Origin of the sequence: Microcoleus sp. B3-D2 (assembly GCF_036705345.1) — a bacterium.
In the GTDB taxonomy this organism is placed as follows: domain Bacteria; phylum Cyanobacteriota; class Cyanobacteriia; order Cyanobacteriales; family Microcoleaceae; genus Microcoleus.
Genome location: NZ_JAUBUG010000054.1, coordinates 1 through 50,398, shown reverse-complemented (window position 1 = coordinate 50,398; position 50,398 = coordinate 1). Strand labels below are relative to the sequence as shown.

The 50,398-nt window shown below is 46.7% G+C and carries 25 protein-coding genes; 13 read left to right on the top strand and 12 right to left on the bottom strand.

Annotated features, from left to right (window positions below):
• Positions 1–104: 104 nt before the first annotated feature.
• Positions 105–6,257 carry a PAS domain S-box protein gene (locus tag QUB14_RS19985; RefSeq protein WP_445251882.1) on the bottom strand — a complete coding sequence of 2,051 codons (6,153 nt, stop codon included), beginning with the start codon at positions 6,255–6,257 and terminating at the stop codon, positions 105–107.
• Positions 6,258–7,282: 1,025 nt separating this feature from the next.
• Here QUB14_RS19985 and QUB14_RS19980 point away from each other — a divergent pair.
• Together QUB14_RS19980 and QUB14_RS19975 are read left to right on the top strand one after the other, a co-directional pair.
• Entirely contained in the window at positions 7,283–9,214 is a 1,932-nt protein-coding gene (locus QUB14_RS19980; RefSeq protein WP_333214483.1) for an ATP-binding protein, read from the top strand.
• Between the two features lie 257 nt (positions 9,215–9,471).
• Positions 9,472–10,002: a hypothetical protein gene (locus tag QUB14_RS19975; RefSeq protein WP_333214485.1), complete on the top strand. Its 531-nt coding sequence runs from the start codon at positions 9,472–9,474 to the stop codon at positions 10,000–10,002.
• 116 nt (positions 10,003–10,118) lie between these two features.
• Here the strand turns inward: QUB14_RS19975 and ilvD are convergent, their stop codons facing one another.
• Complete coding sequence (gene ilvD, locus QUB14_RS19970) at positions 10,119–11,804, bottom strand: dihydroxy-acid dehydratase (RefSeq protein ID WP_333214687.1); 1,686 nt, start codon at positions 11,802–11,804, stop codon at positions 10,119–10,121.
• Between the two features lie 418 nt (positions 11,805–12,222).
• On the opposite strand from ilvD, the gene QUB14_RS19965 reads away from it, so the two are divergent.
• The gene (locus QUB14_RS19965) at positions 12,223–13,065 is read left to right on the top strand and encodes a pentapeptide repeat-containing protein (protein ID WP_333214487.1); all 843 of its coding nucleotides are present in this window, start codon (positions 12,223–12,225) and stop codon (positions 13,063–13,065) included.
• Positions 13,066–13,145: 80 nt separating this feature from the next.
• Positions 13,146–14,009 carry a sulfite exporter TauE/SafE family protein gene (locus QUB14_RS19960; protein WP_333214488.1) on the top strand — a complete coding sequence of 288 codons (864 nt, stop codon included), beginning with the start codon at positions 13,146–13,148 and terminating at the stop codon, positions 14,007–14,009.
• A 94-nt stretch (positions 14,010–14,103) separates the two neighbouring features.
• Here QUB14_RS19960 and QUB14_RS19955 read toward each other — a convergent pair whose 3' ends face one another.
• Positions 14,104–14,904 carry a hypothetical protein gene (locus QUB14_RS19955; RefSeq protein WP_190661324.1) on the bottom strand — a complete coding sequence of 267 codons (801 nt, stop codon included), beginning with the start codon at positions 14,902–14,904 and terminating at the stop codon, positions 14,104–14,106.
• Between the two features lie 229 nt (positions 14,905–15,133).
• Here QUB14_RS19955 and QUB14_RS19950 point away from each other — a divergent pair, with 229 nt between their 5' ends.
• Entirely contained in the window at positions 15,134–15,460 is a 327-nt protein-coding gene (locus QUB14_RS19950) for a hypothetical protein (RefSeq protein WP_333214689.1), read from the top strand.
• 59 nt (positions 15,461–15,519) lie between these two features.
• Positions 15,520–16,059 carry a GIY-YIG nuclease family protein gene (locus QUB14_RS19945; RefSeq protein WP_190661320.1) on the top strand — a complete coding sequence of 180 codons (540 nt, stop codon included), beginning with the start codon at positions 15,520–15,522 and terminating at the stop codon, positions 16,057–16,059.
• Between the two features lie 323 nt (positions 16,060–16,382).
• On the opposite strand, the gene QUB14_RS19940 is transcribed toward QUB14_RS19945, so the two are convergent.
• The 3 genes from QUB14_RS19940 to QUB14_RS19930 all read right to left on the bottom strand — a co-directional run bounded on the left by QUB14_RS19940 (position 16,383) and on the right by QUB14_RS19930 (position 27,850).
• On the bottom strand, positions 16,383–17,705 hold the full coding sequence (locus QUB14_RS19940; RefSeq protein ID WP_333214491.1) for a response regulator: 1,323 nt from the start codon (positions 17,703–17,705) through the stop codon (positions 16,383–16,385).
• A gap of 105 nt (positions 17,706–17,810) precedes the next feature.
• Positions 17,811–21,941, bottom strand: coding sequence for an ATP-binding protein (locus QUB14_RS19935; protein ID WP_333214493.1), 4,131 nt, complete (start codon positions 21,939–21,941; stop codon positions 17,811–17,813).
• Positions 21,942–22,342: 401 nt separating this feature from the next.
• Entirely contained in the window at positions 22,343–27,850 is a 5,508-nt protein-coding gene (locus QUB14_RS19930; protein WP_333214495.1) for a PAS domain S-box protein, read from the bottom strand.
• 228 nt (positions 27,851–28,078) lie between these two features.
• On the opposite strand from QUB14_RS19930, the gene QUB14_RS19925 reads away from it, so the two are divergent.
• A complete protein-coding gene (locus QUB14_RS19925; RefSeq protein WP_333214497.1) occupies positions 28,079–31,891 on the top strand; it encodes a glycoside hydrolase family 2 TIM barrel-domain containing protein in 3,813 nt (1,270 codons plus the stop codon).
• Positions 31,892–32,078: 187 nt separating this feature from the next.
• On the opposite strand, the gene QUB14_RS19920 is transcribed toward QUB14_RS19925, so the two are convergent.
• The 5 genes from QUB14_RS19920 to dnaK all read right to left on the bottom strand — a co-directional run bounded on the left by QUB14_RS19920 (position 32,079) and on the right by dnaK (position 39,233).
• The gene (locus QUB14_RS19920; RefSeq protein ID WP_333214499.1) at positions 32,079–32,324 is read right to left on the bottom strand and encodes an HNH endonuclease; all 246 of its coding nucleotides are present in this window, start codon (positions 32,322–32,324) and stop codon (positions 32,079–32,081) included.
• Positions 32,321–32,755, bottom strand: a complete 435-nt coding sequence (locus QUB14_RS19915) for a KGK domain-containing protein (RefSeq protein WP_333214501.1) — start codon at positions 32,753–32,755, stop codon at positions 32,321–32,323. The genes QUB14_RS19920 and QUB14_RS19915 overlap by 4 nt, the downstream gene beginning before the upstream one ends.
• A 207-nt stretch (positions 32,756–32,962) precedes the next feature.
• Positions 32,963–35,398, bottom strand: a complete 2,436-nt coding sequence (locus QUB14_RS19910) for a dynamin-like GTPase family protein (RefSeq protein WP_333214503.1) — start codon at positions 35,396–35,398, stop codon at positions 32,963–32,965.
• A 384-nt stretch (positions 35,399–35,782) separates the two neighbouring features.
• Complete coding sequence (locus tag QUB14_RS19905) at positions 35,783–36,952, bottom strand: J domain-containing protein (RefSeq protein WP_333214505.1); 1,170 nt, start codon at positions 36,950–36,952, stop codon at positions 35,783–35,785.
• Between the two features lie 124 nt (positions 36,953–37,076).
• The gene (gene dnaK / locus QUB14_RS19900; RefSeq protein ID WP_333214507.1) at positions 37,077–39,233 is read right to left on the bottom strand and encodes a molecular chaperone DnaK; all 2,157 of its coding nucleotides are present in this window, start codon (positions 39,231–39,233) and stop codon (positions 37,077–37,079) included.
• Positions 39,234–39,288: 55 nt separating this feature from the next.
• Between dnaK and QUB14_RS19895 the strand changes: the two genes are divergently transcribed.
• The 5 genes from QUB14_RS19895 to QUB14_RS19875 all read left to right on the top strand — a co-directional run bounded on the left by QUB14_RS19895 (position 39,289) and on the right by QUB14_RS19875 (position 48,552).
• Positions 39,289–39,465: a hypothetical protein gene (locus tag QUB14_RS19895; protein WP_333214509.1), complete on the top strand. Its 177-nt coding sequence runs from the start codon at positions 39,289–39,291 to the stop codon at positions 39,463–39,465.
• 85 nt (positions 39,466–39,550) lie between these two features.
• Positions 39,551–40,804, top strand: coding sequence for an FAD-dependent oxidoreductase (locus tag QUB14_RS19890; RefSeq protein WP_333214511.1), 1,254 nt, complete (start codon positions 39,551–39,553; stop codon positions 40,802–40,804).
• Positions 40,805–40,912: 108 nt separating this feature from the next.
• On the top strand, positions 40,913–44,305 hold the full coding sequence (locus tag QUB14_RS19885) for a helicase-related protein (RefSeq protein ID WP_333214513.1): 3,393 nt from the start codon (positions 40,913–40,915) through the stop codon (positions 44,303–44,305).
• A gap of 67 nt (positions 44,306–44,372) precedes the next feature.
• On the top strand, positions 44,373–44,942 hold the full coding sequence (locus QUB14_RS19880; protein WP_333214515.1) for a Uma2 family endonuclease: 570 nt from the start codon (positions 44,373–44,375) through the stop codon (positions 44,940–44,942).
• A gap of 130 nt (positions 44,943–45,072) precedes the next feature.
• On the top strand, positions 45,073–48,552 hold the full coding sequence (locus QUB14_RS19875; protein WP_333214519.1) for an Eco57I restriction-modification methylase domain-containing protein: 3,480 nt from the start codon (positions 45,073–45,075) through the stop codon (positions 48,550–48,552).
• On the opposite strand, the gene QUB14_RS19870 is transcribed toward QUB14_RS19875, so the two are convergent.
• The gene (locus QUB14_RS19870; RefSeq protein ID WP_333214521.1) at positions 48,494–49,072 is read right to left on the bottom strand and encodes a hypothetical protein; all 579 of its coding nucleotides are present in this window, start codon (positions 49,070–49,072) and stop codon (positions 48,494–48,496) included. The two genes, QUB14_RS19875 and QUB14_RS19870, sit on opposite strands and share 59 nt — an antisense overlap.
• A gap of 49 nt (positions 49,073–49,121) precedes the next feature.
• On the opposite strand from QUB14_RS19870, the gene QUB14_RS19865 reads away from it, so the two are divergent.
• A complete protein-coding gene (locus tag QUB14_RS19865) occupies positions 49,122–50,210 on the top strand; it encodes an SPFH domain-containing protein (protein ID WP_333214523.1) in 1,089 nt (362 codons plus the stop codon).
• The last annotated feature ends 188 nt before the right edge of the window (positions 50,211–50,398 follow it).

Here is a 50,398-nt window from a genome sequence, read left to right as displayed (position 1 = left end):
ATTGAAGGCGGTTGAAACCGCTGCCGACTTATCCCCGTGTCTAAAGCCAGGGGCTTGCGTCTCGTTCTTCGGTCAATGACCAAAACAGATGGTACATTCATAAATTATCTTATCTGGGAATTTAAAAGGTGTTGAATGGTGGCTGCTAACTGCTTCAGCTTAACGGGTTTGGTGAGATAATCATTAGCTCCGGCGGCAAGGCAACGATCGCGATCGGCAGTCATGGCTAAGGCAGTTAGGGCAACGATCGGCACATCAACTAAGCTAGGATCGAGGCGAATCTGCTGCATAGCTTGTAGACCATCCATACCCGGCATTTGAATGTCCATCAGAATTAGATTGGGGTTTTCCGACTTGGCCAGGGCGAGCGCCTCCTCTCCATTCTTAGCCAAGAGAATGCGATAGCCTTTAGCTCTGAGGTAGCTCGACACCGTACTAATATTGGCTTCGTTGTCTTCTGCCAGCAAGATTAAGGCAGAGCCTCCCTGTTCGGGCTCGCTGGGTTCGATGCGGGGCTCTGTTTGGGATTCCAGGTCAACAGAGGATGGCGCACAATCAGTTCCGTGAAGGTCGATCGTGAAGCAACTTCCTACACCCACCTCGCTGGTGAGCAACACTTGCCCGCCGTGGAGTTCGACAATGCGTTTCACCAGGGCAAGCCCCAAGCCTGTCCCCTGATATTGGCGGTTCAGGGCGCTATCGATTTGGATAAAGGGCTGAAACAGTTTGTTGATATCTTCTGGGGCAATACCGATGCCCGTATCGATGACAGCAATTCGCAGGGTCTCTTTGACCCAAAAATCGGGTGGGGAATCGGCAGAATCTGGGTCGGCGGGGCGCTGTTGACGGCTGACTTCTAGGGTGATGCGTCCTCCGTCTGGGGTGAATTTGACGGCGTTGTTGAGCAGGTTAATTAATACTTGGCGGATGCGCCGTTCATCTATCAATAAGTCTGGCAGATTGAGTGGCAGTTCAACGCTAAGCTGAATACGTTTTTGCATGGCTTGTTGTTTGATAAATGCCAGACTGGATTGACAGAGATGATTGACAGAAACAGGGGTGCAATCCAGAGCCATTTGACCCGATTCAATTTTGGCGACATCCAAAATGTCGTTGATTAATTCTAGCAAATGAGAGCCACTGCGCTCGATGGTTTGTAAAGCTTTGATTTGTTGTTCGTTGACGATGCCAAAGACTTGATCTTGTAGCCCCTCGCTCATGCCCAGAATGGCATTGAGAGGAGTGCGGAGTTCGTGGCTCATGTTGGCGAGGAATTCGTCTTTGAGGCGGGTAGCACGGGCGAGTTCTTCGTTAGAGATGGCGAGTTGGGCGTTCGTTTCGGTCAGTCGGGCTTCTGCCCATTGACGTTCGGCTAATTCTGTCTGTAATTGCTCAAAAAGATTAGACTGCTGAATTGCGATCGCTAATTGGTTAGCCGTTTGTTTAAATAAATTAATTTCCCAATCATCCCACTGGCGCGGACGATCGCAGTGATGGGCGATCAGTAATCCCCACAGGGTTTGATTCAGAATAATTGGAACTACAAGTTCAGCTCTGACCTGGATGGATGCGAGGAATTCAAGCAAGCAGGGTAAGACTGACTGGTTTTGATCTTCGCGATCGCTGAGGGCAAAAACTCTTCCTTGGATATAGCGATCGTAGTTCTCTTCTGGGAAAACTTCTTCAGGAAAGACGATATCCAGGATCTTAGGCCATTTTGGCAAAACAAATTCAGCAATGGCAACCCCCGTCCCTCCCGGAAGCACACGATAGACTAGCACTCGATCTGATTGCAAAACCTGATGGATTTCTTTAACAGTGACATTGAGAATCTCGTTCAGGTTCAGAGATGACCGCATCCTTTGAGTAATCGCTCCCAGCAAGCGTTCCTGTTTTGCCTGTTGTTCCAATCTCAGTTCGGCTTGTTTGCGATCGGTGATATCCGATAAAACTCCCTGGATATTAATCACTACTCCTTCAGCATTTTTAATAGCTGTGAAGCTGGTTCTCACCCAAATATAATTACCATTGTTGTCGTGATGTCGGAACTCAGAATGACTTGATTTTTCATAAAAGTTGATATTCTGCTCATAATCACTATGCACGAATAGGAGATCGTCTGGATGCACCAGATCTATAAACGGCTTACCAATCCATTCACTATCTTCCCCGCCAAAAACATTCTTGAATTGCGGTGAGAGATAAGTGATAATGCCATCTTTGTCAGATGACCAAATCACATCTTTACCTCCTTCTACTAGCCGCCGGAATTTACCTTCACTCTCTGCTAATTGAGCCTCAATCTGTTTGCGATCGGTAATGTCTTGGATCAAGGCCAGTATATAAATCAGTCCGTTGTTGCTCGATAGGATTGAGGCAGAAATGGCGATAGTGCGTTTCTGCCCATTTTGATGCTGGATTTCCCTTTCTTGCCCGATCAGGTGTTCCCCTTGTTGCATCTGTGTAAAGTTGGCGATCGCCTGTTCTTGACCCTCAGAATCCGGGTAAACACTTTGATACCAACCTAAGTGGTTGATTTCTTCTAAGCTGTAGCCCGTAATCGCTTGCATTTGCTGATTCCAGACTGTGAAGCGGACAAAGGGAAACTCCTCGACTTCATGGAAAACGCACAGCCCTTCTGCCATGTTTTCTAAAATTTGTTGACGGAAGGTATTTTCCTGCTGGAGTGTGGCTTCGGCTAACTTGCGGGCGGTAATCTCGAAGCGAATGGCTAGATACTGAAAAGGCCGCCCACCTTCGTCCAGAAAGGGGACGATGGTGCTGGAAACCCAGTACAGGCTACCGTTCTTCGTTCGATTGCAAACTTCACCGCGCCAAATCTGACCGCTGGTAATGGTGCGCCACAAGTCTTGGAAAAAAGCAGGGGGATGATAGCCAGATTTGACAATGCGATGGGTTTGGCCGATGAGTTCATCGCGGGAGTAGCCAGAGACAACACAGAAGCGATCGTTGACGTAGGAGATCACCCCTTTATCATCGGTGATGGCGACACTCGCGGAACGATCGAGGGCGAGTTTGAAAGCGGATATTTCTTGAATTAACTGCTGCCGTTCGAGTTCAGCTTGTTTGCGCTCGGTAATATCAAAGTTGATCCCGATCATGCTCTGGGGATTGCCTTGGGCATCTGGCACCACCACTCCAGAGGCTTTAAAAAAGTGGATGCTGCCATCGGGATGCAGCACTCGAAACTCGGTATCGTATTCTGCCTGTCCTAAAATGGCTTGCTGGAGCAATGTTTCGGTGGAGGGGAGGTCATCGGGATGTAGCCTGCTCATCCAAAAGTCGTAGACCATATAGGAATCAGATTGTCTCGTGAGGCCAAACAGTTCGTACATCCGATCGTCCCAAAGGATGCTGTTGTGTACAATGTCCCATTCCCAACAGCCGATCGCCCCTGATTTGAGAGACAAAGCGAGGCGATCCGATACTTTCTTTAGTTCTGCTTCTGCACGTTTGCGATCGCTAATATCTTTGGCGATGCCTAAAAAGCCGATAATTTGCTGATTGACATCCTTGAGGGAGCTGATGGATAGCGACACAGGAAATCGAGAGCCATCTTTGCGGATATAGCTCCACTCTTCTTCGCTGACCAAGCCTTGGCGTGCTTGGGCAGCAAAAACCTCAAAGGTCGGAGGAATATTTTGCCCTAGTTCGGCAGAGAGTGATGCTGCCCGGTTAATTACCTCATTTGCATCGTGGATGAGTAGGGGGGTGGCTTTGCCGATGATTTCTTGAGCACTGTAACCGAGCATCCTTTCGGCTCCAGCATTAAAGGTCTGGATGATGCCAGTTGGGTCTGTGGAGATGATGGAGTAATCAGCACCATCGAGGATGGCGCGTTGCAGGCTGTTGACTTGCCAAAGCTCTTGGGTGCGTTCTGCGACTTTTGCTTCTAGCTGTTGGTTGAGTTCCTGGAGTTGTTGTTCGGCTTGTTTGCGATCGCTAATGTCTGTAGTAGTTCCTACATACCCGACTACTTGCCCGTCGGCATCCAGTTCGGCAACGGACTGCCCATATACCCAAACCACAGCACCGTCGGGATGTTGAAAGCGATATTCGAGTTGGAAAGGGCCCTTTTCTTGGATAGATTGCTCCCATTCGGCGATGACCCAATCGCGATCGTCGGGGTGTAGCCCTTGTTGCCATCCATCCCCGAAAGCGGTTTTTGGGGTGAGTCCGCTGATGAGACACCACCAATCGTTAACATAGATGCACTTGCCCACAGCATCGGCGCGGAAAATCCCCACTGGTACGGCTTCCACTAGGCTGACGTAGCGTTCTTCGCTCTCTTGCAGGAAGGCTTCTGTTCGTTTGCGATCGCTAATGTCGGTAATGGTGCCTATATAGCCGCTCCGATGTCCATTGGCATCGAGTTCGGCGACGCCTTGCCCATAAACCCACGTTACCGTACCGTCGGGACGTTGAAAGCGATATTCGAGTTCAAAAGAGTCGTTACCTTGGATGAATTGCTCCCATTGGGCAATGACCCAATCGCGATCGTCGGGGTGCACTCCTTGTTGCCATCCCTGTGCGATAGTGGCTTCTGGTGTGAGTCCGCTGATCTGAAAGTAGCGATCGTTGACATAGGTGCATAGCCCCTCCGCATCGGTGCGAAAAATCCCCACCGGAGCGGCAGCGGCAAGGGCGGCGTAGCGTGCTTCGCTCTCGATCAGGGTGGCTTCGATCCGCTGTCGCTTTACCAGTTCATTCTGCAATTTTTGCTGGATCGCGGCTTGCCCAAGGGCGATCGCCACCTGTAGAGAAACTTGTCGCAGGAGTTCGATCTCGTCAGTCGTCCAAGAGTGTGCAGTGGATCGATAACTGGCGATCATTAATCCGCGCAGTTGTTGCTCAATCACGATCGGCACCATCAGCTTGGCGCGAATATCAAACCCCACTAACAGTTCCTGATGGCACTGGGTCATTTCTGCGCCGTAGATGTCGTTGATGACGCGAATTCTGCCCTGGCGATACGGTTCAAGCCATTCTTGGCTCATGCAAGGATCGCGGGCTTCCCTATGGAGCACCGATCGCCCAGTGTCGGTAATCGCTTCCGCAATCACGGTGCCCCTAAAGTCAGGTCGAAACTGGTAAATGATGACGCGATCGCACCCCAGAAGCGAGTGAATTTCCTGTAGCGTAGTCTGCAGAATATCTGACAAATTCAGGGACGAGCGGATCTGGTCGGCAATGGTATTGAGAAGTTGCTCTCGATCGGCCTTTGCTTTGAGGGCGGCTGTCCGAGCTGCCACCTGCTGCTCGAGCTCAAGGTTGCGATTTGCCAGCAGCGCCACCTTTTCCGCCTCTAGGCGCACCACCTTCTCTTCCCACTTCTGGACCAGCTTGTATAGCTCCAGCGGGTTGAGGGCTTGCAGCAAACTGGTCTGGGTGACGATGCCTAATAGTTCTCCTAGCTCCCCTGTCACCGCCAACCGACGGATCGATCGCTGCTCCAGGATCTGCTGCACAGTCCAGAGCGACTCCTCTGGCTTGACCTTAAAAATCGGTGTACTCATTACCGCCTGAGCTAGACAGGTTTCCAGGTTCAAGCCCAATGTCTGAAATTGCACAATATCCCGCTCGGTGAGAATCCCCACTGGAATTTGTAGCTGTTCAGTAGAGCTTCCGCCTGGGTGTACAATCATCACGGAACTGATGCGATGCTCTGCCATAAGTTGGGCGATCGCCAGTAGGGAAGAATCTGGCGCAGCACAAATCACTTCGCGGGTCATCACTTCTGCTACCATACGCAACCGCAGCAGGTCGATCGGTCGAGAGGTTTGGCGCAGACTTTCGTGAGTCACTAGGCCCACTAGGCGATCGTGCTCGTCCAGGATGGGTAAATGGCGAATGTGGTGCTGTTGGAGCAGATTAATCGCAAAAAATAAATCGGTGAAGGCGGACTCGCGGAGGGTGACGACGGGGTGTGCCATCACCTCCCGGAGCACCAAATTCTCCAAGGAACGCTGTTGGGCACTCAGCCGCACCACGTCTCGCTCGGTCAGTACGCCGACCAATTGCTCGTTTTCCACTACCAACACGCAGCTCGATCGCGCCTCTAGGTGGAGGTCGTCGAGTTGACCATCGGCCGTTCTAGGGGTGTTACAGAGCGATCGCACGCCGCTCATTTGGGCGATCGCATCCATCACCGTCGTATCGGGCGAAACCACCAAGGGCTCCCGGACGATCGCAGTCCTAAGTTCTATTGGAGTGAGAGCCGTAGTACGCATGAACATGAGTTTATAGGGTTTTATTGCTGATTATTTTTTTAAACACTTCGCCTTAAACACATGAGCTGATAGCGTAGCTTGGCGTCAGCCATAGTAACGAGAAGAGTTACTTAGCTGCACGACATTCTCTAAATATTATATTTACTTACTGTTGGCTCCTGCATCAAATGAGTTAGGGAAATTCGGCGACTCTAAGGTAACGATATCTTATGAATTTCATGAGATAATAAAAACAGAAAGTAACGCTCTCTTATCAATTTCATGAGATAATAAAAACACAAAGTAACGCTCTTTCATTACTTTCCTGAAATAATAAAAAAAGAAAGTGCCGTAAACCGTTTACGACTATGTTGAAGCTCGGAGAACTCGGCGTAAAGATAAAATTTGTTGACGATTGACGATTACGGTGAATTATACAGAGCATACAGAACACTATTCCCCGAAGTGAGAAATTGTGAGGCGTTTAATTACTTTCATGTGGGATTTTTCTGATATGAAGCGTAAAACACTACCAGCAAGATCTCGTGTAGTGGGATTAAGCAATCAACAAAAAATCTGGGATTTTCTAAGCGAATTACTTGAAAATTAGAAGGCTTGAGAGAGCTAGATTAAACCTTATTCTACAAGAACTACCCGCATAATAATTTTTTATAATTATTGTCGATCAAGTAGGAAAATCAAATAAAGGGAAGACAACCGATTATCTGAAACGATGTCACCAATCAAATAGAGTTTAAGTAAGTCGGGGTAAAAAAAACGAACTCTGTTAAAAAAACAAGTGAATACAGAGAATGTTTCTACTGAGGCAACTCAATATATGGGCGCTATATTAACAGAAACCCGGTTTTTTAACACCAGTGCCTGCTGGAAGCTCCGAAAGTAGAAACGAGAAACCGGGTTTCTTACGCCAGGTAAGAGCGTCCTAATTTACAAAAATTATCAAATTAACTATCGATGCGGTACTCTCAACTCAGCCGCGAGTTAAGTTAGACTGAATTGTCAGTGCGTGAATTATTCACAGGTTAGCATCTATGCAGCTCAAACATCTGAATCAGCCTTCACAAGAACTCTCTACCTCTTGCGAGCATAACATCAAAGAGACCCAGCCACCAAAGCCCAATTATTTCGCTCACATAGCCCGTTCCTTGGGCAACCTCAGTATTCATGACAAAATCTGGCGTGGGTACGCACTGGCTCTTTGTGTTGCGATTGGGGGAACGACTATCGGGATGTTGGTGGGCACTCATTACTATCGCAGGACTAACAATCAAGTACACCTCGATCGAGAAACTCAGCTTTTACATAAGTTGCAGGTGGCTTTAGTGCGGACGCAAAACAGCCAAGAGTGGCTGATTTACGGCATCGACCAGCCCCAAATATTTGACAGCAAATACCAACAGCTACAAAAGAATATTTACAGCTTAAAAGAGTTACTATCTGAAGTTAAGGAACCTAAATACCTGAAACAAATAAAAGGGATAGGTAAATTTAGAAATACTTGCGATTCGCTACTGTCTAATTATATTTCTAAACTAGAAATAGTTAATAAAAAAATTAGTCAGTTGCCCAATAACCCCGCTCAACAAAGCGTAAAACGTAAGTTGCTGTCGAATTTCGCTCGAAATAAAACAGGGTTGCAACTAGATACGGCTGTCAATGATATAGCAGCAATTATCGATCGCGCCCAAGAGCAAGAAGATGCAGGGCGGGAGGATCTGCTGCGAGCCCAGGCGCTGCGGGTGCAAATAATTTTGGGTAGCATGGCACTGTCGATCGTCGTTGCAGCAGTGCTGGCGCGCTTCACCAGTCGGGCGATCGCCAAACCCCTCGCCGCTGTAACTAAAATTGCTCAGCGAGTGACTGAAGAATCTAATTTTCAGTTGCAAGTACCAGTTACCAGCACCGATGAAGTGGGAGTATTAGCAGCTTCGCTGAATCAACTGATTCAGAAAGTAAATCAGTTGCTACAAGAATTGAAATCTGAACAACAAACCCAGATACTTCAAAATGAAAAAATGGCAACTTTGGGGCGGATGTTAGCCGGTGTTGCTCACGAAGTTAACAACCCAATCAATTTTATCTATGCCAATATCGACCCAGCCCGAAATTATGTTGAAGATATTTTAGATTTGCTCAAGACTTACGAAACACAAATTGCCAACCCGCCTGCCGCAGTGCTGGCGAAAGGCGAAGAAATAGACATCGATTTTCTCAAAGAAGATTTGATCAAAATATTTGACTCGATGCAAGTAGGCGCTGAAAGAGCCAAAGCTATTATCTTAAGTTTGAAAGATTTTTCTCGCCTCGATGAGGCAGCCCCTCATCCCGTCGATTTGCACGCCTGCATAGACAGCAGTTTGCTGATTCTCAACAGCCGCATCAAACAGGGCATTGAAGTGGTATGCAATTACGGGAATATTCCGAGTGTAGAAGGCTATATGGGTTTGCTTTACCAGGTATTTGTGAATCTTCTGAACAATGCACTAGATGCTGTGGAAGAGAAAGCAAAAATTGAGAAAACTAGCTCGGAGGAGGCGAAAAAACAATCGGCTTCGGACTCAAGCAAACAAGGAGCACCGAGTTTTTCGCCGAGAATTGTGATTGCTACAGAATACTTGGACGACGACTCCGTGCTAGTGCGAATTTCTGATAACGGTATGGGAATAGCGCCCGAGAGTCAAGAAAAAATGTTTGAAACATTCTTTACTACTAAACCGAGAGGTGTAGGTACTGGTTTGGGATTGGCAATTGGTCGCGAAATTATCGTCAAGAAACACGGGGGGACGATTAACTTTTGGTCGGAGGTGGGAACGGGGACGGAATTTTCGATCGCCCTGCCGATTAAGTATGAGGATTCAATGCCAAATGCGCTCTTACAACCTCCAATTGCTAGGGAATCAAATTCCATAGCCAACGAGAAAGTGTCAACCAAGACCGAAAAAAGAGGAACTGTAAAAACTTAAAAATCATCCGTTTTTATTATTGTTAAAAAAAAGGCAACTGCAAGCAAGCTCCCCACTCTAATTTCATAATTCATTCCACATCTAAAATGTAAAATCTAAAATGTAAAATCTAAAATTGTATGAGATTGGTTACTGACTGGCTGTCGCTACCCCACTGGGTGAGTGATAATACCAAAATAAAAACTATTTTCCATAATCTTGAAAAACAGGATTTGCTATAATTTAAAGTTGAGCAATCACTGTACGGAGCGAAAATTATGGGACTATTTGACCAAATTTTGAGCGCGATCGACAATCCCAACCAACAAGCAAACCCCAATCAGTTGGGCAACATTCTCGGTGCGGTAGAGCAGTTGAGCAGCAACCAGGGCGTCAATACGGGCACGACTCAGCTAGCAATGTCGGTTTTGGGCGGATACGTGCGATCGGCATTGCAAAACGTGCGATCGCAGTCAGGAGACGCACAAGCTCAACAACTTGTCAACCAATTTAGCGGCACAAATCCCAATCCCCAAGCGGTACAGAGTTTGTTCGGAGTCGGCCAACTGACGCAGATAGTGAACGATATCGCCCACAGAACCGGTTTGAATAACGCCACAGTGCAGGCGATGATACCTGTTTTGGTGCCGCTGGTGCTGAATTTGCTAAAAACCGGCAGCAACGCCCAAAATCCAGCCCAAGGCAGCAATCCTGTTTTGAATACATTTTTAGATGCAGATGGAGACGGCGACGTAGATATTACTGACGCCATGTCGATGGCAGGCCGCTTTTTGAATCAGCGCGGTTAATTTGGGATTTTTTAACCGCAGATATCAGCGGATGGACACAGATGAACGCAGATAAAATCCTATCTGCGTTCATCTGCGTTTATCTGGCTTCATCGGCGGTTAAAAAAATTCCTACTTTAACCCAAACCCAAATCAGTCACAGCACCGAGACTGCTAGAAGAAACCAACTTAGCGTATTTAGCCAAAACGCCCTTAGTATAGCGAGGTTTAGGAGGCTGCCAAAGAGCCCGCCGCTGCTCCAATTCTGCATCAGAAACATTGAGCTGCAACAAGCGATTTTGAGCATCAATCGTAATTGAATCGCCCTCTTGTACCAAAGCAATTGTCCCGCCAACTTGTGCTTCGGGTGCAACGTGACCGACAACCATGCCGTAAGTTCCGCCAGAGAAGCGACCGTCAGTAATTAACCCGACAGAATCCCCCAAACCGGCGCCAATAATTGCCGAAGTTGGGGCTAACATTTCGCGCATTCCCGGCCCGCCTTTGGGCCCTTCGTAGCGGACGACAATCACATCTCCGGCTTGAATTTTGCCCGCTAAAATTGCCTCCAAACAATTTTCTTCAGATTCAAATACCCGCGCCGGGCCAGTAATTTGCGCTTTTTTAACGCCAGTAATTTTAGCAACTGCTCCTTCTGTTGCCAGATTTCCCCTGAGAATTGCTAAATGTCCTTGGGCGTAAATCGGGTTGTTCCAAGGGCGGATGACATCTTGGTCGGTGCGGGGTTCGGCTGGAATATCTGCTAACACTTCCGCAAGAGTTTGACCGGTAATTGTCAGCGCGTCTGGGTGCAGCAAACCCTGTTCTAGCAGGATTTTCATTACTTGGGGAATGCCGCCGGCTTTGTGCAAATCGGTTGCTACGTATTTGCCGCTGGGTTTGAGGTCGCACAGCACGGGCACTTTTGCTCGAATAGTTTCAAAATCGTCGAGGGACAACTCAACGCCGATCGCATTGGAAATGGCTAATAAATGCAGCACAGCATTGGTTGAACCGCCGACTGCCATGATTACCGCGATCGCATTTTCAAAGGCCTTGCGAGTCAAAATTTGGCTCGGTAACAACTGTTTGCGGATCGCTTCCACGACAACTTTTGCAGATTCGGCAGCGCTGTCAGCTTTTTCGGCATCCTCAGCAGCCATTGTCGAAGAATAAGGCAAACTCATGCCCATTGCTTCAAAAGCACTCGACATGGTATTTGCTGTGAACATTCCGCCACAAGAACCCGCACCCGGACAAGCATTCTGTTCCACTGCATTGAGTTCTGTTTGGTCAATTTTGCCCGCGCTGAATTGACCGACTGCTTCAAAAGCGCTGACAACGGTTAAATCCTGTCCGTTGTGGTGTCCCGGTTTGATCGTGCCGCCGTAAACAAAAATAGCAGGAATGTTCATGCGGGCGATCGCAATCATCGCCCCCGGCATATTTTTATCGCAACCGCCGACAGCCAGCACCCCGTCCATACTTTGGCCGTTGCAAACAGTTTCGATGGAATCAGCAATTACATCTCTCGACACCAGAGAATATTTCATCCCTTGAGTTCCCATCGATATCCCGTCGCTGATAGTAATCGTACCGAACATCTGCGGCATCGCCCCAGCTTCCCTTGCACCCGCAGTGGCCCGCAAAGCGAGCTCGTTCAATCCCATATTGCAGGGCGTAATCGTGCTGTACCCGTTGGCAATCCCCACAATAGGCTTAGTGAAATCGCCGTCACCAAAACCGACTGCCCGCAGCATTGCTCGGTTGGGCGCGCGCTGCACGCCCCCAGTCACAGCTTGGCTTCTCAAATTTTCAGGCATTTTAAAATTTCCTTTGTCTGTTGACAGTTGACCGTTGACAGTTGACAGTTGACAGTTGTCAGTTGTCAACTGCCAGCTCGCCCAAAAACGAATACAAGTTTCCGATAATCGTCGTGGTGAGCCCATAATTTTAGACCAAAGTTCCGGCTCCCAGATGAATCTGTGGAGCAAATCTAAAATCTAAAATCTAAAATCGACTGACTCAGTGTCGAGCGCCGAGAGTTTTACCCTATTGTTGATTTTCTCAGAAGCTTTGATATTTGTCAGACCTTTTAGGAGGCAGCGGCACAGCAGTGCCCGGAAAGCCGTGCAAAGATTCTACAGATACTACAGCGTGCAGAGTGAATACCGTGGTTATCTGGGATGATGTGGTAACACCCATCACTCTAACGTTTAAAAAAATTGCGAGGCGAATGACATGGAGGCCGATCGAATTCTGAGGCAATATGCGGCCGGAGAAAGAAATTTTCGAGAGATTAACCTCGTCGGGGCCGACTTAAAAGGGGTAAACCTCAGCGAGGCTAACTTTACCAGATCGAATTTCCAAGACGCAAACCTCAAAGGCGCTAACCTGACGGGAGCGAACTTGCGCGAGGTGAAATTGGCAGGGGTGGACTTGACGGAAGCCAACCTCAGCGAAGCAAATCTCATCGGTACCGATTTGAGCCGCGCCAATCTCAGCGGGGCTAACCTGATGGGAGCCAACCTGCGCGGCTCAATGGCCAGAGAAGTCAACATGACCAAGGCTAATTTGACCGAAGCTAATTTGACCGAAGCCAACTTTACCGAAGCGAATTTGTTTGCGGCCAACTTAACCGACGCTAGCATGATTCGCATTAATTTGATGAAGGCAAATTTGAGTTGGTCAACTCTCAAAGCGGTAAACCTGACAAATGCCATTCTTAGCCAGTCGCTTTTAGAAAGAGCTAACCTGAATCAGGCAATTCTCAGCGGGGCGATGCTCAGCGGGGCTAACCTGACTGGTGCAGACTTGCGCCAAGTAACGATGGTGGGAGCTAATCTGAGCGAAGCTAATCTGAGCAATGCTAATTTGAGAGTTGCTAATGTGAGTTGGTCAACGCTAGCAAAAGCTAATTTGAGCGGTGCTAATTTGTACCGTGCCAAGCTGTGCTGGTCTAATTTTAGCGGGGCTGTTTTGTTGGAAGCGGTTTTGATTGACGCTAATCTCAATCGAACTAACTTCCGCGATGCAGATTTGAGGCGGGCAATTATGCCGGACGGCACGACTAATGATTCTTAAAATTTGATTGTTAACTGTTAACTGTTGACTGTTGACTGTTGACTGTTGACTGTTAACTGTTAACTGTTGATTAATAACTAATGACTATCACTGAATTATTGATTCTCGGTGCTGCAGGAATTTTTGCCGGAATTCTAGCTGGATTTTTGGGTATCGGTGGCGGTACGGTGCTCGTACCTTTGTTGGTTGCTCTCAAGTACGCCCCGGTACAAGCGGTTGCTACTAGCGGTTTGTCGATCGTCATTACAGCTATTTCTGGCAGCATCCAGAATTGGCGCATGGGCTACCTCAGCTTGAGCCAAGTCGCAGGCATCGGATTTCCAGCCGTAATTACCGCACAAATCGGTGCTTATTTGGCGGGGATATTTCCGCCTTACTTGCTGTTACTTACTTTTGGGTTGTTGCTGTGGCTCAATATTTATTTGATTGAAGTTCGCAAGAGGCTGACAGCTAAGAAGAAAGCGGAATCAGAACAAGAGGAACTAAGAGGAGAAGCGGGACAAGGAGACAAGGCTCAATTACCAATTACCAATCACGAATCATCCAATAATTCAAATATTTTATTCAATCCAACTTTTGCTAAAATTGCTACCGGCAGTGCTGCGGGTTTATTAGCGGGTTTGTTTGGCGTAGGCGGCGGCGTAATTATGGTTCCCCTGCAAATTTTGCTGTTAGGAGAAAGCATTAAAACCGCAATTCAAACCAGCTTGGGCGTCATCGTCATCACGGCTATTTCGGCGACGGCGGGACACGCGGCGCGCGGGAATGTTTTGTGGGTTGTGGGGTTAATTCTGGGGGGCGGCGGTTTGTTGGGCGCGCAGGTGAGCACGCGGTTTTTGCCGAGATTGCCCGATCGTATTGTTAGTTTAGCTTTTCGATCGCTCTTGGCAATCTTATCGATTTATGTTTTCTGGCAAGCTTGGCAAAAATTTAGTAACGGGTAATTGGTAATTGGTAAGGTGCGCGGCAGAAGAGCCCCCTACAAAAAAATCCCGGAAGGTACCCGCGCAGCACCCTACGAAAAACGAATAAGTAAGACTAATTTGCTGATAGTTTCTTCACGGCACGAGTCAGACGCTGCAAATAAGGCTTGACAATTTCTTGATTTTGCCTCTGCAACTCGGAAACTTGCTGCTGCAAATGCTGAATCTCGGTTTGCAACATCCCTGTGTCTATTGTGGGTCGATCGAGCAAATCCTGCAATTGCTTCAGAGAACCTTGGATTTGATCCAAGTCTACTTCGTTCGATCGCTCCTGTAACTGAGCCGTAATAGTTTTAACTTCAGTTAACTTTTCGCCCATCAATAAAAATCGGACGTTGACATTTTCCCAATCATGCTCTCTCAGGGCGCTATTTTCCAAAAGGCGGACTTTCTGCTGCAAATCCGACAGTTGCGTGTTGAAATCCTGAGAATCTGCCGGAAGCGCCTGCGCTTGGCGTTCGAGGGAGGCTACGGCAGCTTGTACCTCGGCGATGACGCCGGATTCCAAGCCGAGGAGTTTCTGCTGCAAGTCGGAGACGGCGGTGTAGAGTTCTGCAGGTTCTCCAGGTAGTATCTGAACTTGCTGCGATCGAGGTTCTACTGCGGCCTGTACGTCCGCGATGGCAGAATTTGCCTTTTGTTGCATTTGTTGCTCGAAACGCTGGCGATTGGCGAGATTTAGCGAGAGTGCTGCGGTTAAGGGGGCGGCAGCGTAGAGAATTTGGCCCGACAATACAGCAGTAATCGTGCCAATTGCTGAACCAGCCACAGAGGCGTATTCTGCCAATTCTAGCCAGTCCGGCTGGTTCGGGGCACTTCTCAAAGCTGGGAATGATGCTTTTTCAATCTTCTGCATAGCCTTTTAGTCGTAGTCGGATAGATGGCGATAGGGACATGATAAAAGCGATCGGCAAATAAATCAGGGCTATTTGTCAAAATTTCCTGATTGTGGTATTTTTATTGACCTCGTGCCGAATACCTTCTGCCTTCAAAACGGTCAATCTCAGGTAAAATTCAGGGTTAAGTCGATCGCTCAACACTTAACCGATAACCATTCACCGCCGTCTGTCAGGAGTCTACAGAAAATGGGTCTCAAGATTATTGAAAGCTACGATAGCAGTTTTGTCCTCGAACCCGAGGCTAAAACGGCACTGTTCGGTTTGTTAACCGGTGAAAGCTTTGTCAAACAAGTAGCGCTACAATTGCAATGCTCGCGCATTGAGTTTGCCGAGTTACTTTTTCAGCCAGTCCCTTACAGCAGCGAGACGCCGAAGGGAATGCCTGCGGAATTTGAAAAGTATCATCAATCGAGCGATTTTGCGATCGTCAACGTCCCGCCTAATTTCATGTTCCAAGCCAAAATATTTAAACCCAGCCGCCTCTGTGCCGTTTATCGAGTTTTTAAGAGTTAGGTAAAGGCTGGTTAATCTGTGGTTAAATCTAAAATCTAAAATCTAAAATCTAAAATCGGATGACAGAAGACATTCAATCTCTCGCCAGCTTAGAATTCATCCCATACATAGACTCCGAGGGGAAATTGCCTGATTTTGTTCAGGGAAAAATCGGCGTTTACGCGATTTTTGATAGCGAGAAAGTCCTGCAATTTGTCGGCTATTCTCGCGACATTTACCTCAGCCTCAAACAGCATTTGGTACGCCAAACCCAATATTGCTACTGGCTGAAAGTCCAAACTATTGACAAGCCCAGCCGCACTATTCTAGAAAGCATTAGAGAAAGTTGGATTGCCGAAAACGGTTCCCAACCCCAGGGTAACGGTGCCGATGCTGCCAAGTGGAACGATCCCATCGACACTAAAACTGTGATGACTACCGAAGAAGTAGCAAATTATGAAGGTATCTTTGCCGATGAAATTGCCAAAGATAAATTGTTGAAAAATGTAGCGCGGCGCGTGGAAAATGAAATTTTCTCGCTGTTGAAAGCTCGCGGCGTAACTGAAGAAATCCGGTTTAATCCCAAGCTAAAAACTAGCGGATTGCTGGATTTAAAGTAAATACGTTCTATGGTCAATTTCCCACAATCAGCCCCTGTTTGTAATGAGGATTCCTATCAAATCCTCTGGCAATAAAATGAAACAGTCCTCCCGCTCACCCGGCACTCCGCCAGGGAATGAATTCCACGGGGCTTATAGCAAAAGTCCTCTAAAAGAGGACTAATAAATTATTCAGTCCTCTTTTAGAGGACTTTCGCTTTGAGGCAGGGGTTTCAACCCCTGACGGACTGACAGACTATCGGTTTTACCTTAAACAGATGCTCGCGTACAATCTATGTGATATATTCTCTGGGTCTGATTAAATTTTAAAAGGTTAAAATTTATTAAAATTTAACAGATATCGGAATCTGCAAAATTAACTCGGTTCCTCGACCTGGAGCAGAAATACAACTGATTTGACCTCGATGTTTTTCCACTACAATATCGTGACTGATTGCCAACCCTAATCCAGTACCGCGGCCTACAGGCTTCGTAGTAAAAAATGGGTCAAATATCTGGTGGCGCACTTCCTCACTCATCCCACAACCGTTATCGGCAATGTTAATCACAACGGATTTATAGTTTTGAGCGGCTAATTTGGAGTCTTGATTGTGCAGGGCCGATTCTGACTCAAAACCTACTGAAGTGCTGATGGTAATTTTTCGGGGAGAAGGTTGAGTTTCCAGGGCATCAATAGCATTACTTAGCAGGTTCATGAACACCTGATTTAACTCACTGGCGTAACAGGTGACTCTTGGCAGTTGGCTGTAGTGTTTAATCACCTCTATCTCGCCAGCTTTGTTTGCTCCCTTCAATCGGTGCTGCAAAATAACTAAAGTATTGTCAATGCCTTCATGAATATCCACTGGCTTGTACTTTTGTTCGCCAAGGCGGGTGAATTTCCGCAAAGACATTACAATCTCGCTAATCCGAGAAGCACCCTCTGTCATCGAATTCAGCAGTTTTGGATAATCCTCTGCGATGAATTCGGGTTGAATCTCATCCAATTCGCCGATAATTTCTGCAACGGGGTGGGGGTAGTAATGTCGGTACAATTCGACGAGGCGAAGCAAATCTCGCGCATAGTCCGCCGCTAGAGCAATATTACCGTAGATAAAGCTGACGGGATTGTTGATTTCGTGAGCAATTCCTGCCGCTAGCTGACCTAAAGAAGCCATTTTTTCCTTCTGTATTAACTGAGCTTGAGTTTTCTTTAGTTCAGTTACGGTTTGTTCGAGTTCCTTGGCATAGGATTGTGTTTGTTGGAACAACTGGCGCTGCACGAGTTGATTTGAAACGCGGGCCAAAACTTCTTGTTCGTGAAACGGTTTTGTGATATAATCTATACCACCAACTTCAAAAGCTGTGACTTTATCAAACACTTCATTTAAAGCACTGATAAAAATAACTGGAATATCTTTGGTTGTGGGAGAAGCTTTCAATGCTTGGCAGACTTTGTAGCCGTCCATACCGGGCATCATGATGTCGAGCAAAATCAAGTCAGGAGGAGTTAACTCGATCGACCGCAGCGCTAGTTTGCCGTCGGGTGCGGTGCGTGTTTTGTACCCTTGCTGCGAGAGTATTTGAGCTAAAAGTTGCAAATTAGCCGGAATATCATCAACAATTAAAATATTCCCTTTTAAGGCGGGAGTTGGTTCGGAATTCATATTTAGTTCCGTAAAATAACCTTTATAGGTTTGTAGTGAGTACGATCGCCCTCATAAAACCCCCTCGGACGATCGTACTCACTACAAACCTATCTCATATCCTTATTATTTTGGTTCGGGATGGATGAGAGCTAGTATTTGATTGAACTGAAACTCGTTAGCCAATGCGGCTAGAGCGCTTGCTAAAGCGTCATTGCGATCGCGAATTTGCTCAATTTGGATCAGAATTAACTCTAAATCGCACTCAATTGTGGCTTTCTCTAAAGCTGCCAGCCAATCTGCGGGTAAAGCTGCCAGACTCTCTGGAGTTGGAGCCTCGATTTGAGTTGACTCGGGCACACTCTCCGGTTCACCGTAAATGTAACGCACTCCCAGATGTTTGTGCAGGGTGGCAAAAATTTCTGTATCTCGAAAGGGTTTGTGGATAAAGTCATCGCAATCATCTGATACAGTAACGGTTTGCGCTTCCTCGGCGTTACCGGCACTCACGGCAATAATTGCCGTAGCTTGACCTTTAACGGTGGCTTTAATGCGTTTGGTCGCTTCATCTCCATCCATCACGGGCATCCACATATCCATAAAAATTAAGTGTGGCTCAAAACTCGACCACATTTCAATAGCTTCTATGCCGTTGGTGGCTTCTTGGAGTTCAAAGTTAAAGGCAGCGAGGAGTTTGATCAGCAGTTGGCGGTTGTCCGATCGATCGTCCACAATCAAAATACGATAGCGCGGCTGGTTGCCTTCCAGCGCTATCACCCGACGCGGTGGCTCTACGGGTTGAGTCGCCGGGGCATCAACGGCGCTGACGGGAATATCAAACGCGAAGGTGGTGCCGCGTCCTACTTCACTGCGTACAGTAATCAGGCCGCCCATCAGGTTGACAAACTGTTGGCTGATAGCCAGTCCCAAGCCTGTTCCTTGCTGAGATTTTGTTCCTGTTTTGGTTTGCACAAAGGTTTGAAAAAGTTTATCTAACTCATCAGCAGCTATGCCGGAGCCAGTGTCTTCTATTTCAAAATGTAATTGGTAATTACTGATTGGTAATTGCTGATCTTTCCCCTCCCTAACCGCACTTACTCTTACCCTAATTTCTCCTTCTTTCGTAAACTTAATGGCGTTAGAGAGGAGATTGATTAAGACTTGGCGCAACTTAAGTTGATCGGTTTGCACGTATTCGGGGACTTCGCTAGAGCAGTCAAATATTAACTGCAATTGTTGCTCCATTGCCTGGAGTTGAAACATCTCTTGCACATCGTTCAACAGGCTCCTTAATTGAAAGTCTGTTGGGTTGATTGTCATGCGTCCCGCCTCTATTTTCGCTAAATCTAATATTTGATTGATTAGAGCGAGCAAGTGTTCTCCGCTGCGGTTGATGATGCGGATATTTTCCTGTTGTTCGTGATTCAGGTTGGTAGAGCGCTGCATCAATTGCGAGAATCCCAGAATTGCGTTTAGCGGGGTGCGAAGTTCGTGGCTCATATTCGCCAGGAAAGTGCTTTTGGCAAGGTTGGCAGCTTCTGCGGCCCACGCGGCTTGTTGAAGCTGTACTGCTTGCTGTTGAGTCGCTTCGAGCAATTGAGCTTGTTGTAAGGCGACTCCCAGTTGAGTGCTAATTTGCAGCCCAATATTGATTTCACCTTCGCGCCAAGTGCGGGGTCCAGAATTTTGATAGCTGGCGAGCAAACCCCAAAGTTGACTGCCGCAAAATATGGGAAAAATAACGTAGGATCTAGCTTGAAATTGTTTTAACAGTTCTAGGTAACAAGGACTCAACCCAGCGCTGTATATGTCTTCAATTATGCGGTAAGGAACGCCTCTAGCGTACATACCGCCTTGATTTTTTTGTAGATAGGTATCCAGCACTGGTGTACCGCCGGCTTGCATAGTTTTCACGGTACAGCGAGAGTGTTCGACGAGAGTGCTTGGCACATTACAATCGTCGGTTTGTTGCATCAGAGATACCCAGCCGGGAGCCATTGATTCGGCAACAAATTCCCCGCTCCAATCAGGATTAAAGCGATAGATACCGACACGATCGCATTTTAGGGTTTGTCGCAGTTCAGAGGTTGTGGTTTTGAATATTGTGTCAATATCTAAGGATTGACGGATGCGCTCGATCGATCGGGCGATGGCTTGTTCTCCCTGGGCGCTTTCTCGCAAAGCTGACTCGGCTTGTTTGCGCTCGCTAATATCCAAAACAGTGCCGAACAAACGGAGCAACTGCCCTTTTTCATCATAAACCGGTTTCCCTCGAACTTCTATGTAACTGAGCGAGCCATCTCTTCGCATCAGCCGCAAATCAATTTCAAAGCTTTGCCCCGACATAGCTTGCTCGCGCACCATTGTCAGATAGCGCGATCGATCTTCTGGATGAAAACGCTCGATTAATTGTTCGGTTGGGAGCGGTTTTTGAGTCGGATCGAGCTCGTAAATGCGATATAGTTCTTCACTCCAAGTGGTTGTTGCTGTGGCGATATCGTGTTCCCAACTGCCAATACGGGCAATTTTTTGGGCTTCCAGCAGCCGGGCTTCGGCAAACTGGCGATCGCTAATGTCGCGGGCTACCCAAACAGCGGAGCTATCGGACAGCGGCGAAATTTTAGCAGCAAACCAAACTTCTTTGTTATTAATCCGCAGACTGTAATCGAAACTAATAGTTTGTTGGGTTTCCAATGCCTGTTGAACTTGAGCGAAATAAATCTCCTCCCTTTCCTCGTGAAATAATTGTTCGATGATGGAGTCGATCTGATTTGTCTCATAGTTGTATTGACCAATACCCTTTGTAGGTATAATTTGGATGCTTTTCTCGGTTTGATTAAAAATCAAGACAACATCGGTTATCGACTCGAATATTTTTACAACTTGCTCGGCAGAAGTGTAAAGTTTTTGTTCGAGCAATTTGCGATCGGCAATTTCATGTTGTAATAGTTCGTTAGCACCAGCTAAGGCGCAGCTACGTTCTGAAACTTCGGCTGCTAAAGTGCGATTGTAGTCAGTTAATATTTTTTCAGAGTGTTTGCGCTGTGCGATGTTATAAAAAGCATTGATGGCATAAATAATGTTTCCGCCTTCGTCAAAAATTGGTGTGGCGCGCACCTCAAAAGGAATAAATTTCCCATCTCGATAAAGTTCTACATCTTCAAGGAATACCGTTTCACCGCGCAGTGCTCGGAATGCGGGCAGTTCTTCAGTGGGATAAAGCTGGTTTTGGCGGTAGATTTGATAAACTTCTACTGCTTCTTCTAAAGTCGCATCGGGAATAGTTTCTACGCCGAGCCAATGCTTGGCAGTTTGGTTGAAGTACACGACTTTACCCGAAGCATCGTGGATAGATACTCCCGCAGGTATGGCTTCGATAAATTGCTTGAGTTGGCTCTCGCTGTGCGCTAAAGCTTCATGTAAAGAGTTTTTGTCTGCAAAAGCCTGTTGCAGTTGCGCTGCCATAAAATTGAAGGAATTGGCGAGAGCTCCGACTTCATCCAAGCGTCTAATTTCTAAAGGTCGATCCCATTTTCCTTTGGCAACATTTTTGGCAGCGGTATTCAAGCGCATAATTGGCTTTGTCACCCAACGGGAAGTCAACAATCCGATCGCGATCGCCAGCGGCAGTGTACCGGCCAACAACCACAATGTGTTGCGCGTATTTGCTTGAATTGGAGCCGTGAAATCAGACTCTGGCACCACCACCACAATTAACCAATCCAAACCACGGACATCTCGATAGGGAGTGACGCGGACAAACTGCCTATCGCCCTTGCTCGCCAGGGTAAATTTCTGGGTTGTTTGCAGCGTGCGGAAGTTGCCAAATCGGTTGGCGAGTTGTCGAGCAATATCTCGCGTTCGGGCATCCTTGCTGTTGGTGGCTAGCAATGGCGTCGGTTGCTTTTTTGCTGGCGCCACCAAGGGTGTTTCTACTGTGGATGTGGCAATCAGATTGCCCGATCGATCCATAATAAAAGTTTGTCCTGAAGCCGAGAATTGCAGCCCAGCCAGAAAGGTATTGATTGCCGACAGTCCATTATTATCCGTGAGGCGATCGCTAATTCGCTCTCCTACTTGTTCGATTAACTGATGCGCTACATCTTCGACTGATTCCTGACTACTTTTGAAAGAAAGATAGCCCACTAGCCCAACAACACTTACCGTTTGCAAAACCAACGGAACAATCAGAACCGTTCGCAGTGGCAGCTTGCTAAAAAAAATGGCGGTTAGGCGGTTGAAGCGATAAATGGGCATGGGTGTAAACCAATTGCGCTGATAATCGTATTTTAACTGCTGTAGCGTGCTTTTCCCGGCAATTGGCGCGCCCTAAAAAATGTGAAATTTTCCGCCTAGTTCAATATAGCCAACTACTAGCGAAGATTGGACGCGGATGCGAAAATTTGCTTCTGTCAGTTCAGTTTCTAGCTGTTTGGCATTTGATTCATTTTTACTTACAAAAACAGTGAGAACTTTTCTAATTTATTTGTGTGTACCGGCAATCATGTCGTTAATGAAAAGCCAGCGGGGGCGGGTTTATGAGATTGTAGATTATGGGCAATTATTATTGGTGAACCCGCCCCTACAAGATTTAACATCATACAAATCCGAATCAAACGGAAATGATATTATTTGTGTGTTCATCGAACCCGATCGCCCTAATGCAAATTTGTTAACTTGGCTAAAACGGTGGCGAAGAGAGCGGGTTCGATCGGCTTTGTTAAATGTTCGTTGTAACCAGTGGCGATCGCCCGATCGCGGTCTTCTTCGCTAGCATAAGCTGTCAGCGCCACGGCCGGCAAGCGCTTGATTTTGTCTGATTCGGACGATCGCACTTTGCCGATCAGCCAGTAGCCGTCCTCAACGGGCATACCGATATCACTAACTAAAATATCCGGCGGCGACTGCTGTAAAATGTCGATCGCCTCCGCAGCCGTTGCAGCCGCAGTCGCAGTCGCCCCGCACTGTTCGAGGGCAACCATCAAAAACTCGCGGTTGTCGGGTTCGTCGTCAACTACCAACACCTTTAAACCAGCCAACATACCCGGAGGCCTTGGATTGGATTTCGTTTCTCCTCTCAACTGCGGCTGCTTACTCCGAGGCTGTTTGAGTGGCAGTGTCACCGTAAATGTCGCACCCTGGTCTTTACCGGGACTTTCCGCAGTCACAGTACCCCCGTGGAGTTGTACCAAGTGCTCGACGATCGCCAATCCCAGTCCCAAACCGCCCTCAGCCTTAGTTTTCGAGGCGTCTGCTTGTCGGAAGCGATCGAACACGTAGGGCAGAAAATCAGCAGGAATGCCCTTTCCGGTATCGCTGACAGTAATTTGCACGTAATTGGGTGATGAGGAATCGCTAACAGCCACCGCAGACAAGCGCAGTTCGACATTTCCCCCCGAAGGCGTAAACTTCACGGCGTTAATCAGCAAATTCCACACTACCTGCTGCAACCTCTGGGCGTCGCCCCACATCAAGCCGACTGCGGGGTCAAGTTCTAACGAAACGGTGACAGACTTAGCCTCGGCTGCCAAACGAACTGAATTATGAGCCGCCTCGATCGTCCTTACCATGTAGAACCAGCCGGGTTTCAGGGCCAACTTGCCTTGAATAATCCGGGAAACGTCGAGCAAATCTTCCACTAGCTGGATCTGCACCTTCGACTGACGCTCGATGGCTTCCAAACCGCAAGCTAATTTATCTTGGTTGTAGGGGTGGGCGCGCAGGATCTGTGCCCACCCCTGAATCACATTTATAGGCGTTCGCAATTCGTGGGAAAGAGAGTCTAGAAACTCGTCTTTCCGGCGGCTGATAGCTTCTGCTTCCGCCCGCGCGACTTGTTCGCGATCGAGCAACTGAGCGCGTTGGGCCTCGACTTGCTTGCGATCGCTGATGTCGGCGACGATCGACATACAGTTGATATTGCCGTTGCTGTCGCGGACTGGAGTTGCCCACAAACTGATGTCGATCGAGCTGCCGTCTTTCCTTTGGCGCTGGGTTTCCATGCCGGCGATCGCGTGTCCTTCGCGAATTCCTTTCAAATTAGCCGTGAATTCCTCCCGCTTGTCTGCGGGAACGCTGGGTATAAATTGACCTACCGCCTCTGATTCGGGCCAGCCAAAAATCCTCTCGGCGGCTGGGTTCCACATTTTCACAGTCCCGTCCTCGCAGTCCAAAACGGTAACTGCTAGGGGACAAGCCTGAATCAAGGCTTCTAAAGTTTGATGGATGTGCGATCGGGCTGCTTCTGCTTGTTTGCGAGCGCTGATATCGACGTTCACCCCGATCATCCGCAAAGGCAAACCCCCATCGCCCTGAAACACCTTAGCCCTGCAAGCAATCCAGCCCACGCTTTTGTCCGGGCGGCAGATGCGGAACTCAATGTTTAATTCCTCCCCGGAAGCCACCGCCGCCTTTACCTGCTTTTGAGTAACAGCGCGATCGTCTGGATGCACCATTTCCACCCAACGTTGATAGCTGTCGATACCGCCGGCCGGCATCCCGTACAAAGCCTCTAACTCCGGCGTACAGGCGACCTCGCAGGTTTGGACGTTCCATTCAAAAGTTCCGATTTTGCCTGCTTGCTGAGCGATTTGCAGCCGTTCTTGATAGTTTTTGAGTTCTGCTTCCACGCGGGAGATCTCGGTCAAGTCGATGAAGAATGCGACGATCGTCTCTGGTTCGCCGTTCTCCGGGCACAGAGTGGTTCCCCCCATCAGAAGCGGCACGCGGCTGCCATCTTTGCGGATGTACTCTTTCTTGAAAGGAGTTGCGACCCCCTTAGCCCGCAGTTCCCCGGCCGCCAGGGCGTCGAGGTGCAGGTATTCGGGGGGGGTCATTCTGTCCCACCGCATTTTACCCGAGAGCAAGTCTGAGCGGGTGTAGCCGACCATGTTGAGCAGGGATTGGTTGGCGTAGGCGATGCGACCGCTAAAATCGCCGATCGCGACTCCGAAAATATTTGACTCGAACAGCCGCCGGAATATGCCTTCGCTTTGCTGTATTACTCGTTTTGCTTGTTTGCGATCGGTGATTTCGGCTACCACAGTGCTGACTCCCAGCAGTGTTCCTGATTCATCGCTCACTGGGTAAAAGCTGATTTGCCAATCCCGCAAAACTCCCGGGTGTTGCTTTGTTGCGGCCTTAATTTCCAAGTCGAGCACGGGGGTTTGCGTCGCCAGCACTTGGCGGTAAATCCGCTCTACCATATCGGCCATTTCGGGAATTACTTCCCTAACGGTGCGCCCGAGGTGCTCTGCGATCGATCGGCCGTTGATCGCAGCGAGGCATTCGTTCAAGCGGATGTAGCGCAAATTGGTATCGACAAAGCACAGCCCGACTGGTGTGGTTTTGTAAACTAAGTCGAGTTCTGCTAGTTGGCGGCGAATGCGTATTTCGTTTTCTCGAAGTTGATTTTGGGCTTGTTTGCGAGCGGTGATATCGAGTACGAAGAATGCTCCTTTGTCTTTGCATCCTTGGAAGCTTCCGCCGCCGACTAAAACTGGGAAGCGCGTGCCGTCTTTGCGGAGATATTCTTTTTCAAAAGGCGCGCAACTTCCTTCTGCTTCGACTTGCGCCATGGCGATGCGATCGAGTTCTCGATCTTCCGGCGCCGTAAGTTCGAGCCAGCGTATCTGTCCCGAAACTAAGTCTTCCCTGGTATATCCGATCATTTCCAGCAAAGCGTCGTTAGCGTCCGTAACTTCGCCGCTGGCATCCCAGAAACCGATGCCGATCATGTTAGATTCTACCACGCTGCGGAAGCGCATTTCGCTTTCCCGCAAAGCTAATTCTGTTTGTTTTGCTGCGGTAATATCTGTGATAATTATGCCGACTCCGATTATTTCTCCTCTTTCATTTTTAACTGGGTAGTAGTTGGCGAGCCAGTAGCCGAAATAGCCTGGTTTTCCTGGAGGTTCGCCGCTAATTTCTAGGTTTAAAACAGGCTGGCCGGTTTCTAAAACTTGCTGAATTATTGGCGCAAATTTGGTGGCACCTTCTGGCAACAATTGGCGGAAGTCTTTACCAATATGCTGTTCGGCGGGCAAACCGTGGAGTTCGGCTAAAACTTGATTGATACGGATGAAACGCATTTCGCGATCCAGAAAGCAAATCGCTAGGGGAGATGCTTCTAATAGCGAGTCAATTAAGGCGAAGGATTCGGATGTTTGAGATAGTGCTTGCTGCGCTTCTGCGTAAAGTCTGGCGTTGTCTAGGGCGATCGCCACGCGGTATGCTAAATCTTCTAGCATTGCCATGTCTTCTGCACAGTAGCGGCGGCCCAACTTCGAGGTAAAGCAAGTGATGGAACCCATTACCCGCCCGCGAGCCTTCAGCGGTACGCAAGCGTGAGAGCCGATATTGAGCGATCGAAGTATTTCCAATTCTGCTGCATTTTCCGCTCCTGCTGCTAAAATTTCCTCATCCACTTCGGCAATTAGTTCGGACGTTCCGGTGCGGATTACCAGGGGATAGCCGTTAACAGCATTCTCCGCGCTCGAACTGCGGATTTTGAAGCTATTAATAGTATCAATCGTGGAGGGTTCTGCGTGAGCCACAGCCACTAGCCGCACTTTTGACTCGGTTTCGGTCAAATGAATGCAGCACCCGTCGGCGATGGAATTTATTGCTAATTCTGCTACCTTTTGCAGCACGGTTTCCCCGTCAAACGCATCAGCCAGCATTTTGCTGACTTCTGCTAAAAATGCCGAGCGCTGCTGTTCAATTTCCGCTTTTTCCCTCGCTGTTTGCTCGATTGTTAACTGCAATCTTTGAGTTTCCGCAAGTTTTATTTCTGTGATATCGCGGGCGACAATTAAGGCTGATTCTGGTAAGCCATTTTTGTCAAATTCTGGAACTACGTGGGATTGATAACTTCGGAGACCGTTGATTGAGAAAGCCTGAAATTCGATAATTTCTTCTTGACCTGTTTCTAACACTTTGTGCAGGGTTTCATCCCACATCTGGCACACTTCCGGCGGCATTCCTATTTCTTGACTGGTTTTACCCAGGAAGAATGAAATTGGTTTTCCTTGGCTTCTTTCAACTGCTTGATTGACATAAATATAACGCAGCTCTTTGTCAGCGCGGATAATGATATCTGGCGTATGTTCTAGCAGCGTTCTCAGTTGCTGTTCGCTGTTTGCCAAAGCCGCTTGCGCTTGTTGTCTTTCGGTGACATCTCTCACCGTGCCCACGTATCCTATGAGTTCGCCGGAGTCGGAGAACATCGGCGAGGAACAAACGTTAATCCAGCGCACAATTCCATCTGGTGTTTGCAGGCGATACTCGATCGCATATTCTCCACCTTGCCGAGTATAATCCAGCCATCGGCTCAATACGCGATCGCTGTCTTCCGGGTGAATGCACTTCTCCCAACCGTCTCCTAAAAGTTCTGTCAAACTTAAGCCACAAATAGCCTGACAGCGTGGGTTTGCATAGGTGTAGCGCCCCTCAAAATCTGCCATAAAAATGCCGACAGGCGAACAGGAACTTAAACAGCGAAATCGTTCTTCTTGAGCTTGCAGCGCTTCTTTAGCTACTGTTAGTTCTGCTGTGCGCTGTTTGACGCGGCTTTCTAGCTTAGTGTAGGATAAAGCCAGGGCTATTTCTGCTTCTTTGCGGTCAGTAATATCAATGCCAGTTCCTATGACATATTCCACCACGCCCTCGCCATTTATGGTCACAGTATTAGACCAAGAAATTAAGCGCTTCTCGCCATTTTTAGTGCGCCAATAATTTTGATATTCGCTGTGAAAATTTTCGACCTTGAGTTTGGTAAAAACTGTTTTAACTGGATCTATTTCTTCGGGAATCAAAAATAAATCCCAAACATATTTATTGACCACTTCTGCTGCCGAGTAGCCTGTAGTTTTTTCGCAAGCTTTGTTAAACCGGACAATCCGTCCTTGGCTGTCGAGAACTACAATCAAGCAAGCTGTGGTGTCAACTATTTGGGAAATAATCTTACGTTCTATTTCTACTTTTTGTTCTGCGGAATTTAAGCCAGCATACCAAGCGATAACCATTGCAGCGGCCAAAAGTAAGATTGCAGGAGCTGCCTGGAAGGAAAACAGTAACAGAGTTGTCAGCAGTAAAGCGGTGCTGGCACTAAATAGAGCAATTTTGTAGGATGTAATGGGTGAGGCCAAGACCTGAAACCAACTCATTTTTGTTGACCTGTAGCGATGGCGCGATCGCACTATTGCTTATGTCGATGAAACAACCTCGTTAAAACTTAGTTAAAACTAAGTATTTATTTTTTCTCTACAAAACCACATTTGTCGGTCGCGTGCCATCTTCCCAGAGACAGATTGGCAGCGGGATTGGTGCTGAATCAACTGCTATCATAGATCCAGGGCAAATTAGATTATCTAATTTTTGGGAGCAATAAGCGAGTGAATGACAAGCTGGCAAAAATTATCGGGTTATTTTTCGCAGCCGCCACCCTCTTTGGATTCGTGGGTTACGCGCTTCAATATTCCAAGGCAGGCAGCAGCTCAGCGATATCGCTCGGCTTCCCCAATCTTACCACCCTGGCCGTCGGGGCGATCGACAACAAACGATCCCAAATCTATCTCAACGGAACTTGGCAATTTGTCCCCGCAGTTGGCAACCCCCAAAACCCCCCCGTCTCTCCAAATTGGGGTTCCATTTCGGTGCCTGGAGACTGGCAAAAAGAAAACAACGAATCCGTACCCGGAATCATCACTCGCGGCAGCGGCAAAGATTGGGAAAACTTCAACAGTAAACAACTATCAAAAGCTTGGTATCAGAGAAATATAGACATTCCCGGCGACTGGACAAACCGCCGAATTTTTCTCGACTTAGCCAGAGTCAGCACAGATGCAGTCATCTTTGTCAACGGCATTAACTGCGGTCAAATCCCATGGCCCTACGGCACTATTGAAATTACCAAAGTAGCAAAACCAGGTCAAAACACCCTATCTATTTTAGTCGTGGCAGTATCCGATGAAAAGGAAAAAGCCGTCATCATGGGCCCCACAGAAATCTACACAGAAAAAGCCAACTTGCAATCGCGGGGAATCATCGGTGAGGTACGGCTTCTGAGCCTTCCCCCCGGCCCGCTGATTAGCGACGTATTCGTCCAAACTTCCACCAGAAAAAAGCAAGTTAAATTAGATGTAGAACTCAAAGACGTTGCCCAAAACGGTCAAGTTGAATTAATCGCGCAAATGCTCGACGAAAAAGGCAAAGTCGAACAAAAATTTACCGGAACTGCCCGGGTTCAAGCTAAACCCATTCAAACCGTACAAGTTCAGTGGAATTGGCCAAATCCCCGTCTTTGGGATGTGGGCCAACCAAACCTTTACACCTTGCAATTAGAAGTAAAAGGCAGCAGCATTAACACGCAATACGACCAACCTTTTGGCTTCCGCGAATTTTGGATAGAAGGGCGCAAATTTTTCTTAAATGGAACCGAATTTCGGCTGCGACCAAACTTGCACTCCGAGTCTTGGCAAGGCGGGACAGTAGAAGTTTCTGACAGGCTAATTGATGGCTACGTAAAAGCCGGTTTTAACATAACAGAAATGTGGCCTTGGAATCACGACGAACGGGGTAAGTGGCACTTCCGAGAGTTATTTTCCGAAAGAGCAGACCTCAAAGGTTTTCCAATTATGGCTCCCGCTTTAGACATTAGTCCTATTGCTTGGAACAGCAAGTGGAAGAACCCCCTGTGGAAAAACCGCTGGAAAGCCCGAATGGTGACTGAAATGCGCCGCTACCGCAATCATCCCTCAGTATTAATGTGGGCGACAAGTCCTAATTTTTTCGGCAACGCTGACGACCTAAATCCCCGTCGCATCGGCAAAAGCAAAGTAGAAGGAACTCTCAGTCCGTCGGAAAACCAGCGTTTGCGGGTTAACACTCCCCTAGGAAATGACGCTTTAGCTACTATTAAATCGGCAGACCCAACCAGACCTGTGATGGTACACCAAGGCGCCAACTTCGGCGATGTTTACGCGCTGAATTCTTATTTAAATATGATTCCCTTGCAAGAACGGGAAGAGTGGATTTCTGAGTGGAGCAAAACCGGGGAAAGACCCTACATGGCAGTCGAGTTTGGGACTCCTTTGCACGCAACGATGATGCGGGCCCGTAAAGGTTTTGGTCAGGCGATTCTCAGCGAACCTTGGATGACTGAGTTTACGGCAATTTATTTTGGTAAGCAGGCTTACGAGTTGGAAACTGCCGCTTATAAAGCTAAAATTCGCGAGCAATTCGTCAATGGTCAGGAGTATCAAAGCTGGCATTTTAAAAAAGAGTTGGATTTTGCACCCGCTTTTCAAAAGTTGCAGCAGTTATTCAGTACAAATACTTGGCGGAGTTGGCGGACTTTTGGAATGTCTGGGGGGATGATTCCTTGGAATGACGGACACGGTTGGGAAGTTTCCGAGGCTGGCAAAAATAAGGTGGATATTGGGGCATTTCAACCTGGTCGCCGGGGAGTTTATTTGAAGCAAGTCTCGAATAATCTTTTGAATTATTACCAGCCCGAAGCTTACACTGTTCATCCTGGGGGGGAGGCAATTATGAAGAATAATAGCTCAACTTTAGCTTGGATTGCTGGTGCTAGCCCGGTTTTTACTGCGAAAGATCACAATTTGTTTGTGGGCCGAAAACTGGCAAAGCAAGTAGTGTTAATTAATGATACGCGGGCGGCGCAAGAATTTTCGTTTAAGTGGCGGGTTTTGGTGGGGGGGAAAGAAGTAAAAAAAAGCGAGCAAAAAGGGAGGATTGAGTCGGCAGCAACGCTGTTTTTACCAATAGACGTAAATTTGCCAAATACCATTTCTAGCAAGGCTGACGGGGAAATACGCTTGACTGCGCGAGTGGGCGATCGATCGCATTCTGATACATTTGCTTTCCGCGTTTTTCCCAAGCAAGCCAAAAGCAAGGATACGCTGACAATCTTCGATCCAGCGGGCAAAACATCGGCAATGTTAAAACAATTAGGTCATCAGCTTGTACCGTGGAATGGTTCCCAAGTTTCATCGCTATTAATTATCGGTAGGGAAGCGTTTTCTAGCGGGGAAAAATTGCCGGGAAGTTTAGAAAGTTTTGTCCGAAACGGCGGCAAAGCAATTGTGTTTCCTCAGCGCAGGGAATGGCTGCAAAATACGGGTTTCCGGGTTGCTGCCCACGTCAGCCGCCGCGCTTATCCAGTTGACAGCAACCATCCCGCAATTAGCGGTTTAGACAGTGAAGATTTGCGGGATTGGGTTGGGGAAAGCACGCTGCTTGAAGCTTATCCAGATACGATCAAAACTGGCCCTAATTTGAGTCCGGCAAATAAACCTTGGTACGGCTGGCGTTGGGGAAATCGCGGCGGTGTCAGTAGCGCTTCAATTGAGAAACCGCACCGCAGCGGTTGGCGCCCCATTTTGGAATCTGAGTTTGATTTAGCTTATTCGCCGCTGATGGAATTGGATTACGGAAAAGGGCGGCTGATTTTAAACGAGTTGGATTTGGAAGACCATTATTCTGTAGATGCTGGGGCGGCGCAGTTAGTGCAACAAATTGTGAGTTACGGGATGAATTCTCCGGTGGTTGGAAAGCCGGATAAAGTGGTTTTAATTGGGGGAGATGGAGACGCCCAAAAGTTGGACAGTTTGGGGGTAATTTATCAGCGCGGTAGTTCGCTTTCTAATGATGTTGGTTTGGTCATTGTGGGGACAGAAGCGAATCTGAAAGATGCAGATTTGCGCGGTTATTTGAATGCTGGCGGGAAGGCGTTTTTCTTGCCGCGTCAAGTGCCTGTTGTGGGTTTGGGCGTAGGTTTGCAGCAAGCGCAGGATTTTGGGGGTTCGCTGGCGGTTCCGAGTTGGGATGAGGTGAAGGGGGTGAGTGCCTCAGATTTGCGATCGCGCTCTTTTTATGATACTTGGTTGATTAAGTCTGGGGGAGAAATCGGTGCTGACGGTTTGTTAAGTCGGGTAAAAGTTGGCAAGGGTGTGGCGATTTTTTCTCAGATTGAACCGGACAGTTTGAATGCTGATACTAAGACTTATTTGCGTTTTACTCGCTGGCGGCAAACCAGGGCAAATGCTCAGATTTTGGCTAATTTAGGGGCTAGTTTTAAGGCGGATGGTTCTGTGTTTAACGGTTCGAGTCGGGAGTTTTATCACTGGGATTACAAGACGGATTTTGAGAATGGGGACGATCCTTATCGGTATTATAGATGGTAGAAGTTTTTTACCGCAGAGGGCACAGAGGACGCAGACGAAGAGAAGAGAGAGATGAATAATTTAGTCCGGGACGCATTTCGATCGAAGAAACCGGGTTTTTTACTAAATCTGTGGTTTGCAACGAAGTATTTTCGTAAAAAAACCCGGTTTCTGGAGCCCGGTTCATAAGTCCTAATACTGTTAAATATCAAAGGTCAAAGTGACGGCGGAAGCGCGGGTCTAGTTTGTCGGTTTTCTTTTGGTTGCAGGTGCCGCAGAGGGTTTGCAAGTTGCTGATGTCGTTGCTGCCGCCGCGCGCTAGGGGGATGATATGATCGATCGTCAGTTGGGTTTCTTGTTTGGTTTGGCCGCAGCTTTGGCACTGGTATTTATTGCGATCGAATACGTATTTTCTGACTTCGGGTGGAATGGGGATTCTAGGGGTTTTGCTCATGAATTGTTCGGTTGATTTTCTTGATTGAGGAGTTGGCGGCGCAAATCGTCAAGTGGTGATTCTGGCGGGCTGATTTCTAATTGATTGTTTTGTGGTATTTCTTCAACTTCTGGTTCGTCAGGGCAAAATTCTATAGTGACTCTGATTCTAACTTTACCTTTTTGCCAACCTTTAGCCCCTATTTTTAAGGCTTCACAGTCTATCCCGTCACGAAACCATTGTTGTTGGTCGCTACGGTTAAACTGCGGATTATATTTACGGGTATTTATTTGTAATCCTGGAGTCTTACATAACTCCTGAAGAGCAGATTCTAGTTGATTACTAACCGCTGAGCTCATTACTTGCCTCAGCTTACTTACTTTAAATATCGTTGATTGAAAGGAAAAAACATCATCATTTCCGTAATTTTCTAGAAAAATATGTTCTTGCATATTGATTGATTGTTGATTTTTTCAAAAGACTCTATTAACGATTATCGGGTATCGCCTCATTTTTGGCAAGAACCGGGCGAATAGAATTCGCGTCTACACAAACAATGTCCGCCTTCGCGGACTGAGAATGTTTTCAACCCGCGAAGGCGGGTTTTGTCTGTGTAGCCACGATTTCCGATCGCCGATTCCCGATCGCCAAAATTGCAATCATTCACCATCCACCGAAACACCATCATTTTGTGCAATTACAGGCAACAAATGCTCGTGCAACTTCATCGCCTGCAAACAACTATTAATCCCAGAAACCGCCCGATCGTACTCTTGAATCTTCTGCTCATTCTCAGCTTGCCGCCGCAGATTCCCAGCAATCTTTTCCTCAGCTTCCTGTGCCAAAGTTTGCTCCAAATAATCGCGGGCTTGACTGTATTTCTGCAAAATATCATCAGCTTGCTTTTGGGCCAGCGGCAACAAATGCTCTTTCAGCGTTTGGTTGACAGTTTGGCGGAAAGTTTGCCGAATAGTTCTAGATACTTTCGGCTCAAAATCCAGCCGCAATAATTGCCGAATTGCCGGTTGGGCGTCCACCATGTTTTCGCAGTCGTAACCTTGAGAAGTTTGCTGCAATGTTTCCCGGAATTGATAAATCGAAAATGTGCCTTCGTCGTAAAAACGGGGACTTTCTCGCACGTAGCGATCGCACTCAACGCCCGCCGCATTTACCAAAGCATCCGAAACCCGCTTTGATAACTCCTTTAACTGCTGTTCAATTCCCCCGTCGTTCCCCAACAACCGATAAAGTAATCGATAGTATTCAGACTTGCGAACGCTATCTTTCAAATACTGGAAATAATTATCAACCAGTGACTTAGTAGCCTCTACTAAAATATCTTCCAACTGATTGGCTAAATAATAAAGTGCTTCAACTAAAACAGCAATTAAAGGTGCTGTCGCATTGCGGGGATGATTCCGCAAAGTGCGTCCGTAAGCCGCCTCAACAGAAAATCCGTCTAACAATTCATCCAAGCGCCGGATCATCCGAGATTGCAATTGCCGAAAGTCTGTATCGAAAATATCGCATTTATTCATAATCATTTCATTGACTTCTTCGGCGATATGTTCCCTAAAATCCTGTCCGACTTGCTGCAATTCTTGATTTAGCCGCAAAAGTTCTTGTGCTTTCATTGCTTCAATTTCGCGGGGCTGGCTGTCCAAATTCCGCTGAATTGTTTGGTAATGTTTCCGCAGTTGAATGCACAAGTCTTCTAAGTCGTCAGCTAAATTTTTGAACAGTTGCGGGCGTTTTTCTTCGGTGAGATAACGGGTGATGGCTGTGCGAAAATCTTCGATCCCGCTATCTTGAATTAATTGACCAATTAATGGTTGTCCTTGCTCTGCAAGAATCCGCACGTAGTTTTCATTGGGTGTTTCGTAGCTGTTAACTGAAATGCGAAATTTGCTCGGAGATAGCTTGCCGGAATTCGCACAGTATCGGTTAAACTCGCTAACAAATTGCGGAGTTTCTTCACTATTACCGAGAAACTCTGAATCTAATTTATCATCTCCAGAAACTCGCCCTTGACTGCTGGCAAAGATTGTATTTAAACCAAAGCGATCGCGCCCTGTTGTCCCGCGAATCAAACTCCCGTAAAATCCCAACAATCCGCTAGTTTTATAAACTCTCGCAGTATCGCGAAAGTCGGAATTAATCAGATTTTCTAAGCGCTGTCGCAGTTGCGTGTTGTACCAAGTTTCGTCGATGCGGTTGAAAATGTAAAACAGTCGATCGCGAATTCCCGGATTTCCCCGGGTTTTTTCCATCAACTCGGTTTCCTCCGTCGTCATTTCCCCAGACGAAGCCGCTTTCAAAACGCAGACAACTGCCGAAGTATCGGGGCTTTCAATCTTATCATAAGTCAATTCTGCATCCCGCTGCACCGGCGCATCAATTCCCGGCGTATCGATAATAATATTCCCATCTTGTAGCAGCGGATGATAACAGTAATATTCAACTCGCTTGAGTACAGCACTGTTACTACCGCGACGGGCATAACTAGCAGCTTCCTTGAGATTGGAAAAGTTAAACTGTTCCATCGAGTAGGTAGCGTTTTCGAGAGTTTGGATGCGCTCGCGATTTGCCTCAAAACCTTCTAACAGCAGCATCAAAGCCTTAGCTTTTTTGGCTAGTTCCGATTTATTTTCGCCGCCTTCCGTTTGAATAATTATGTTACATCCCTGAGACAACAGCGACACTACATCTGTTTGATTAATATTAAGTTCAGTAGTTAAACCTAACTGATGGCAAAGCACAGAAGCTTGCTGGCTAATCTCAAACTCGCTCAAAAAAGTTAGAACAACGCGCTCTTTTTCCGGCTCAGCAAAGGCGATATAACATTCCGTACCTGTCGCGTGTCCTTCTGCACTGTAGAGCAATTCTCGCTCCAGCAAAGCATTAATTAACATAGATTTTCCCGCACTGAAAGCGCCAGCAAACACAATTTCAAACTCAGGAGAAATTGCCTTTTTCAGAGAAGCTTGTACCGCCGTGATATCTTGTTGTCGCAAAGACGATTCCTGACGCAGCAGTTGCACTAAAGAATCAACTTGCTCTTGCAGACTGGTGCATTGAGGGGGCATTTGAGTCATGGTGGCAGACTGCTCCTGATTGGGGGAAAATTACCTTATTGTTAATTCTCTGCTAGTTCAGGAATAATCACAACAGTAATTTTACTTATGCGATTCAGGATTGCTGAAAGTGCGATCGGCTATTCTGGCGACAAATCATATTGTTTATGGTTGTTTCGGAATTATTAAACCGCAGAGGCCGCAGAGGGCGCTGAGTTAGAGAAGAGAGAGAGGAATAATTGGTATACCCACGGATTTGATATCATCTATTTACAGCCAAGTGGCGAAATCTGATATGTCAGTAAAATTTAGCCAAGCATCTCCTAATTTTTCGTACACGATTAGTAGTAAGGCGCGCATTATTGCGCCCCTACAAAATTAAACTGGCGCATTGCGTACTCTACATTAAACCGATAAATCCTGACGCGGTTTAAAAGACTCAACTTGCCGCAACTTTTCGTATAATTCCCGTTCCTCCTCACTAATTTCTTTGGGAATTAACACCTGAATTTCTACCAATTGATCGCCCCGATCGCCATTTCCCGTCGGATAGCCCTTGTTAGCCAGCCGCAACCGCTTTCCAGACGTTACTCCCGGTGGCAATTTCATCTTTACCAGGCCATCCAGCGTCGGTACTTCCACATCTCCACCCAACACCGCTTCGCTGGGAGTCAGAGGCAATTCGCAGCAAATATCTGACATTTCCAATCGAAAAAATGGATGGGGAGAAACCGTGATTTTCAGATATAAATCCCCGCCACCAATACCTTGATTTCGCAAGCGAATCCGCTGGCCTGATACCATAGCAGGAGGCAGATTTACCTCGATCGCTCGCCCATCTTCCAGACGAATTCGCTCGGTACCGCCCGAATAAGCCCTTTCCAAAGGCAGAGTTAGCCTGGCCTCAATGTCTCTTCTCGTTTCGCGATCGACTGTTTCCCTAATTTCGCGTCGCATTTCGCGATCGGCTATATCCCTTCTGATTTCGCGATCGACTATCTCCCGTCGCATTTCTCGATCGACTGTTTCTCGTCGCATTTCCCGATCGACTGTTTCTCGTCGCATTTCGCGATCGTCGAAATCCCTTCTAGGTGGGCGAGAATTAGCAACATAACTCGTTTTCTTAGAAGCCGTACTCCACGGTTCAGAGGAGGCTACTCCCGCTGCATCATTCGCTGTCGCCATCCTCACTTCCCGGCGTCTTCCGAGCACTTGGTCGAGAAATTTATTAAAATCCGAGTAATCACTAAAATCGACCTCTTCGGCAGGTTTTTTGCGGGTAGTTTTACTGTTTCCCCAAGTTTTGAAATTGGGAAGTCGTACCCCTTGCTTTCCTTGAAATCCCTTTTGTTTCCAGAATTTACTAAACTGATCGTATTGAGCGCGCTTGTCGATATCGGAAAGAATATCATAAGCTTCATTAATATCCTTAAACCTATCTTCAGCAGATTTATCACCTGGATTTACGTCAGGGTGCAACTGTCTGGCTAGCCGTCGATAGGCTTTTTTTATCTCATCAGCCGTAGCATCTTTGGGCACTCCCAAAATTAGATAGTAATTGCGAAAATTCTGCATAGTTAGTCATTAGTCATTAGTTATTAGTCATTAGTTATTAATTATTAGTCATTAGTCATTAGTCATCCTGCTTCCCTGCTTCAAACTAGGGACTAATGACTAGGGACTAATGACTAACCACTAATTAGAGCCAATCGTCGTCATCATCCCAATCGTCGCTTTGATTTTGATAAGGGCGACTCGGGCGATTAGCACTGCTTCTACGATCGCCCATACGATCGCCCATACGATCGCCCATACGATCGCCCATGCGATCGCCCATACGATCGCCCATGCGATCGCCCATGCGATCGTTCATACGATCGCCGGTGCGATCGTAGGGGCGATCGGGAATTGGATCGACAGTCGATCGCCTGTACGGCTTAGCATTGGTATAATAGCTGCTGTCATCGCTGCGCCGCTTGGTACCGTCGCCCGTAAAAGTCCGCTTTACCGACTCAAAGAAATCGTCATCGTCGTCATCCATCGCAAACGCTGAAACTTCCCGGCTCAAATCGTAAAGAGCATCCTGCAAATCCGAACCAACTTGGTCAACTCCCCGCTCATCATTGCGTTCCAAACTGTCTCGCAATTCGCGAATTAAAGTTTCAATTCGCTGGCGGCTTCTTTGAGCAAACTGCATTCCGCGATCGAGCGCAACTTCCCGCAACTGCCGCTCGGCTTGATAAGCTAAAGCTTCAGCGCGATTGCGTTTTTCCACCTTTTCCCGCTGCAACTTATCAGCTTGAGCAAACTGTTCCGCATCGCGAATCATTTGATTCACTTCCTGCTGAGTCAGCGTCGAAGCACCTTGCACAGTAATGCTTTGTTCCCTGCCGGTAGTTTTGTCCAAAGCAGTCACCAACAGCATCCCGTTAGCATCAATATCAAAAGCTACTTGCACCTGCGGAATCCCTCGCGGTGCCGGCGGAATTCCAGTTAGTTTAAACCGTCCCAAAGACTTATTATCTCTGCCTAATTCCCGTTCCCCTTGGATGACGTGAATTTCTACCACAGTTTGGTTGTTTTCAGCAGTCGAAAAAATGTCCGATCGCCTGACGGGAATAGTAGTATTGCGAGGAATCAATTTTTTCATCACCCCGCCGATAGTTTCCAAACCCAGCGACAGCGGCGTCACATCCAACAGCAGCACATCGCGGACATCGCCACCCAAAATACCCGCTTGAATTGCCGCACCCACCGCCACAACTTCATCGGGATTCACATTTTGATTGGGTTCTCGATCGATCAAACTGCGAACCACTTCCTGCACCAAAGGAATCCGAGTCGAACCGCCGACCAACACAACTTCATCAATGCGAGAAGGACTCAAACTTGCATCAGCCAAAGCTTGTTTGACCGGCCGCCGCAACCGCTGCACCAAATCAGTGCACAGCCCCTCAAATTGACCGCGAGTCAGCCGCGTTTCCAGATGCAAAGGCCCGTCTTCGTTCGCATCGATAAACGGCAAATTAATCTCCGTGACACCGACTCCCGACAGCTCAATCTTGGCTTTTTCTGCCGCTTCGATCAAGCGCTGCAAAGCTTGGCGGTTGCGCCGCAAATCAATTCCTTCTTTTTCTAAGAATTGTTCTGCCAACCAGTCAACAATTTTAGAGTCAAAATCATTGCCACCTAATTGAGTGTCGCCGCTAGTTGCTTTAACTTCAAATACTCCGTCTCCCACGTCTAAAATCGACACATCAAAAGTACCGCCGCCCAAATCAAACACTAAAATAGTTTGACTTTCTCGCCTCTCCAAACCGTAAGCCAAAGAAGCAGCCGTCGGCTCATTTAAAATCCGCTTGACATCAAGTCCGGCAATTCGTCCCGCATCGCGCGTCGCCTGTCGCTGGGAGTCGTTGAAATAAGCGGGAACAGTAATTACAGCCCCCGTTACCTCTTGTCCCAGATAGCGGCTTGCTTCATCAGCCAGTTTCCGCAAAACCATCGCCGAAATTTCCTCTGGGGCAAAATCTTTTTTCAGGCGGGGACACTTGATTTTGATGTTCCCGTTTTCGTCGCGGCGAGTTGTGTAAGGGACGCGCTTTGATTCTGGAGTCAGTTCGGTATATTTGCGTCCGATGTACCGCTTGACGGCGTAAAAGGTGTTTTGCGGGTTGAGAACAGTCTGGCGTCTGGCCATCTGTCCCACCAGGCGTTCTCCTTCCTTTGTGAAAGCGACTACCGAGGGAGTTGTCCGCATCCCTTCTGCATTGGCAATCACAACCGGTTTGCCGCCTTCCATGACGGCTACTACTGAGTTTGTTGTTCCGAGGTCAATGCCAACTACTTTACCCATGCGTCAGTTGTCTCCTGTGGCGTTGTGTGTAGCCTTTTCAATATAAGCGTTAAGTATGATTGCATTTATTGTACCGCGTCGAGAAGCGGGGGCTGCGGGGGGATTGCCTCACTTTGGTCAAGCTGCTGCGGTTGGCTGGGTGCGATCGCTCCCTTGGTGGATGTGCGAGATCCGGCAAGGAGTAGGAGTGTCAACTTGGGAAAGCCGTGTATGTCCATCTTTTGAGAGCTAAAAAAAGTTGAGAATTGATTAACTACTGCCTTTTGCTAAACTAAAAACAGCTAGCAGGATTGTTGAGCAAACAGGAACATAAAAATATGACTGTCAACTCTGTTCAAAATTCAGAATCCTCTCAAGAACACTCGATAGTTGACGTGCAGCATACCAACTGCTGCATTGTGGGAGGTGGGCCTGCAGGTGCTGTTTTAGCATTACTTTTAGCGCGGCAAAACATTCCAGTCATCCTGCTAGAATTACACAAAGATTTCGATCGAGAATTTCGCGGGGATACGCTGCATCCCTCAGTAATGGAAATTATGGAGCAATTGGGTTTAGCAGCACAATTGCTGGAATTGCCTCATACAAAAATGCGCCAACTCACCATCCAATCTGCTGGAAATACCGCCACACTCGTAGATTTAGCCTGTCTTAAAACCAAGTATCCTTACATCACTATCCTTCCCCAAGTCAAGTTTCTCGAATTCATCATTGCCGAAGCGCAGCGCTACCCCAGTTTTCAGCTAGTAATGGGAGCTAAGGTCCAAGAAACGATCGTAGAAAATGGGGTACTGTGCGGAATTCGATACCGGGGACGCGGGGGATGGCATGAAGTGCGATCGACCCTCACTGTCGGTGCAGACGGTCGCTTTTCCCGCCTTCGCCAATTAGCAGGTTTTGAACCGATTAAAACTTCCCCGCCGATGGATGTCCTGTGGTTTCGTTTGCCGCGCAGTGCCGATGATGTCAAAGATTTCGGCGTGGGAGGTCGAGCTGTTGGAGGCCATTTATTAGCCATAATAGACCGCTTGGATTATTGGCAACTCGGTTACATTATTCTGAAAGGCAGCTATCAGAAATTGCGCGACTCAGGAATAGAAGCTTTGCAAAAATCTGTTGCTGAATTAGCACCTGAATTTGCAGATAGGGTCGAGCAACTGAAAGATTGGTCGCAAATTTCTTTTCTGTCGGTAGAATCGAGTCGCCTTCCCCGCTGGTATCGTCCCGGTTTGCTCTTAATTGGGGATGCCGCTCACGTCATGTCGCCCGTAGGCGGTGTGGGAATTAACTATGCGATTCAAGATGCTGTCGTGGCGGCCAATGTACTCAGCGCCTCCCTGGAAAATAATCACTTGCATCTGTGGGATTTGGCAGAAGTGCAGCGACAGCGGGAGTTGCCTACACGCATCATTCAAGCATTTCAGTCGTTTGTACAGGAGCGAATTATTAAAGGGGCATTAGATACAAATCGACCGTTTACACCGCCACTTTTGTTGCAGTTACCAATTTTGCGAAATATTCCAGCGCGATTAATTGGTTTTGGATTAAACCGGGTCCGGGTGCGAAATCAATGAGATACACCAATCCTAAATATAGAGGTAAAATGACGCACGGGTGATCAGAAACCTGGTTTTTTGACGAAAATCTTTCGCACTCACCCATAATATAACAGAGGAAACCCAGTGCCGCATATTTTTGACAACATTGAACTGCCGCTGCTACCAGCATTGCGAGAAACCATTAAACTCTCCTATCGGGCAGATTTTTGTGTGGGCTATTTCAATCTTCGGGGATGGCGGAGAATTGGCGATTTAATAGAAGCATATGTCGGAAACCAAGGAGCCTGCTGCCGCCTTTTGGTAGGAATGCAAAGTTTGCCTGCAGATGAATTGAATGCTAGTTTTAGCCTAATTTCCCATCACGGGGGGATTGACAATAATGCCATTATTCGGCTCAAAAAACGGATGGCTGAGGAATTTCGCCACCAGTTGACGATCGGCGCTCCCAACGATCGCGATGAGCAGGGCTTACGTAGGTTAAGCTATCAGATTAAAAGCGGAAAAGTTATTGTTAAATTATTCTTAGCTTACCCACTGCACGCTAAGCTGTATCTCGTTCATCGTCACGATCCCAACAGTCCGATCGTCGGTTTTTTGGGCAGCAGCAATCTGACTTTATCGGGACTATCGAAACAAGGAGAATTGAATATTGATATTTTAGATTTTGATGCTTGTAATAAGTTGCAAAAATGGTTTGACGATCGCTGGGAAGAATATGGCTGTGTTGATATTTCTAAAGAACTTGCAGAAATTATCGATCGCAGTTGGGCGAGATCCGAACTAATTCCACCTTATCACATCTATCTCAACATTGTCTATCATTTGTCCCGCGAGGCGATCGCAGGTATTGCTGAGTTCCAGATTCCCCGTGATTTTAAGGGTTTATTTAAATTTCAAGAAGAAGCCGTTAAGTTAGCCGCCCGTCACATTACCAAACGGGGAGGCGTGATTATTGGCGACGTTGTAGGGTTGGGCAAAACTTTAGTCGGAACTGCGATCGCCAAAATTTTACAAGAAGACTGTCTCTTGGAAACCCTGATTATTTGTCCCAAAAACTTGGTAAAAATGTGGCAGGAATATGCAGATAACTTTCGCCTGCTTGCGAAAGTCTTATCGATCAGTCTGGTACAGCAAGAATTGCCAGAATTGCGCCGCTATCGAGTTGTGTTAATTGATGAAAGTCACAACCTCAGAAACCGAGAAGGCAAGCGATATCGAGCGATTCAAGAATATATTGCAATCAACGAAAGTAAATGTATTTTGCTTTCAGCAACTCCCTACAACAAAACCTATTTAGATTTATCTTCTCAGTTGCGGCTGTTTATTCCTGAAGACCAAAATTTAGGACTGCGGCCCGAAGCTTTGCTGAATCAATTGGGCGGAGGCAGTCAAGGAGAGTTAGAATTTCTTAAGCGGCATCAATGTTCCGTGCGCTCTTTAGCTGCTTTTGAAAAAAGCGAACATCCTGATGATTGGCGAGATTTGATGAAGCGCTACATGGTGAGACGCACTCGCTCGTTTATCAAAGAAAATTATGCGGAAACTGACGCAGAAAAGGGGCGCAAATATTTAGAATTTGCCGATCGCACGCGCTCCTATTTTCCCGATCGCCTTCCAAAAACCATTAAGTTTTCCTCGGAAACTTCCGCAGCTAACTCCCAGCTTGACTTTGAGGAAATTGTCGAAGTCATCAATGCACTAAATCTGCCGCGTTACGGGCTGGGAAATTACATCGCCAAAAAACCCAAACAAAAGCCGACTGAAGCAGAACAGCGGCAGTTAAATGCCTTATTCCGTGGGGGTCGGCGGTTAATGGGGTTTTCGCGGACTAACCTGTTTAAACGGCTAGAAAGCAGTGGCAGTGCCTTTATTCAGTCGATCGAGCGCCACATCCTGCGGAATTTTATCTACTTATATGCGATCGACCAAAACTTCGATATTCCGATCGGCACCCAGGATGCAGACTTGTTGGATACCCGCAACAGCGATGAAGATGCTGATTCAGTGGTGGTTAGAAGTTTTGATACCGAAGAAATCGAAGATGATGCGGGCGAAGTTTTAGATATTGAAGCAGAATTGCTGTCAAGCGAAAAAAGTTTTAAACAGCGGGCAGAAGTTGTTTATCGAGAATATCAAACGCGCTATCGAGGCAGGTTTAAATGGCTCAAATCAGACTTTTTTGATACCAAGAAGTTAAAACGGGATTTGCTAGCAGATGCCCGCTGTTTGATAGAAGTCTTGCAAACTTGCGGTGCATGGCATTCTCACCCCGATGAAAAGTTAGCTGCTTTGGTGAAATTGCTCACAGAAACTCACCCCCATGAGAAAGTATTAATTTTTACTCAGTTTGCCGATACAGTCCGCTATATAACTGATAATTTAACTAAGCTAAATATTGCGGGCGTTGCATCGGTGACAGGTAAATCAAAAGACCCCACCGAGCTCACATTCCGGTTTAGTCCGGCTAGCAGCGGCAAGCTGGATAAAATCTCCCCAGAACAAGAATTGCGAATCTTAATTGCCACCGATATTTTGAGTGAAGGTCACAACTTGCAAGACAGTGCAATTATCGTTAATTATGACTTACCTTGGGCAATTATTCGGTTAATTCAGCGGGCGGGAAGGGTGGACAGAATCGGTCAAAAAGCTGAGCAGATTTTGTGTTATTCATTCTTGCCAGATGAAGGAGTCGATCGCATTATCAACCTGCGCGAAAGACTGCGCCGACGCTTGCAAGAAAATGCCGAAGTTGTCGGAACTGATGAGACATTTTTTGAGGATGACTCACCTCAAGTCATTCTCGATATTTACAATGAAAAATCAGGAATTTTAGATGGCGAAGAAGATGCCGAAGTTGACTTAACATCGGAAGCTTTTCAAATTTGGAAAAATGCGACTGACAACAACCCAATTTTGAAAAAAACGATTGAGTCAATGCCAAATGTAGTTTATTCAACTCGCAATCATACTCCCGCACCGTTGCAACCCGAAGGAGTTTTATTGTACATGAAAACCGCCGAGGGAAATGATTCGTTAATTTGGGTTGATCGCGATGGCAATAGCGTTACTCAATCGCAACTGGCAATTTTAAGAATTGCCGCCTGCGACGAAGCGACACCAGCAATTCCGAGAGACAAACAGCATCACGAATTAGTCACAAAAGGTGCAGAGTTGATAGCAGAAGAAGAGTTAACTGCGGGCGGACAATTGGGCCGACCTTCCGGGGCCCGGTTCCGAACCTATGAACGTTTGAAAAGTTACGCCCAGTCCATGCGCGGTACAATATTTGCATCCGATGAATTGGCAAAAGCAATCGATGAAATTTACCGCTATCCCCTGCGGCAGTCGGCAATTGACACGTTAAATCGGCAGTTAAAAAGCGGGATTGGCGATCGACAATTAGCAGAATTAGTCGTGGGTTTGCGGATGGATGACCGTTTGTGTATAGTCAATGAAGACGAAGACAAACGGGAACCGATGATTATTTGTTCTTTAGGCTTGTTTCAGGAGAAATAATTAATTTAGGACTAATGAGAGTTAGGATGTATAATGAAGGATAGCTTTATTTTAAGAGTAAAGATGTATGACGCTATCAATTGAGCCTCAATCCAAGCTTTCTCTGGCAGCCTTCTTAAATTTACCAGAAACCGAACCGGCGAGTGAATACATCGGCGGTAAAATTTATCAGAAACCGATGCCTCAAGGAAAACATAGTCTGATTCAAACTGAGTTTGCTTCTACGATTAATCAGCATGGTAAACCCAGAAAACTCGCTTTAGCTTTGACTGAGTTACGCTGCACATTTGGGGGACGTTCTTTAGTGCCAGATATTGCGGTTTTTGAATGGTCTCGCATTCCAGTTGATGAGAATGGAGAAATTGCTAATCGATTTGAAAGTCATCCCGATTGGGTGATTGAAATTCTTTCACCAGAACAGTCTCCCAATCGTGTAATTAACAAGATTATTTTTTCGATCCAGCACCAAACCAAATTAGGTTGGTTCATCGATCCTAACGATCGCTCTATCATGGTATTTCAACCGAATCAGTTGCCAGAGGTCAAGTATGATAGCGATATGTTACCGATTCTCAATGTATTGAGCGATTGGCAAGTGCGAGTTGCAGATATTTTTAGTTTTTTACAAGTTAATTAATCCAGTAGCGTCTTTCTGATTTATCGACTGCGCCCAACAAACCGGGTTTTTTCCGAGATTAAAGGCTATCAACCAGTATTCTCGCAAAAACCCGGTTTCTGACCACCCGCTTCTTCCTTCATATATAACTATGCCGCCAACACTTAAAGAATCCCGCGAACTTCTCCAAGACTTTGAATTCAACAAATTGTTCGTCCAAAAACTCGGTTGGGATAATCCATCTTCCCACAAAACCGTATCTTTAGAAATAGAAGGCGAGACTTATTCCCGAAAAGCCATTTCCCAACTTAACGGAGTAGTTGTATATGAAATTACCAGCGCTAGCGGAAATATCCCCAACAGCGCCGAAAGACTGACGATTTATCGCGAAATTGTCCAAATTTCCGCCGAAAACCTATTGATTTTTATTGACAAAAATCGCACCAAATGTCTGTGGTATTGGGTAAAGCGCGAAGGTACAAAACTTTATCCCCGCGATCATGTATACGTGAAACGGGAACCTTGCGATTTGCTGCTGAGTAAAGTCACAGCTTTAAAGGTTGATTTAGAAGAATTAGAAACGCTTTCGGTGATTGATGTCGCCCAAAGATTGCAGGCTGGCTTGGATGTCGAACGAGTAACTAAAAAGTTTTTTGAAGAGTTTAAACAGCAACACGTTGAATTTTTAAGTGTGATTCGCGGCATTGACAAGGAAACAGATAGGCGCTGGTATACTTCGGTTTTACTCAACCGCTTGATGTTTGTTTATTTCTTGCAGCGCAAAGGATTTATCGACAGCGGCAAAATGCTGTATTTGCAGGAAAAGTTAGCCGAAAGCAAGCAGCGGGGAACGGATTTATTTTACTCGCAATTCTTGAAAACACTGTTTTTTGAGGGATTTGCTAAACCTCTGGATTTGCGGGAGGAAGGCGTTAAAGAATTAATCGGCGATGTTAAATATTTGAATGGGGGACTGTTTCTAGAACATCCCATCGAACAAAATTATCCGAATATCGCTATACCAGATGCTGCTTTTGAGAAAATATTTAAGTTATTTGCCGCCTATTCTTGGAATCTTGACGATACGGTGGGCGGGAAGGAAAACGAAATTAATCCGGCGGTTTTGGGATACATCTTTGAGAAATACATTAACCAAAAAGCCTTTGGTGCTTATTATACCAGGCCGGAGATTACTGAATATTTGTGCGATCGCACAATCAACAAACTAATTCTCGATAGAGTCAACCAATCCCTTAACTCTTCCTCCCATGCCCAATTCCCCATGCCCGATGCCCAATCCCCAATTCCCCACCACTTTGAAACCATCACCGAACTCCTCACCAATCTCGATGCCAATCTCTGCCACAGCCTGCTAACAGACATTCTCCGCAACCTAACATTATTAGACCCAGCCTGCGGTTCCGGCGCGTTTTTAGTTGCAGCTATGAAAACGCTGATTTACATCTATTCAACAGTCATCGGTACAAGCAAGTTTTTAAATGATCCTTCCCTCAATGACTTCCTAAAAGACATCGAAGCAGACCATACTTCACTTAACTACTATATCAAAAAACGGATTATTAGCGATAACCTCTACGGCGTGGATATCATGCCGGAAGCAGTGGAAATTGCTAAACTGCGACTGTTTTTAGCCTTGGTTTCGGCGGCGCAGAATGTCAACGACTTGGAACCGCTGCCGAATATTGATTTTAATATCATGGCGGGCAATTCCTTAATTGGATTGATCCGAGTAGATGAGACAGGGTTTGATTCTGTAGGCAATTCCCTACAAGGAAATCTACTGCAAACTTTGGCGGCTAACAGCTACAAAGCAATCTTAGCAGATAAAAATAAATCGGTAGATTTGTACAAGAAACACGCTTTTGAGTCCGGGGAACAAGCGGCAGGTTCTCAAGAATCTCGGTTGTTGATGTTGCGGAGTCACATCGAACAGTTAAATCGAGAGTCGCAGGATAAATTAAATTTGTTATTGTTGGATGAGTTTAGTAAGCGGCTGGGAATTAAGTACGAACAAGTGCAGTTATCGGGTAAACCGAAGAAACGAGTTTTAACTATTGATGATATTGCAGAGTTGCAACCGTTTCACTGGGGATATCACTTCGATCTAATTTTAGAACGCGGCGGTTTTGATGCGATTATTACCAATCCACCTTGGGAAATTTTTAAACCTAACGGGAAAGAATTTTTTGCTCAGTATAGCGATTTGGTAACGAAGAAGAAAATGGATATTCATGCTTTTGAGGAGGAGCAGGAAAGACTGCTTCAAGACCCGGAACTTGCCGATGCTTGGTTAGAATATAAGAGTCAGTTTCCCCACGTTAACCTTTATTATCGAACAGCCAGCCAATATTCCAACCAAATTTCTATCGTTGATGGTAAGAAGGCGAAAACGACAGATATTAACCTCTATAAGCTTTTTGTAGAGCAGTGCTTTAACTTGTTAAGTCTTGGTGGAGAATGTGGCATTGTTATCCCTAGCGGAATCTATACTGACTTAGGAGCAAAACAACTGCGTGAAATGCTCTTTAATCATACACAAGTCACAGGTCTATTTTGTTTGGAGAACCGCAAGCTAATTTTTGAAGGAGTGCATCGCAGCTTTAAGATAGCTGTACTCACTTTTGAAAAAGGTGAGAAAACCGAAGAATTTCCAGCGGTTTTTATGCGTCATGATGTTAAAGAACTTATACAATTTCCTAATTTTGATAACCCTGTTATTAAACTCGATTTTTTGCGCCGTCTTTCTCCTGATTCTCTTTCAATTATTGAATTCAAAAACAATTTAGAATTCGGCATTGCTGAGAAGATGCTAAAGTTTCCCATGCTGGGGGATAATATTGTATCAAAATGGAAGCTTTCGTTGAGTCGTGAATTTCACATGACTGATGACAAAGACTTGTTTAAGCCTAAACTAAAAGGTAGGTTTCCTCTTTATGAAGGTAAAATGATTCATCAATTTACTCACTTGTATGCCGAACCGAAGTATTGGGTGGATGAGCAACAAGGGAGGAAAGCTTTATTAGGAAAGAAAATAGATAAGGGTCAACAATTAGACTATCAATTTTATCGCTTTGCATATCGTACAATTGCTAGCAGTACAAATGCTCGAAGCTTTATTGGTACAATACTGCCTAAAAATGTTTTCTGCGGTCATTCTCTCAATCTTGCATCTCCTATTCAAAATAACAGATATATGCTCTTTATTTGTGCAGCTTTAAATAGCTTGTGCTTTGATTTTGCCTTGCGCCAAAAAGTGTCAGCAAATTTGACGATGTTCTTTATATACCAGACACCTGTCCCCCGCTCGCAAATAGGTGACAAATACTTCTCCGATATCGTACAGCGCGCCGCCAAACTAATCTGTACCGCCCCAGAATTTGACGAATTAGCCCAAGAAGTCGGCTTAAACTCCCACCGAGAAGGTGTTACAGATGAAACCGAACGCGCTAAATTGCGAGCCGAATTAGACGGCATCATCGCCCACCTTTACGGCTTAACCGAAGCAGAATTTGCCTATATTTTGACTACTTTTCCGATCGTGCCAGAAACCGTCAAACAAGCAGCGTTAGCAGCCTATCGAACCTTTGCACCAAAATCCGGCGAACCATAAGGGCGGGAAAGAATAGAAAGAAGAGGAGACGGCAGTGCCGTTTCCCTACAAATAATTGGGCGATAGTTACATATCTCGTGCATGAAAATTGAGGATTTTGCGGTAGTAAAACGCCATTTCCGTCTCCTCCGTTGCCACAATTAATCGGAAAATTGAGGATTTTGCGGTAGGGAAACGGCATTGCCGTCTCCTCCGTTGCCACAATTAATCGGGCAATCGTTACATCTTTCATCGAGGAAGATTGATTATTTTGGGGTAGGAAAACGGCATTGCCATGTCCTCCTATCATCTCTGCCTTCTTAATGACTGCCACCAACGCAGTGTCCAATTGCGATCGACCCGAATTAAAGCAATTGTGAGGTTGCTTATTATAATAAGTGAGGACTACATACCGTCGGATTTTTTGACAGAGGAAATTAAGGGCGATCGCACTCGGCTGGTCTATTTCCTTGCAAGGGCGATCGCAACTGAGTCCGCAACCGAACCTAACAGTTACATAATGCCTCTCGCTCCGGAACACCGATCGCTCTTCTTGAAGCTAAAATCAAACAACAACCCAAAATAAATCTATGGGACTCTTTGACAAGATTCGCGGCGAATTTGTCGATATCATCGAATGGTTAGACAATACCAGCGACACCATCGCTTATCGATTCGAGCGCCACCAAAACGAAATTAAACAAGGTGCTAAACTAACTGTACGACCAGGACAAAGAGCAGTCTTTGTCAGCGAAGGCCAAGTGGCCGATGTCTTCGATCCGGGAATGTACGAACTGTACACCCGCAACTTACCCGTTCTCAGCACCTTAAAAGGTTGGCCCTACGGTTTCAACTCTCCTTTTAAAGCAGAAGTCTACTTTTTTAACACCAAAATATTTACCAACCTGAGATGGGGAACCTCTAACCCTGTAATTATCCGCGATCCAGAACTCGGTCCAGTGAGAATGCGGGCTTTTGGCACATACAACATTAAAGTTTCTCATCCAGAACAACTCTTAAAACAACTAATCAGCACTGACGGACTATTTCAAGTAAATGAAATCAGCGATCAACTCCGCAATACAATAGTCAGTGCCTTTGCCAATTGGGTTGGCAATTCCCGCGTTCCCCTGCTAGACTTTGCAGCCAACTACACCCACATGGGCGAACAGGTGCGAGTTGCCATAGAGCCAAGTATCCAGCAGTTTGGGTTAGAGTTAACTCAGCTATTAATTGAAAATATCTCGATGCCGCCTGAAGTTGAAGAAGCACTCGACAAACGAGCCTCGATCGGACTTCTGGGAAATATGCAGCAATATACCCAATATCAAGCTGCTAACGCTATTGAAGCATCAGCAAATAACCCTAGCGGCGGCAATCAAGCATTAGAATTTGGCATGGGAATGGCACTAGGTCAACAAATGACAAATATGATGCAGCCGCCAGCATCGCAAACTCCGCCACCACCTCCCCCGCCAACACAAACTCAGTGGTATATTGCCCAGAACGGTCAACAATTAGGGCCTTTTGAGTTGCATCAGCTTCTGCAAAATGGTTTGACACATCAGGTAATGGTGTGGCGTGCGGGTTTTGACGGCTGGAAGTTAGCATCGCAAGTGCCGGAATTATCATCTTTGTTGGCGACAGTACCGCCCCCTCCCCCGCCAGCCGCCGCCTAAAATTTTGCATATTTAGTTAATTGGTAATTGGTAATTGGGATGCTTTCCAGATTGCGGATTACCAATTACATCACCAATTAACCATTTTGACATCCACCCCGACCGTCGCGGACGGGGATTCCCAAACCTCACGATTTGAATTTCTGCTTCTTCGCAACTGCCTCCACCCTAAAAGAGATTTGGTCTTA

Bases quoted from the DNA above. Each gene is read 5' to 3' on its own strand.
- QUB14_RS19985 (WP_445251882.1), bottom strand. From the start codon at position 6,257: ATGTTCATGCGTACTACGGCTCTCACTCCAATAGAACTTAGGACTGCG.
- QUB14_RS19980 (WP_333214483.1), top strand. From the start codon at position 7,283: ATGCAGCTCAAACATCTGAATCAGCCTTCACAAGAACTCTCTACCTCT.
- QUB14_RS19975 (WP_333214485.1), top strand. From the start codon at position 9,472: ATGGGACTATTTGACCAAATTTTGAGCGCGATCGACAATCCCAACCAA.
- ilvD (WP_333214687.1), bottom strand. From the start codon at position 11,804: ATGCCTGAAAATTTGAGAAGCCAAGCTGTGACTGGGGGCGTGCAGCGC.
- QUB14_RS19965 (WP_333214487.1), top strand. From the start codon at position 12,223: ATGGAGGCCGATCGAATTCTGAGGCAATATGCGGCCGGAGAAAGAAAT.
- QUB14_RS19960 (WP_333214488.1), top strand. From the start codon at position 13,146: ATGACTATCACTGAATTATTGATTCTCGGTGCTGCAGGAATTTTTGCC.
- QUB14_RS19955 (WP_190661324.1), bottom strand. From the start codon at position 14,904: ATGCAGAAGATTGAAAAAGCATCATTCCCAGCTTTGAGAAGTGCCCCG.
- QUB14_RS19950 (WP_333214689.1), top strand. From the start codon at position 15,134: ATGGGTCTCAAGATTATTGAAAGCTACGATAGCAGTTTTGTCCTCGAA.
- QUB14_RS19945 (WP_190661320.1), top strand. From the start codon at position 15,520: ATGACAGAAGACATTCAATCTCTCGCCAGCTTAGAATTCATCCCATAC.
- QUB14_RS19940 (WP_333214491.1), bottom strand. From the start codon at position 17,705: ATGAATTCCGAACCAACTCCCGCCTTAAAAGGGAATATTTTAATTGTT.
- QUB14_RS19935 (WP_333214493.1), bottom strand. From the start codon at position 21,941: ATGCCCATTTATCGCTTCAACCGCCTAACCGCCATTTTTTTTAGCAAG.
- QUB14_RS19930 (WP_333214495.1), bottom strand. From the start codon at position 27,850: ATGAGTTGGTTTCAGGTCTTGGCCTCACCCATTACATCCTACAAAATT.
- QUB14_RS19920 (WP_333214499.1), bottom strand. From the start codon at position 32,324: ATGAGCAAAACCCCTAGAATCCCCATTCCACCCGAAGTCAGAAAATAC.
- QUB14_RS19915 (WP_333214501.1), bottom strand. From the start codon at position 32,755: ATGCAAGAACATATTTTTCTAGAAAATTACGGAAATGATGATGTTTTT.
- QUB14_RS19910 (WP_333214503.1), bottom strand. From the start codon at position 35,398: ATGACTCAAATGCCCCCTCAATGCACCAGTCTGCAAGAGCAAGTTGAT.
- QUB14_RS19905 (WP_333214505.1), bottom strand. From the start codon at position 36,952: ATGCAGAATTTTCGCAATTACTATCTAATTTTGGGAGTGCCCAAAGAT.
- dnaK (WP_333214507.1), bottom strand. From the start codon at position 39,233: ATGGGTAAAGTAGTTGGCATTGACCTCGGAACAACAAACTCAGTAGTA.
- QUB14_RS19895 (WP_333214509.1), top strand. From the start codon at position 39,289: ATGATTGCATTTATTGTACCGCGTCGAGAAGCGGGGGCTGCGGGGGGA.
- QUB14_RS19890 (WP_333214511.1), top strand. From the start codon at position 39,551: ATGACTGTCAACTCTGTTCAAAATTCAGAATCCTCTCAAGAACACTCG.
- QUB14_RS19880 (WP_333214515.1), top strand. From the start codon at position 44,373: ATGACGCTATCAATTGAGCCTCAATCCAAGCTTTCTCTGGCAGCCTTC.
- QUB14_RS19875 (WP_333214519.1), top strand. From the start codon at position 45,073: ATGCCGCCAACACTTAAAGAATCCCGCGAACTTCTCCAAGACTTTGAA.
- QUB14_RS19865 (WP_333214523.1), top strand. From the start codon at position 49,122: ATGGGACTCTTTGACAAGATTCGCGGCGAATTTGTCGATATCATCGAA.